The following is a 56,482-nucleotide window of genomic DNA, read 5'->3' as shown; positions in this document are numbered from 1 at the left end:
TACGTGGCCCGGCTGCGGGAGGTCGCCTTCGACTGGCCGGCCGGGTTGGTGGCCCACCACTACCTGCGCTACCTCGGCGACCTGTCGGGCGGGCAGATCATCCGCCGGCTGGTTCGCCGCACCTTCGGCCTGGAGCAGGACGGCGTGCGGTTCTACGTGTTCGACCAGATCCCCAAGCCCAAGCCGTTCAAGGACGCGTACCGGGCCGCGCTCGACGCCGCACCGTGGAGTGCGGCGGAGCAGGACCGGGTGATCGCCGAGGTGTCGCTGGCCTTCCGGCTCAACGCCGACGTCTTCGCCGACCTCGGCGCGCGGCACGGGACGGGCGGGCCGGCCCCGGCCTGAACCGCTCCGGAGAACACTGCGGCCCCGCACTCCGAGGAGTGCGGGGCCGTGGTGCTGTCTCAACCAGACGTGCGCCCGAAGGGACTCGAACCCCTAACCTTCTGATCCGTAGTCAGATGCTCTATCCGTTGAGCTACGGGCGCGTGGTGCGTGTTCAGTTGTCGCGCGGAGGCTCCGGGATTTGAACCCGGGATGGGGATTAACCCAAACCGCATTAGCAGTGCGGCGCCATAGACCGGACTAGGCGAAGCCTCCCGGGGACCGGGTTGCCCCGGAACCACCGAGGGGAAAGGTTACCAGCGCGTGCCGGCGGCTCCCAACCGGGGTCGGGAGCCGCCGTCGATCAGGCCGGGACGGCCGCACGCCGGGGCTCGGCGGGCAGGTCGGGACGGCGCCCGGGCAGGAGCGTGACCGCCACCGCCAGCGCGGCGGCGCCGGTGGCCATCACGAGGGAACCGGCCACACCGGCCGAGGTCTCGATCAGCGCGCCACCGACCGCAGCACCGATCGCCGAGGCACCGAAGGTCACGGTCGACAGCCAGGTGAACGCCTCGGTGACCGCCGACGCGGGGGCGATCGAGCCGACGAGCGAGCTCTGCACGGTGAGGGTGGGGGCGATCGCCGTCCCGCCGAGGAAGAGCAGGGCGCCCAGCACCCACGGGTCGGAGATGGCGGCCAGCGGCGCGAGGCCGATCGTCACGCCAAGCAGGCACCAGCGGTACTGGCGGGGCAGCGAGGCGCTGACCACGCGGGCGCCGAACCAGAGGCCACCCCCGGCAGAGCCCAGTGCCCACACGGCCAGCAGCAGGCCGGAGATGCCGGGCGACCCCGCAGCGTCGGCGAACGCCGGCACCGCCACCTCCAGCCCGCCAACGCCGAACATCAGTGCGGTGCCGCTGAGCAGGACGCGCGGCATGCCCGGCGTGGTCACCGTCGACAGCAGCCGCCGCGACTCCGTGACCACCGGCCGCCAGGCACGCATCGGTGCACTCGTGGCGATCCCGAGGGCACCGAGGACGCCCAGCACGCCGGCGAGCCCGAGGGCGATCGCCGGGCCGGCGACGAACGTCAGGGCCGCGACCAGGGTGGGTCCGGCCACGAAGACCAGCTCGGTGGCGGTCGCGTCCAGGGCGTAGGCGGTGGGGCGGACGCGGACGTCGACCCGCGACCAGAGCGCCCGCACCGTGCCGGAGACCAGCGGGGTGCTGGCCCCGACCGCGGCCGCGGCGGCGAACACCCACGGCAGCGGCGCACGGCCCAGGACGGCGGCGGCCACGAGCGCCAGCAGCAGCGGGTAGCCCACGGACTGGGCGAACAGCACCAGCCGAGGGCTGCGCCGGTCGGCCAGCCGGCCCAGCACCGGGGCCATCACCGCGGTGGCGATGCCGTACGTGGCCGAGACACCGCCGGCGATCGCGTACGACCCGGTCTGCTCCTGCACCATGAGCAGCAGCGCGAGCGGCACCATGGAGGACGGCAGTCGCCCGGCGAACCCGGCGAGCAGGAGCACCGGGGCGGACGGCAACCGCCACACGGCGAGGTACGAACGCATGACTGGCTCACTTCGAGACGTGCGAGAAGGGAATCTGTAGGCGGTCAGATGCTGTTCACCGCCTACAGGTTCCGGAGGTTACGGACCAACGAGTAGGGAGTCAAATGGACTACGACACCTACGGGTCGAACGCTGTCGAACTGGCCATCGACCTGGCCAACGCCGACCGCGACGACCCGGACTGGGTGCGGGTGTTCCTCGACGCCCACGACGAGTGGTTCACCGACGGGACGTCACTGGAGCTGCGACCCGCCGAGGCCGGCGCGGTGGCGCAGACGTCGTCCCTGGTGCGTGACGTCGCCGAGGCCGACAGCGAACCGGAGGTGATGGCGCGCCTGAACGCCCTGCTGGCCCTGGCCTCCCCGAAGCCCTATGCCACCGACCACGACGGCGAGCTGCACCTGCACTACGCCCGCCCCGACGCCGGTGTGGTCGAGCAGCTGACGACGACGGTGGCGATGGGCCTGTCCCAGGTCGTGGTGCAGCACGGCTGGCAGCGCCTGGGCGCCTGCTCGGCCGAGGGGTGCGGGCACGTGTACGTCGACACCTCGCGCAACGCCAGCCGGCGGTACTGCTCGAACACCTGCGCGAGCCGCTCCACGGTGGCCGCGTACCGCGCCCGCCAGCGCACCTGAGGACGACGCCGGGTGCTCCATCCCCGTCACTGGGACGCGCTGTTGCTCGAGCGCGTGGGCCGACTGCCCGCGACGCCGGTCGACCGGTGGCTGCGCCGACTGTCGACCACCGCGGACCACGGCAAGCTCTGGGCGTTGATCGGCGTCGTCCTCGCGCTGCAGCCCGGACAGCCGCGCCGCGCCGCCGTGCGCGGGCTGGGTTCGATGGCCGTGTCGAGCGCGCTGGTGAACGCCGTCGTCAAGCGGGTGTTCAGCCGGGTCCGGCCAGACCTGGCGGCCACACAGGGCGAGCGGGCGCTGCGCCGGGCTCCGCGCAGCTCGTCCTTCCCGAGCGGGCACTCGGCGTCCGCGGCGGCCTTCGCGACGGGTGTCGCGCTGGAGAGCCCGGTGACCGGGGCGTTGATCGCGCCGCTGGCGCTCGGCGTGGGCTACTCACGGGTGCACGTGGGCGTGCACTACCCGGGGGACGTGCTCGCCGGGATGGCGTTGGGCTGCGGCGTCGCGCTGGCCAGCCGGCACTGGCGGACGGTGCCGACCCAGCCGATCCCCCGGTGACCGACGCCACGCGTCGCCGGCCCCGCCGTCCACGCGACGTGTCGCCGGCCCGGCCGTCCACGCCGGCAGGACGGGACCGAGCCACGCTGGGCGCGGTCGCCAGCGGCTGACCCGCGGTCACCACCGGCTGACCGTGCACTGCATCCAGCGGTACTTGTGCTCTGGCTGCACTGCTGAACCAGAGCACAAGCATCCACAGTTCGACCTTCTGGGCGACGCGGCGAGCCGCTGACCTGCGTACTCTCCTCACGACTTCAGTCAGGTGGCGCAGGGAGGACGACGCATGCGGCCGGTTCGGGCAGCTGTGGCAGCGGCCGTGGCGATCGCCGTGCTCAGCGGCTGCTCACGCGGGGAGACGGCGAACGAGACCCTGCCCGAGGCCCCGCCGTCAGCGACCGAGACCAGCGAGGCACTCCCACCCCTCGGCCCACCCGACCTCCCCATGCCCCCCGAAGCCCGCGAGCAGACCCCCGCCGGGGCCGAGGCCGCGTTGCGGTACTACCTACAGCTGGTTTCACACCAAGCCGGAGTCAGTGGTCAAACACTCCGAGACTTGAGTCGGGATTGCGAGTTCTGCGACTTCATCGCCGACCGCTACGACGAAGACGCGTCGGCCGGAAACCGCTATACAGGCGGTGAGTTAACCGTCAGGGGGATGAGCCCGCCTGCCCTCGATGGCGATAGCGCCGAGTTCTCTTTCACAGTCGACCAGGCGGAGGTTGGCATAATCGCGCCCGACGGCAGCCCCGTTGCCGGTCGCGGACAAGCCGCCGTGGCGGGCATGAACGCCGGTGCGCGCATGACATGGAGCGACCAAGCCGGTGCATGGTTCCTCAACCAATTGATTATCAATTCTTAACATGACCGTTCGCCGCACGGTCATCTTGATCGCACTCCTCACGCTCACCGTCCTGCACGCGTCCCCCGCCAATGCATGCGAGTCACTCTCGTGCGCCGCCCCAGATCCCGAAGTGGGCATCGGAGGCGGCGCCGTGATGGCCGGGTATATAGACGGATCGCCAGGCGAAGGCCTGAGGCGGGCCAGCTTGAGTGGCCCCCTCTCGGAGTACGAGTATCTGCTAGTTCGCCCCTGCGACTTCACTGACTCCCCACTCGGCGGCTGCCAATCGGGCATAGAGCAATGCCCGGAGATGCCCGAGCGAATTGTCACGGAGTATGTCATCTTGGCGCAGCGACTGGTACAGGAGGATTACCGTCCGCTGCGGGGACTTGCACCGGACCCTTCCATCCCAGTCGGCCAGCCGTACGGAGGGCAAATTAACGAGGGAATTTCCTGTGTCGATGTCACGGACCTGAATCCGCCGCCGTCGCCGGCGGAGGTCTTCCGGTACTTCGAGACGCTGCCGCTCCCCCAGCTGACCACCCGCCAGCAGCCACCGGGCGAGGCGCTGGTCGGCCTGCCGGTCATCTTCTTCACCGACAGCCCGACGACCCAGACCTTCACGGTCGACATCCGCGGGTTCGACGTCCTGATCACCGCGAACGCGGTGAGCTACACCTGGCGCACCGGCGACGGGACGACCCTGACCACCACCGACCCGGGCGCCCCCTACCCCGACCACACGATCAGCCACGAGTACTCCTCGGGCACCTACACGGCCTCCCTCACCACCACCTGGGGCGCGACCTACTCGGTCGACGGCGGGGTGAGCGCCGACGTCCCCGGCACCACGACCACCGACGGTGCGCCGGCCACCTTCACCGTCCGCCAGGCCCGCTCGGTGCTCACCAGTCCCTACGACTGACAGCCTCGGCGGGACGTCGACCACCCGTCAGGTCCGCCGGGGCCGCCAGGCCGACGTCGCGGCCAGCAGCAGCAGGGCGGCCCCCGCCTCCCCGCCCTCCTCCACGTAGGTCGCCACCGCCAGTGCCACCGGCGAGGACGACACCGACCTCACCGCCTCGGTCGCCTGGTCCAGCCCCAGCACCGCGACCGCGCAGCCGGCCAACGCCAGGGTGACCGGAGTCGCGCCGCGCACCGCCCAGCGTCGTCCGGCCCGCCACAGCAGCGGCAGGCCGATCACCGACAGCAGCACGCCCCCGACCAGCGTCGTGTACCTGCCGCCGCCCTGCTCCACCGTCGACGAGGCGCTGACCGCCTTCGCGGTCCCGAGCACGACACCGACACCCACGACCGCCGCCCACCACCACCGCGCCCGCCCCGTCGACCGGACGGCGGCGAGCGCGGCCAGGAACCCGACGGCCAGGAACACCGCGGCCGTGAACAGCCGCGGCAGCGCCCCCGCCCCGTCCAACGCGACGAACCGGGACCACCCGGCGGCCGGGCACCGGCCCACCGCACAGCGCACCTCGACCAACAGGGCGATGGTGAACAGCAGCCCGCCGATCGACGCCGGGGCCAGCACCCACCGGGCCGGACGCGGGCGCTCGGCCGGCGGTGACGGCCGCGCTCCCCACACCTCGCCCGTCACAGGACCATCCTCCCGACCCACCTGTGTCATCCGCACGACCGCCGGGCGTCCTCCGTGCGCGATCCCCCAACGGCGATCACCGAGGTTGGTCAGGTTCTGCCGTGCGGAGAACGGCTGGACCACCGCCGCTGACCAGTACGAAGTACATGTGATCGTCGCTGTCGTCGCCCTGTCGTGGGCCGCCGTGTCCGGAGTCGTCGCACTCGTCATCGGCGGGTGCGTCCGCATGGCCGATGAGCGTGCCCCGTTCACCGACCACCTGGTCGGCCTGCCCGCCGACCTGACGGTCGACGACATCCTGGGCGCACGCAGCCCGCAGCCCAGCCACTGACCCTGGTCCCCCTCGCGCGGACCGAGCTCACGAGCGGCCGCAGCCGCTCGCCCGGCGGTGATCGCCACTTCTCACTACGGTTCCGATGCAGCGGTTGTCCTGGCGCTGACCAGGGCACTGCACCGCTGACGTCACCGATGGGAAGAGGTTCCAGATGTTGGTCCGCCGGATCGCCCGGCCGATGCTCGCCGCCACGTTCATCTACGGAGGGATCAACACCCTCCGGAACCCGCAGTCGCGCGTGCCCGGTGCAGCACCGATCGTCGAACAGATCACCGAGATCGCTGACAAGCAGCTCCCCGTCGAGGTCCCTCGCGACGTCGAGCAGTGGGTCAAGATCAACGCCGGGGTGCACGTGGGCGCCGGCTCGCTGCTGGCCCTCGGCCGGTTCCCCCGCTTCTCCGCCCTCGCGCTGGCCACCTCCCTGGTGCCCACCACGCTGGCCGGCCACCGCTTCTGGGAGCACGAAGACCCCAAGGAGCGCTTCGGGCAGACCAGCAACTTCGTCAAGAACGTCGGCATCATGGGCGGCCTGCTGCTCGCCGCCGTCGACACCGAGGGCAAGCCGTCGGTGGGCTGGCGCGCCAAGCGCACCGCCGGCATGGCAGCCGCTGCAGCCGAGGCCAGCTACACCAAGGCCTCGAAGCGGGCCGCCAAGGCCCAGAAGCGGGCCACCAAGCAGGCGAAGAAGCTCACGCACTGAGCTGACCGCATGAGCACGGCACTCACGCCCGCGGGCGCGCTCCGGAGGATCGCCTTCCTCCTGGAACGCGCCCGCGAGCCGTCCTACCGCGTCCAGGCCTTCCGGACGGCGGCCACCGTCGTCGCCGCCCTGGACGACGCCGAGCTCGACCGCCGGGTCGCGACCCGGACCCTCACCGACCTCAAGGGCATCGGCGACAAGACCGCCACGGTCGTCCTCGAGGCTCACCGGGGCGAGCTGCCGGCCTACCTGGCCAAGCTCGAGGAGGCGCACGCCGAGCTGACCCCGCTGGCCGACGACGCCGCCGCGCTGCGGGCCGCGCTCAAGGGCGACCTGCACGCCCACTCCGACTGGTCCGACGGCGGCAGCCCCATCCGGGAGATGGCCGAGGCCGCGATCGGCATCGGCCACGAGTACCTCGCCCTGACCGACCACTCCCCCCGGCTCACCGTCGCCAACGGCCTCACCCCCGAACGGCTGGAGCAGCAGCTGGACGTGGTCGCCGCACTCAACGAGGAGCTGGCGCCCTTCCGCATCCTCACCGGCATCGAGTGCGACATCCTCGTCGACGGCTCCCTCGACCAGACCGACGAACTGCTGGGCCGGCTGGACGTCGTCGTCGCGAGCGTGCACTCCGAGCTCCGGGCACCCCGCGCCCAGATGACCGAACGGATGCTGGCCGCGGTCGCCAACCCGCACACCGACGTCCTCGGGCACTGCACGGGCCGGCTGGTCATCGGCCGCAAGCAGCGCAACGGCACCCAGCGCCCCCGGCCGGAGAGCGAGTTCGACGCCGACGCCGTCTTCCGGGCCTGCGTCGAGCACGGGACCGCGGTGGAGATCAACTCCCGTCCTGAGCGCCTCGACCCGCCCCGCCGGCTGCTCAGCCAGGCCGTGGAGCTGGGCTGCGACTTCGCCATCGACACCGACGCCCACGCCCCCGGTCAGCTCGACTGGCAGGACGCCGGCTGCGCCCGGGCGGTGGAGTGCGGCGTCCCGGCCGACCGGGTGATCAACACCCGCTCAGCGGGGGAGCTGCTGGCCCGCACGCACGGCTGAGCGCGACGGCAACTGCCACATCGAGCCCAGCAGCACGTCCAGCGCCGGGTCGAAGCGGTCCAGCCCTCCACCGGGGTAGGGCGTGAGCTCACCGAACCAGACCCGGCCGGCGACGTCGTACAGGTCGACCCGGATGAAGTCGAACTGCGCCCCCAGCGCCTCGGCGACCTCGGTCAGCTGCGGCAGCGAGGCGGGCGGCGCGGTCACCGGCCCCGGGGCGACCGCCTCGTCGACGTCGACCGGTGTCCAGTCCGGGGTGTACAGCCGCCGCCGGTGCGCACCGAACCGCCCGGTGTCCACCTGGACCAGCCGCAGCCGGCCGTCGAAGACGAACAGCTTGTGGTCGGCCGGCACCTCGTCGGCCGGGCCGAGGAACTCCTCGACCAGCAGCATCCGCCGCGCCTGGCGGTAGACCCACTCGCCACGGTCCCGGTACAGCGGCTCATCGAGCCACCCCGCGGTGACCCGGCGCAGCTGGTCGACGTCCGGGCGTCCGACGCCGACGTGCACCCGCATTGTCCCGTGGTTGGGCTTGAGCACCCAGCGGTCGGGCAGGTCGACCCGGGCGAGGTCGGCGACGTCCACGCCCGCCCACAGCACCCGGGGCACGTCCAGGGTGGGGAGCACCGCGGCGGCGTAGCGCTTCATCGCGAGCTTGTCGCCCAGCTGCCCGATCAGCGGCCGCCGGTCGTGCACCACCCGCCAGTTGACCTTCTCGGTGAAGGTCCGCGGCGGGCGGGCCGGCGGGCGTCCGTGGGCCTGCCGGTAGAGCACCGCGCGCTTCGCCGGCAGTGGCAGCCGGCGGACGACGGCCGGGGACACCCGCTCTGCTCCCCAGTTGCCTGCCACGACCGGAGAGTCTGGTGCAGCGGCCGCCGAGGGCGACTCCTAGGGTCGAGCAGTGACCACGCCAGGAGACCTGCACTGAGCTCGACGCCCTTCCCCGAGTTGCCCGCCGGCGTCGGTTTCGTCGCCAAGGACCCCTGGCACCCCGCCATCCGGCGCGAGCACATGATCGCCACCGAGCTGGCCCACCGCGGTGTGCCGATCCGGTTCGTCCAGGCACCCGCCGACTGGCGACGGGTGCGCAGCGACCCCGGCAACTGGTGGGCGCACCTGCCGGCCGGCCGGTTCACCGAGGTGGCGCCGGGGATCACCGTCTCCGAGCGCTCGACGTTGCTGCCCGGGCTGCGGGGACCGGTGGCCGAGCGGGTCGACGCCGCCCTGCTCGGTCGCTTCCTGCGCCGCTCCTCCTGGCAGGAGTCGCTGACGGTGTTCATGCTGCCCTGGGAGTGGCGGGCGGCCCGCTCGGTCGGCGGCCGGGCGGTGTTCGACTGCACCGACGACTGGGCCCGGCTGCTCCCGCAGGCCCGGGGGCTCCACGAGCAGCTCCGCCGGATCGCCGACGAGGCGGACGAGGTGATCGTGGTGAACCAGGTCCTCGCCGACCTGTTCCCGGGTCGCACCCCGGTCGTCGTCCCCAACGGCACCGACGCGGCGCTGCTGGACGCGCCCCGGTCGGTGCAGCGGCGGGCGCGGCACGCGGTCTACGTCGGGAGCATCGCCGAGCGGTTCGACGTCGACCTGGTGCGTGCGGTGCTCACCCTGCTGCCGGAGTGGACGCTGACCGTCCACGGGCAGCTGGTCTTCCCGCTGCGGGCGGGCGCCGCGGCCGAGCGCTTCCTGGCGCTGGAGCAGGAGACCGGGGGCCGGTTCCGGTACGCCGGGCCGGTCTCCCGCGCGGAGCTGCCCGCGGTGCTCGACTCCGCGGCCGTGGCCCTGGTGCCGGACGTGGCCAGCCGGGCGCTGGGCCAGTCGTCGATGAAGACCTACGACTACTGCGCGCGGGGCGTCCCGGTGGTGGCCAGCGCCGGCCACCTGGAGCACTCCAGCGACGCACCGCCGCACAGCTACGTCGCCGACGGCGCGGCGGAGATGGCCGCGGCGATGGAGGCCGCTGCCGACGAGCCGGTGGGCTGGGCCCTCGACCGGGTCCGCTGGGCCGCCGAACGCACCTGGGACCGGCGGACCGACGCCTGGCTGGACGCCGCGCTGGGTGATCGTCTGCCCGATGTGACGGGTGTGCACCCGTCATGAACTCGCAACGAACGCCGACCGTGTGTCGCTGTTCACTGCGCCACAGCCGGGCCCTAGCTTCTCCGCCATGACGCGTACTGCACACGCTCCGGTCGCTGGCCCCGCCCACTCCGCCCGCTCGCTCGCCGACGCCCTGCAGTCCGGTTTCGCCGCCCAGCGGGCCGCGGCCGAGCGCGCCCTGCGCGACCCGGTCGGCGCTGCGACCCGCTGACCCCACCTCGCCGCGTCCGGCCGACCGGGCGTCGCGGAGGTGCTGGTCGGCCGCACCACGGTCGGTGACCACGCGGCCGACCGGCACCCGTCCGGGGCGCCCCGGGCGAGTGACGGAGTTCATCGACTGTTGACGCTCCGTGCCCTTCCGCCGCGGGCCGGTGGGCTCCACACTCTGCGCGTGCGCTTCCTCGCATCGCCACCCCCCGGCTCGGCCGTCGGCCTGCGGCCGGTCAGCAGCCGACCCTCGCCGGTGCACCTGCACCGGTACCGGCGCACCGGTGACGACCCGTTCAGCGGTGCGTCGCTCTACGCCTGCCGCTGCGGGGTCGTCCGCCCCGGCATGTGACGGCGCACCCGGCCGGGTGACGTCCCGACCGGTTCGGTCCGGCCGCACGGCGCTTGCCAGACTCCCTGCATGGCACAGACGCGGGCCCGACTCACCGACACCGAGCTCGCCGCGCTCGCGCGGTACGGCTTCGACCTCGTGGCCGGCGCGCCCGCCGTCTCCCCGGCCGCCGAGCTGGAGGACGCCGAGGGCGTGCTGGTCGCCACCCGGGACGACGGCGGGTTGACCGTCCGGGAGATACCCCGCTGGCGCGCGCCGTCCACCGTCCGTGCCGAGCTGGCGCAGCGGGGCTGGTCGGCGCCCCGGGCCTGGGTGGGCAGCCCCCCGGCCGAGGGGACCGACCTGCCCGGGCAGCTGCTCGTGCTGCTCCCCGCAGCCGGCACCTCCCCCGACTCCGCGGCACTGTCGCTGGGGGCGGCGGCCTGGGCGCCGTGGGCCGGGGGCCGTGACCTGGTCGTCGTCCCCGTGCCGGTGACCGCGAGCGCACCGGAGGCCGGCTGGGCCGAGGTCGCCGCCGCCTACGGCGCCGAGCTGCTGGGCAGCCGGACGGACGAGGCGCCGCTGCGCACCGGCGGCCGGGTGGTGATGTTCACCGGGCTCTCCGGCGCCGGGAAGTCGACGATCGCCGGGCGCCTGGTGGAGCTGCTGCTGGAGGCCGGCCGGACGGTCACGCTGCTGGACGGCGACGAGGTGCGCACCCACCTGTCGGCCGGGCTCGGCTTCTCCCAGGCCGACCGGGACACCAACGTGCGCCGGATCGGGTGGGTGGCCGCGCAGATCGCCAAGCACGGCGGGCTGGCCGTGTGCGCCCCGATCGCCCCCTACGCCGCGACCCGCGCCGATGCCCGCCGGCTGGTGGAGGAGCAGGCCGGGCCGGGGTCGTTCCTGCTGGTGCACGTGGCCACCCCGCTCGCCGAGTGCGAGGCCCGGGACCGCAAGGGGCTGTACGCCAAGGCAAGGCGCGGGGAGATCCCCGCCTTCACCGGGATCAGCGACCCCTACGAGGAGCCCACGGACGCCGAGCTCACCATCGACACCCGGGAGTCCAGCCCGGAGGAGAGCGCCCGGCAGGTGCTGGCGCACCTCATCGGGAGCTGACGGTCAGGAGCCGGGCCAGCCCGGCAGCCGGTCGGGCCCGGTGCGCCAGGCCGGCAGCACGCCGGGGGCGTCCACGGTCTCGGCGTCGGCGCGGCGGCGGAGCGCCCAGTCGGCCGGGAGCACCAGCCGGGGGGCGACCCCCACGAGGACGGCGGTGAGCACGGCCACCGCACCGACGACCTCACCGCTCTCCTCGACGAACGTGGCGACGGCGGCCCACGGGAACGCGCCGGACGCCGACCCGACGAGGGAGGAGATGCCGGAGAGGACGACGGCGGCTGCCGCGTAGAGCGCGAAGGCGGCCATCACCCGCCGGCGGTCACGCCGCTCGGTGCGGCTGAGCCACCAGAGCACGGCGAGGGTCAGTGCGGCCAGGACGGTGCTGAGGACGGCGGCCAGCACCGGCCGGCCGGCCAGACCGGTGGTCTCCAGCGCCTGGACGTGCACGGTCCCGCCGCCCTTCACCTGCGCGACCAGCGCGGCGACCACGCCGACACCCAGCCACCACGGCCGGCGCTCGGTGGCGCGGGCGGCGCCGACGAAGGCGGCCACGGCCGCTGCGGCGAGCAGGGCGGTGACCCACATCCGGGGCACCGACAGCGGGGCGTCCATGGACAGGTAGCGGGCGAGGCCCCGGTCGTTGCCGACGATCCGCAGGCCGAGGCCGACGGACTCCAGGGTGACGCCGATGCCGATCAGCGCGGCGGCCAGCGGCGGCACGGGGAGCCGGCGTCGGCGGGGGCGGGCCCGGACGGGGCGGGGCGCGGTCGGCAGCAGGCCGTCCTGCGCTCGCGAGCGCTCGTCGGCGATCCGCAGCGCCATGCCCAGCGGCACGGCGACGACGACCGCGAGCGTCGTCCACCCGACGAGCACCCATCCCCACCACGGCATGTCCTCGTGATCGGCAGGTCCGCACCGGTACTTGACCGGGTCGGGACTGCCGATTCCGGAGGGATCAGCTCCGGTCGCCTCCCGCCGCGTCGGCCAGGGCCGCGAGCAGCTGGTCGGCGAACTCGGGGCGGCAGATGAGCAGGTCGGGCAGGTAGGGGTCGGGCCGGTTGTAGCGGAGCGGGGAGCCGTCGAGCCGACTGGTGTGCAGCCCGGCGGCCCGGGCCACCGCGACGGGCGCGGCGGAGTCCCACTCGTACTGGCCGCCGCCGTGCACGTAGGCGTCGGTCGCCCCGCGGACGACGGACATCGCCTTGACCCCGGCCGAGCCCATGGCCACCGGCTCGGCCGCGAGCTGCGCGACGAGGTCGGCGACCAGGGCCGGCGGCCGGCTGCGGCTCACCGCCAGGCGCAGCGGACCGTCCGGGCGGGCCGGCGGCGGCTCGACGGCGGAGGTGCCCAGGGTCGTGCCCTCGGCCGGCAGCGCGACGGCACCGGCGACGAGCTCGCCCTGCTCCCAGAGCGCGACGTGCACCGCCCAGTCGGTGCGCTCCAGCTCGGAGAACTCCCGGGTGCCGTCGAGCGGGTCGATGATCCAGACCCGGTCGGCGGTGAGCCGGGCGGGGTCGTCGGCGGCCTCCTCGGAGAGCACGGCGTCCCCCGGTCGCAGCGCGCCCAGCTGCTCGGCCAGCCAGCGGTGGGACTCACCGTCGCCGGCGGCCTTGCGCGCCGCGGCGTCGGCGAAGTCCCGGCTGCGCACGGTGAGCAGCAGCTCGCCGGCCCGGGTGGCCAGCGTGCGGGCGAGGTCGTGATCGGTGCCGGTCAACGTCGGTCTCCGTCCGGAGGAGGGTGGGGGCCATCCTCCGGCCCCGCACTCCGGCGTCGCCGTGAGGGTCGGCGTCAGTAGGCCCCGGAGCCGCGGAACACCGCACCCAGGGTCTTGCCCAGGATCATCAGGTCCAGGGCGAGCGACCAGTTCTCCACGTAGCGGACGTCGATCCGCACCGAGTCGTCCCAGGACAGGTCGGACCGGCCGCTGACCTGCCACAGCCCGGTGATCCCGGGCTTGACGAGCAGCCGGCGCCGCATGTCGAAGCCGTACTGCTCGACCTCGCGGGTCACGTGCGGCCGCGGGCCGACCAGCGACATGGTGCCGCCGACGACGTTGAGCAGCTGCGGGAGCTCGTCGAGCGACCAGCGCCGCATGACGGCGCCCACCCGGGTGACCCGCGGGTCGCGCTTCATCTTGAACTGGACGACGTTGCCCTCGTTCTGCGCCATCAGCGCCTCGATGTGCCGGTCGGCGTCGTCCACCATGCTGCGGAACTTCAGGACGCGGAACGGCTCGCCGGCGCGGCCGATCCGCTCGTGCCGGAAGAACACCGGGCCCCGGCTCGTGGTCTTGACCGCCAGGCCCAGCAGCAGCAGCACCGGGAGCAGCACCACGACGGCGGCCAGCGCGACCGACCGGTCGAAGACGTCCTTGGTGACCCGCCGCAGCCCGCGGAACTCCGGCCGCTCCAGGTGCAGCAGCGGCAGGCCGTTGACCGGCCGGATGCCCACCCGCGGGCCGGCGAACTCGGTCACCGCCGGGGCGAGCAGCAGCTCGGCCTCCGTCGTCTCCAGGTCCCACCCGAGGCGGCGCAGCGCGGCGCCGTCCAGCTCGGGCGAGGGCAGCACGGCGACGGTGTCGACCTCGTACTTGCGGACGACGTCGGCGATGTCGGCGAAGCCGCCCAGCACCGGCAGCCCGTCGAAGACGGTCCCGGCGGGCGGGGCCGTCGGCAGGCAGACGCCGATCACCCGGAGGCCGTGCTGGGCCTGGCGGACCAGCTGGGCGTGCAGCTCCGCGGCGCCGTTGCGGTGGCCGACCAGGATCGCGGTCTGCTGGTACCGGCCGTGCGCGCGCTGCCGGTGCAGCCAGGCGCGCTGGGCGTAGCGCTGCAGCAGGGTCAGCACGGTGGCCAGCGGCAGCGCGACCACGACGAAGCTGCGGGCGACCTCGAGCTTGAACGCCCAGGAGACGGTGCCGACGGAGGCCAGCAGCAGGGCCGCGGCGAAGAAGACCCGGCGGAACTCCTCGGGGCCGACCCAGAGGAAGCGCTCCTCGTAGCTGCGGCCGACCACCATCGCGGCCACCCAGACCAGCGGCAGGACGATGACCGGCCAGGGGGCGTGGTGCGCGGCGAGCGGGCCCTGCTCGGGCAGCAGCCGGCCGACCAGGGCGGCGAGCACGGCGACGAGGGCGTCGCCCAGCAGGATCCGGCGCACGTAGGTCTTCCGCCAGGCCCGGCGAGCCGCGGTGCCCTCGCCGCGGAGGCGCGCCGCTGACCAGAAGCGCCGGCGGGCGACGACGTCCGTCCGCGGCAGGACCTTCTCTTCGGGGGCTTCCAGCAGCGACAAGGTCCGGCTCCCGTACGTCGGTCGATGGTGGTCACGTGCGACGCCTGGTCGCCGCCGGCCCGCCGGGGAACAGCTCCCCCCGACCGACCCGGGCGAACCTATGGTCGGCCCGCTCCGGTCGCCTAGCCCCGCTCCGGGACCGCGAGCGGACCACGATCGGCCGCCGTGGAGTCGGCCACACCGATGAGGACCGGACGTCGCTCCCCCGGTGCGGAGGGTGACGGCGCGCAGGAGGGTCCATACAGCCGTCAGCTGCCGTCCACCTGGTGTCATCCTCGTGAGATCGGTCACCATCTGGACGCTCGTGGTGTCCCTCGTCGAGGCCGCTGCCGGTGCCGCATGCTCGACCCGTGGGCGGACCCGAGAACCCGACGCTGCGCGTCCTGCACGTCAGCCAGCCGGTCGAGGCGGGAGTGGCCCGGGTCGTGGCCGGGCTGGTCGCCGACCAGCACCGCCGCGGTTGGGAGGTCCTGGTGGCCTGCCCGGGCGAGGGCTGGCTGGCCGACACGGTCCGCGCGGTCGGGGCCCGGCTGCTGCCGTGGCGGGCGAGCCGCTCGCCCGGCCCGTCGGTGCCCGGCGAGGCGGCGGCGCTGCGCCGGGTCGTGGCGGCCACGGACCCCCAGGTGGTGCACCTGCACAGCGCGAAGGCAGGACTGGCCGGGCGGCTGGCGGTCCGGGGCCGGCGACCGACGGTCTTCCAGCCACACGCCTGGTCGTTCGAGGCGGTCACCGGGCCGGTGCAGACGGCCTCCCGCGGGTGGGAGCGGTTCGCCCAGCGCTGGACCGACCTGACCCTCTGCGTCAGCGAGGCCGAGCTGGCGACCGGGCGGGCCGCGGGGCTGACCGGGCCGGCGGTGGTGGCGCCCAACGGCGTCGAGCCCGAGGTGTGGGCGCCGCAGGACCGGGCGACCGCCCGCGACGCCCTCGGGCTCACGTCGGCGCCCACCGTGGTCTGCGTCGGGCGGCTGGCCCGGCAGAAGGGCCAGGACATGCTGCTCACCGCCTGGCCCGGCGTGCGACGGGCCGTGCCGGACGCCCGGCTGGTGCTCGTCGGCACCGGCCCGGACGAGGCCGCGCTGCGCGGCCGGGCCGACGACTCGGTCCGCTTCGCCCCCGGGGAGCGGCTGGCCGAGTGGTACGCCGCCGCCGACGTCGTCGCCGTCCCCTCCCGCTGGGAGGCCGGGCTGCCGTTGGTGGCGATGGAGGCGATGGCCGGTCAGCGCAGCGTGGTCGCCTTCGACGTCGCCGGCATCGGCGAGTACCTCGGCGACGCGGGTACGGCGGTCCCGGCGTTCGACGTCGAGGCGTTCGCCGCCGCGCTCACCGCCCGGCTGCTCGACCCGGCCGCGGCCGCCCGGGAGGCCGAGGTGGGCCGGGCGGTCGCGACCACCCGGTTCGCGGCGGCCACCTCGCAGGCCGCCGTCGCCGAGCACCTGCTCCGCCTGGCCGTGGCCCGATGAGCACGCGCGTGGGCGCGGCCCCCAGCGGGCGCGCACGGCGCCTGGTGTCCCGGGCGGTGCTGGCGAGCGCGCTGCTGGCGCTGTGCGCCGTCGGGCCCACGGGGTCGACGGTGCCGCCCGGCGCCACGCCGACGGCAGCCGCCACCGGTCCCGGCGCCGCGGGGGCCGTCGTGCCGGCCGGCGCGGCGCGCCAGGTGGTCCCGGTCGAGCGGTTCGGCGCCGTGGGCGACGGCGTCCGCGACGACACCGCCGCGCTGCAGAGGGCGCTGGACAGCGTGCCCACCGGGAGCACCCTGCGGCTCCGCGCGGGCGCGACCTACCTGCACTCCGACGTCCTCCGGGTGCGCACCCCCGGCCTCACGGTCACCGGCAAGGGCGCGACCGTCACCGCCACCCAGGAGACCCGGTCGGCCTTCCACGTCGACGCCGACCGGGTGGTGGTCGAGGGGGTCACGTTCGCCCTCCGCACCTCCACCCAGCGCTTCCACGCCTACGAGCAGATGAAGGTCCGGGTCTCCGCCGACGGGGTGGTGCTGCGCGACGTGCACGTCCGGGGCGCGGCGGCCGCCGGCTTCTACGTCGGCAACGGCTCCGGCGGGTTCCTGCTGGACCGGGTGACGGTCGTCGGCAGCCGCGCCGACGGCGTGCACGTCACCGGCGGCGCGCACGACGGCCGGGTCGTCTCCCCCGTCACCACCGGCACCGGGGACGACGGGGTCGCCGTCGTCTCCTACCGGGCCGACGGGGTGCCGTGCGCGCGGGTGCAGATCACCTCGCCGACGGTGAACGGGACGACGTGGGGCCGGGGCATCTCCGTCGTCGGCGGGGACGACATCACGTACACCGACGTGGCGATCCGGGACACCGACGCCGCCGCGGTCTACGTCGGCAGCGAGGGCGACCCGTACTACACGTTCCCCTCCCGCCGGGTGCGGGTCACTCGCGGCACGGTGACCGGCGCCAACACCAACCCGGCCAAGGACCACGGCGCGGTGCTGGTCTACGCCGGCAACAGCGGCACCACGACCGCCGACGTCACGATCCGCGACCTGGCGGTCAGCGGCACCCGGGCCGGCGCCAGCTGGGACCTCGGGGTGCTGGCCGACCCGGGTGCGGGCGTCCAGCGGGTCACCCTCTCCGGGATCTCGCTCACCGGTGGCCCGCCGCGGCCGTTCTACACGAACGTGCCCTCGGCGGTGCGGCTGATCGGCGTCCGGGACGACGGCTCCCCCGTCCCCGAGAAGCGCGGCTGGTGAGCGACCGGCTCAGCCGGCCGGCCGCGCGCCGAACGCGTGGGCCCGCGCCGTCCAGGCCGACAGCACGGTGACGGCGTCCGGCTCCGGCAGCCCCTCGGGGCGGTGTGCCAGCGGCACCGGCGGACCCCACCGGGTGTAGCGCTCGGCCAGGCCGCCGGGCACCAGCAGCAGGTTGGTGCGCGGCGTCCGGCGCAGCTCCCGGGCCCAGCGCAGCGGTGAGCTCAGCACGGCGCGCACGTCCCGGGCCCCGAGGACGACGACGGTCGCCCGGCGGCCGGCGACGACGTCCCGACCGGCGGCGGCGCGCCGGCCCCAGAGCACCACCACGTCGACGTCGTCCAGCGCCGCCTCGGGCAGCGCGGCGGGCTCGAGCACGCCGGTGCGCCAGCCGGCGGCGGTCTGCGCGGCGGCGGTCGCCCGGGCCGTGGCCAGCTCGGCGGGGTCGGCGACGTGCAGCACGCCCAGCACCTCGCCGAACACCGGGGTGGAGAGGACGGCGCGGACGTCAGCGGGCACGGCGGACCGCCTCCAGGGTCTCCTCGACGACGTCGTCCCACCCGCGGCGGGCCGGCCGGAGCAGCACCGGCGGCCGGATCCGGCCCAGGTGCTCCACCATCGCCGCGGCCCACACCTCGGGACGGCGGCCGGGCAGCCGCTGCGCCCCGACCGGGGAGGCCTCGGCCAGCGCCGGGTCCTCCGAGGTCAGCACCGGTGCGCCCAGCGCCAGCCCCTCCGCGGCAGGGAGGCCGAAGCCCTCGGCCAGGCTGGGGCACAGCACCACGCGGGCGTGCTCGTAGAGCCAGCGCAGCCGGCCGTCGGGGACGTGGCCCATCGCGACGACCGCGCCGTCGGCGGCCAGCTCGGCGAACGCCCGGCCGCGGTCGCTGGGCCCCCAGCTGTCCGGGCCGACCACCACGAGCACCGCGTCGGGGACGGCGGCGCGCACCTCCGCCCAGGCGTCGACGACCAGGCCGACGTTCTTCCGCGGTGAGGGGTCGCCCACGACCAGCGCGAACGGCCGGCCGACCAGCTCGGGCACGAGCTCCGGGACGACGTCGGTGAGCGAGGAACCGTCGGGGTGGTGCACCACGGTCGTCCGCGGGGCGGTGGAGGGCAGGTAGCTGACCAGCCGCTCCCGGGTGGCGGCGCTGACGCACACCAGCGCGTCGGCGGCCCGCAGGGAGGCGAGGTACGGCGGGCGCACCAGCCAGCGCTTGGCCAGGCCGAAGTCGTGCGGCCGGTCCAGCGCGAGCATGTCGTGCACGGTCAGCACGCCGACGCCGGCCACCCCGCGGGGCAGCAGGTGCTTGGTGCCGTGCACGACGTCCATCGGGCCGCCGACCCGCGCGCCGGCCAGCCGCTCGACGGCGGAGACCAGCGGGCCACGGCCGAGCAGGGTGTGCACCCGGTCGGCGTCCACCAGGTGGGTGAAGGCACCCTGCGCACCGGCGCCGGCCAGCACGTGCAGCTCGACGTCGTCGCGGGCGGCCAGCCCCCGGGCCAGCTGCACCACGTAGCGGACCATGCCGCCGCCCTGCCCCGAGGGCGGGACGTGCGTGCCGATGAGCAGGTATCGCAGCGGTCGGGGCGTCACAGCACGGCTCCGGTACGGCGTCGTCGGGCGCGGTTGACCAGCAGCGCCACCACGACCAGGGCGACCAGCCCGGGGGTGGCCCGGCCCTGGCCGAGGTAGAAGTACCGCGGCAGCTCGAGCATGGTCAGCACGAACAGCGGATAGAGCAGCAGGCCCCAGATCCGGCCCTCGCGCAGGGCGCGGTGCAGGGCGCCGGCCAGCAGCCCGGCGCCGAGGAAGAACAGCAGCCCGCCGGCGATCCCGAGGTCGACGAAGGGGCTGGCCACGCCGCCGTAGTTGTTGAACTCGGGGTTGCCGAACTGGGCGAGCGCCAGCGTGTAGGCCGGCTCGGGGTCGACGCCGGTGAGCGACCGGAACAGGTTGAGGCTGCCGACGCCCGGCGCCGTCCAGAACGCCGACCACAGGTCGTAGGGCAGCCCGGCCGGCTCCTGGTGCAGCAGCCGGATGGCGCCGTTGTTGTAGGCGGTGACGTAGTAGCCGGCGAAGCGCTCCACCACGAAGACGGGGAAGGACTGGCCGCCCTGCGCCGCGTAGAACACCCAGCTGCGCGAGTACTCGAAGGCGGCGAAGACGACCACCACCACCGGCAGCAGCACCGCGGGCAGGAACGCCGCGCGGCGGGTGCCCCGGGAGGTCCGGGACATCCCGGCGACCACCAGCACCAGCAGCGGCACGAGCAGCTCGAGCAGGGCGAGGCGCTCGGTGACGAAGAAGGCCCGCAGCAGGGCGAGGAAGGCGACCACGGCCAGCCGGCGCAGGTACCGCGGCCGGCGCCCCTGCGCCAGCAGCAGCACACCGGTCAGGACGACGAAGGCGACGCCGAACTGGGTCATCGTGGTCAGCCCGGGCACGGTGCCCAGTTGCTCGCGGATGCCCAGGCCGTAGAGCTCCTGGTCGATCAGCGCGGTCACCAGCACCACCGGGTCCAGGCCCACCCGGACGGCGTTGATGCCGTAGGCGAGGTAGCCGACCATGGTCAGCCAGAACAGCACCGTCGCAGCGCGCTCCAGGAGGCGCAGGTCGCCGGCCGACAGCCCCGGCCAGCCCGGCACCCGGCGGACGCCGCGCAGCCCCGGCAGCAGCGCACCTCCCAGGAACAGCAGCAGGCCGGCGGTGAACCACAGCGTCCACTCCAGGTCGATCGCCTTCGGGGTGCCCCACAGCGCCCGGTAGCGCTCGTCGGCGATGGCCAGGCTCAGCCACGTCGTGGGCAGTGCGACCAGCCCGATCAGGGCGAGCGGCGAGAGCCACCACACGCCCCCCGGCCGGCCGCCGAGGTCCGCCGTCCGCGGCCGGACGGCGGTGATCCGGGTGCTCATCGGGCTCCTCCGCCGTCCGGTTCGCGGCCGGCCAGCACCCGTAGGCTGCGGCGCAGCTGCAGCCCGGGCAGCGGCGCCGTCCCGAAGGCCCGGCGGCAGGCGACCGCGTAGGAGCCGAAGAGCACCACGGTCGCCGTGGCGCTGGTGAGGGCCAGCGCGAGCGGGCCGCCCAGCTGGGCGGCGAGGACGGCGGCGGGCACGACCACCAGGAGCGCCAGCCCGACGGCGCGGGCGGCGGCGCGGCCGTGGCCGGTGACGACGAGCAGCACCGCGCAGGAGCCGCAGACCGCCATGCCCAGGCCGCCGGTGGCCAGCACGGCGAGGTAGGGGGCGGCGTCGTCCAGGCCCTCTCCGTAGATGCGCAGCACCTGCGGTGCGAGCAGCCAGGTGGCGGCGACCAGCAGCACGGTGACCGCGGTCGAGACGGTGGCCGCGGCCGACAGCAGGCCCAGCACCCGGTCGCGGCGCCCCTCTGCCTCCAGCCGCGCGGCCACCGGGGTGATCGCGATGTTGGCCAGCCCCTCGAGCACCGTCACCTGCATGGCCAGCACGCTGGCGGTCGAGTAGAGCAGCGCCTGGTCGCCGGGGAAGGCCCAGCCGGCCAGCCAGACGTCGCCGCGGCCGACCAGGAAGGCGCCGAGCTCGACGGTGAACAGCCAGGCCCCGCCCGCGACGGCGGCGGCCATCGGCGACCACCAGCGCGCGCCCCGCACCCGGGCCCGCAGCGGCAGGCGGAGCAGCACGGCCACCAGCAGCGCGAGGGAGGTCGCGGCGTAGACGGTCAGCAGCGTGACCAGCGTCGTCCGGCCGCCCTGAACCCAGACGACGACGCCCATGGTGAGCAGGGCGAGCACCGACCGGCTGTGGTGGGTGGCCGCGACCGACCAGCGGATCCGGCCGACCGCGGCGTAGACGTCGCTGATGGTGAGCCGGACGGTCTCCAGCACGATCAGCCCGGCGACCAGCGCGACCACCAGCGCGCGGTCGTCGCGGACGACGGCAGTGGCGACCCAGGCGACCGCCGGTGCGGTGACCACGCTGAGCAGCGCGACCGCCCGCAGGTGGGCGAGCACCTGAGCAGCCACCTCGGCCGGGGAGGAGGCCGCGGCGATCGCCCGGATGGCGTGCTGGCCCAGGCCCAGCCGGCCGACCATCGGCCCGAGCATCAGCGCGCCGAGCACGGCCAGGAAGCCGGTGGCCGCGCGGTCGTCGAGGGTGCGGACCGCCAGCACCGACGTCAGGAACGTGGCGACCAGCCCGAGCACGGCCACGACCATGCGCAGGCCGAAGCTCCGGCGGACCTCCTGGGTCTGCTCCCCCGCCTGGACCGCCACGGTCAGGCCTCGCTGGCGACGGGCTCCTGCCGAGGGGACGTCGTCTCCTCCGCAGCCCGCGGGGGCGACGGCTGGGGCCGGTCGCGCCCCAGGTGCCGCCCGGTGGTGGTGACGACGACGCCCCGCAGCGCCGGGCCGGACGACGTCACGTCGCGGACGGCGGCCAGCGCGTCCTCCAGCGAGGTGACCCCCTCCCCCACGACGACGACCGCCTGCTCGGCGTGCCGGGCGGTCTCGTCGAACCGGGCGCCGGAGGTGAGCGCCGGGGCGTGCAGCAGCACGTGCCGGCCGGCGGCGGTGTGCCGGGCGACGGTCGCGGCGAGTGCCGCGTCGCCGTCGTGCGGCGAGACGGCGAGGACGGTCAGCAGCGGCGTGTGCGCCTGCTCGCCGGGGAACTCCGCCGACGCGGGCGGGTGGGCGCTGTGCGCGTGCGCCACGGTGGTCACCAGGAGCACGGGGGCGCCGGTGGAGGAGATCGCCCAGGCCAGCTCCCAGGCGACCTCCGCGGCGCCGGCGCGCTCGTCGGCACCGACCACCACGAGGCGGCGGGCACCGGCGCTGACGTCGAGCACCTGCGGCACGAGCAGCCGGGCCGCCGAGAGGGCATCGCCCCGGGGCAGCTGGGCGGGCACCTGTGGGCTGCGGCCGCGCACCCGCCCGGCCGGCAGCCGCGGCAGCAGCACGGGCACGCCGGCCGCCACGAGCAGCCGGGCGTCGAACAGCCGGTTCGACGTCGCCCGCCACACCGCACCGGCGGCCAGCAGCAGCACGGCACCGAGCACGGCGCCCAGCACGGTGGACAGCAGCGCGGCGGGTGCGCCGGTCTGCTCGTCGACGGTCGGGGCGCGGAGCACCGGCACCAGGTCGGGCACCCGGGTGGCGGCGCCGGTCAGCTGGCTCTGCTCGGCGAGCAGCCGCTCGACCTCCTGGGCCACCGGGCTGTTCACCGCGCCCGGCTCGCCGAGGGCGTCCAGCCGCTGCTGCACCGCGTCCAGCGCAGCGGTCACCGCCGTTGCGGCGGCCTCCTGGCGGGCGGTGACGTAGCCGTCGAGCAGCGTCGTCACGGCCTGGACGGCCTGCTCGGCGGTGGGGGCGGTGACGCTGATCCGCAGGACGTCGGAGGTGCCGACCTGCGCGACGGAGACGGTGACCGCGTCGTCCGTCTGCTCCTCCTGGCCCAGCCGGAGCGCGTCCAGCGCCTCGAGCTGGCCGGCGACCAGGGAGTCGTCGGTGCCGGTCTGGGTGGTGGTCGGCAGCGGGCCGCTGAGCACCTGGGCGTCGGGGACGACCTCGAAGGTGGTCGAGGCGGTGACCTCCTCCTCGGCGGCGAGCCCGACCAGCAGGCCGAGCAGCCCGCCGAGCAGGGCGCCGACGAGCGCCAGCCGCGCCAGCCAGGCCAGCGGTGCGGCCGGCCCCGGCCAGGTGTCGGCCCGGGTGGCGTCCTCAAGCGCCCCGCCTCCCGGGTTGGTGCCGGCCGGCCGGCCTGTCGAGCTGCTCATGCGCGTGCGTCCTCCCTCGTGCCATCGGCGGAGTCCGCCCGCAACAGCGTCCAGATGATAGGGCGCTGCCAACTGCGCTGGTGCCACTCATCCCTCCGGGTGAACGCCGGGTGGACAGCAGGGAACGGGCCGCTGACCTGCGCAGACGCCTTCACACCCCAGGTGGACACGGGAAGATCGACACCTAGGCTCTGCCGCGTGACCGAGGTCCCCACGCGCCCGCAGCGGGTGGCGGCGATCGACGTCGCGCGGGCCGTGGCGATCATCGGCGTCGCGGCCAACCACTCCATCGACGGCATGCTGAACGCGGGCCTGATCCCGGCCGACCACCCCCTCGGGGCGGTCAACTCGGCGCTGTACCTGTTCCGGATGCCGGCGCTGGCGTTCCTGCTCGGGCTGTTCGTCCCCCGCGCGGTGACCAGGCGCGGGGCGGCCGGCTACGTCCGTGAGCGGGCCACGCTGATGCTCTACCTGTACCTGCTCTGGTTCCTGGTGCAGAGCCTCGCCGAGCTGGCGACCAACGAGGTCAAGAACGTGCCGCGGGACGCCGGGGCGATCTGGCGGGTGTGGGAGCCGTTCGCCCACCTGTGGTTCCTGCCGTTCCTGATCGTGACGGCGGTGGTGCTGGCGGTGCTGCGACCGTGGCAGGGCCCGGCCCGCCGACTGCTGGGCGGCGGCGGGCTGGTGCTGGCGAGCCTGCTCACCTGGGGCTGGAACCCGACCCTGTTCGGGCTCACCGGGCTCTCGCTGCTGGCGTTCGCCGCGGCCGGGTCCATGGTCGGGCTGGCCCGGCTGGGCACGTGGATGCAGGGCCCCGTCTGGGTCTGGACGGCGGTCGGGCTGCTCGGCGCCGCCTCGCTGGGGCTGCTGCTGCAGGCCGACGTCGTGCCGTCGACGCTGCCGGCCGAGGTCGGACTGGTCGAGCGGGCACTGAGCCTCGGCGCCGCGGTCGCCGGCACGGTCGCGCTGCTCGCCGTCTCGGTGCTGCTGGCCCGGGTGCCGCCACTGCGCGACCTGTTGGCCGCGATCGGCCGCCGCACCCTGCCGATCTACCTGGCGCACGTGCTGGTGGTGGCCGGGGTCCGGATCGTGCTCGTGCAGCTCGGGGTGGACCAGCCGTACGTCATCGCCCTGGTGGCCGTCGCGGCCGGCGTCGGCATCCCGTTCGCCGTCGCGACGTTCACGGCCGACCGGCCGTGGGCGAACTGGGTCTTCGACCTGCCACGGCCGCTGAGCACCTGGTCACGGGGTACACCGCGGCCTGTCACTGGGGCGATGCTCAACCAATTCACGCCATTACCGGTTCACGACCGGGCACACGCTCGCCCGCTCCCCCCGACGGACACCCTCCGGCACTAGGACCTCCCCCGAGGATTAGAGGCGGCCTACCGACCACAGCGCGACATCGGCGAGGCGCGCGTGGCGAAGCTGGACACGGGTGCGGGCAACGACTGCCTAACCCTGCCGGGTGACTTCACAAGTAGCGCGGTTGACGAGCAGGTCCGGCTCGCGATCAGTGAACTCGCCACCGCCCGACCTCGGCCCAAGGTCGACTACCGGCCGCGGAACGACGCCGCGCAGGCGTACGCCGGGGACCACTCCGCCCGCCTACGTCGACGCCGTCGAGGACTCCGCCGGCCAGGTGCGCGCCCTACACCACAACGCGGGATCGTAGGGTCCTCGCAGAAATTGTTGAAGCCCCCGGCTGCTAGCCGGACTACACACGCCAACCGGCTCGTCGCCCTCCGCTCGGCCGCCCGATCGAGCCATGGGGCTACGTCCCCGCGTTCTAACGGTTCGCGGCCCGCGACGACCGCGGGATCAGCCCAGCCCCGGCCGATGCCCCCCCCTTCCGTCCGCTCTGGCCCCGTATCGGATGGTCCGATGCGACGTCTGCCTGGCTCGACGCGCTTAGCTTGACCGCGCAAGCGCCCGACTCAATCGAGGGACTCCTATGCTCTCTGCGTGCCCGGAGCGTCAGGAACAGGCGAAATACTCGGCGCTGCCAGAACACTTTGGTACGCAGGCGTTCTGACGACACCCCTCGTCGCCATCCGGATCGCTGGATTTACGGTCGCCGACCTCCTATTCGTCGCCTGCGCAGGTCTAGTTCTCCTGTCTCCGGCGAGGCCCCGCCATCTTGTCCATCTCGCCTGGCCGACAGCTGCGTACCTAGCACTCATCGCCGCAGGTTGGGCTGCGGGGAACAGCGAGGACCCGGCTGGCAACTGGCTGACGGCGGCGCGGCTGGTCTATCTGTGGCTCATATGGAGGTGGCAAGCACGCGCGCTCCTCGACACCCCCGCCACTGCTCGACGGACCATGCTGGCCTTCCTCACTGGATCGGCCCTCAGTAGCCTCGCCGCCGTTGGGCAGGTCGCACTCGGGATCTTTCCCGCCGGCGGTGAGCTCGTCGGCGGTGACGGGCAACGCGCACCTGGACTCGCCGATCACGTCAACGATCAGGGTGCGCAACTCGCCATCGCCATCGCCATCGGCATCGCTCTCCTGCTCAACCGAGGCTCCGCGCGTCAACCCATCGTCGCCGCGCTAGCCGCGCTATGTGGAATCGGCCTGGTCCTCTCAGGGAGCGTGACGGGCATGGCCAGCGCGGTCGTTGCGGCACTCGTTGTGCTCTTCCGCGCCCGTATCCGCCTCAGGACCATCCTCGTCGGTGCAGCCGGAGCTGGTCTCGCCCTGTACATCGCTGTGCGAATCCAGGGCGCCCTGACTGGCGGCGATCCGCTCGCCCGGCTCGCGAGCGCGACCGGCCGCAATGGCGATATCTCCACCCTTGAGATCCGTCTCCGCACCTGGCAATCAGCATGGCAACGCATCCTTGAATCGCCGTTCGTGGGCAGCGGCCTCGACATTATTTCTGGCGGGACCTACGACGGCGTCACGCAGGCGCATAACATCTTTCTGCTGTACTGGTATCAGGGCGGTCTGCTGCTACTCGTCGCGCTACTTGTCGCACTGACTCCCGCAGTACGGACGATGCTGTACCGCCGCCTCCCGGAAGCTCCCATGCATGAGGCCGCAGTCGGCGGCGCCGTCGCCGCGCTGGCCTACGCACAGACCGCGCCCATCATGTTCCAGCGCTACTTCTGGTTGCCCCTCGTATTGCTGCTGGTCCTCGCCGACCAGCGACGACAGCTGGCGAGGGACCTTGAGCACCGTAGGGAGCCAGGATCCGCTCAGCTGCGGAAGCTCACGGCGGAGAATCAGCACCTCCAGCGCGCCGCATTGCTGGCTGCCGATGCACGCAGCCGGCAGGGAAGGCTGACCGAAACGGGGCTACATGCCCGCCAATCAACCCGACCATCCCCACGCGCCTATAGGTACCAAGCGAACGATCCGACTCCCTAGCGTTCGCAGCGTGGCTTGAGTCGCCTGGCGTACCGGACAACCTCGCAATGCCGGGGCGCCGCCAATTCGCGATTCGTCCGAATCAGGTCAGCCGGCGCGGCGGCCCAGGGCGCGGTAGGTCCAGCCGGCGGCCACCCAGCGGTCGCGGTCCAGGGCGTTGCGCCCGTCGAGCATCCGCTTCTGCCCGACGACCTTGCCGAAGGCCACGGGGTCCAGGTCCCGGTACTGCTGCCACTCGGTGAGCACGAGCACGGCGTCGGCCCGATCCGCGGCCTCCTCCGGCGTGTCCACGGCATCGAGCTGCGGCCAGCTGCGGCGGATGTTGTCCCCGGCCGCGGGGTCGGTGACCCGCACCGCGGCGCCCTGCAGCTGCAGCTGGGCGGCGACGTTGAGCGCCGGGGAGTCCCGGATGTCGTCGCTGTTGGGCTTGAACGCCGCTCCCAGCACCGCCACCCGCTTACCGACCAATGAGCCGTCGCAGACCTCGCGGGCCAGCTCGACCATGCGGATCCGGCGGCGCATGTTGATGTTGTCGACCTCACGCAGGAACGTCAGTGCCTGATCGGCACCCAGCTCCCCGGCGCGGGCCATGAACGCCCGGATGTCCTTGGGCAGGCAGCCGCCGCCGAAACCGAGGCCGGCGTTGAGGAACTTGCGACCGATCCGGTCGTCGTGGCCGATGGCGTCCGCCAGCTGCTTGACGTCGGCACCGGTGGCCTCACACAGCTCGGCCATCGCGTTGATGAAGGAGATCTTCGTGGCCAGGAAGGAGTTGGCCGCGGTCTTCACCATCTCCGCGGTCGCGTAGTCGGTGACCACCTGTGGGGTGCCCACCGCGACGATCGAGGCGTAGACCTCGTCCAGCATCGCCCGCGCCGTCTCGCCGTCGGGGCCGCCGGGGAGGCCGTAGACCAGCCGGTCGGGGTGCAGCGTGTCCTGGACCGCGAAGCCCTCGCGGAGGAACTCCGGGTTCCAGGCCAGCATCGCCCCGGGCACCTTGTCGGCCACCAGCTCAGCCAGCCGGGCCGCCGTGCCCACCGGGACCGTCGACTTGCCGGCGACCAGGTCACCGGGCTTGAGCGCCGCCAGCAGGCTCTCAACGGCCGACTCGACGAACCGCAGGTCCGCGGCGTACTCCCCGCGCTTCTGCGGGGTGCCCACGCAAACGAAGTGGACGACGGCGTCGCTAGCGTCGGCCATGTCAGTGCTGAACCGGAGGCGTCCCGAGGCCAGCGAGGTGCCCAGCAGCTCCTCGAAGCCGGGCTCGTAGAACGGGGCCTTGGCCCGCTGCAGCGCGTCGATCTTCGGCTGGTCGACGTCGATGCCGACGACGTCGTGCCCGAGCTCGGCCATCGACGCGGCGTGTACCGCACCCAGATAGCCGCAACCGATGACCGAGATCTTCATGCGCGTGCCACTCCCCTACCTGCGGACACCCGACGCGCCCAACTCCCCGCGACGGTAGACAACGGACCCGAACGGGCGCCAGCCGCCGTCACTCAGGAGTGTCCGACTGTTCACCGGTGGGACCGACATCACCGTCACCACCCACTGGGAGGACGTCCCTCCCTCGGATGACCTGGCCGTCCACGACCACTGCTCGGCGGTTCGCTGCGATTAGGGTCCGATGAAGTGGCAGAGAGGCGGTGGGCATGAGCGTCCAGGCACGTGGCGACGGACCCGCCGCGGAACCGGGGGGTACCGATGCCGAGGTGGTCGAGACCACCCCCCGACGGCGATGGATGCGGCGCACGCTGATCAGCCTGGGCGCGCTAGCACTGGTGCTCGCCCTTGCCATCGGTACCGGACTGTGGTTCGTCAGCAACCGGTACGGCGGCAACATCGAGCGGGTCGGCGACGTCTTCGCCGAGCTCGAGGAGGGCGCCCGCCCGGCCCCCGCGTCGCCGGTCGACCAGCCTGAGGCGACCGCCGACCCGGTCACCTTCTTGCTGGTGGGCTCGGACACCCGCGCCGAACTCGAGCCGGGCGAGCTGCCCGACGCCCGCGCCGACGCGATCATGCTGGCCCGCTTCGCCGGCGACCGGGAGCACGCTCAGGTCATCTCCATCCCCCGCGACTCCTGGGTCGACATCCCCGGCTACGGCAAGAACAAGATCAACGCTGCTTACGCCCTGGGCGGCCCGACGCTGCTCATCCAGACGATCGAGCAGCTGACCGGTGTGCGTGTCGACCACTACGCGGCGATCGACTTCGACGGGCTGATACAGGTGACCGACGACCTCGGCGGCGTCGACGTCGTGGTCTCGGAGACGACGAGCAACGGGCCGTACACCTTCACCGCCGGGCTCAACCACCTCGACGGCGATCAGGCCCGCTGGTACGTGGGCCAGCGCTACGACCTGCCCGGTGGCGACTTCGACCGGGTGAAGCGGCAACAGAACTACCTGCGGGCGATGTTCACCAAGCTGTTCAGCCAGGAGGTCTTCACCTCACCGGGCAAGCTGGACTCGACGCTGCTCGCGGTCACGAACGCGGTCGCCGTCGACGACGCCCTCGACAACGGCGATCTGCTGTCGCTGGCCTACTCGCTGCGCGGCCTCACCCCGGCCGACGTCGAGTTCTTCACCGCCCCGGTGCTCGGCACCGGCACCGAGGGCGCGGCCAGCGTCGTCTACCTGGACCAGACAGCCGGCGAGCGCATGTGGGGCTATCTGCAGACCGACTCGCTGGGCCAGAACGCCGACGAGTTCAGCAACGAGGCCCTCCCCGAGGTCCCTCGCTAGGAGCGGTGACGGCTGGGGTCGCCGCACCCCGTCTGGGTGAGGCCGTCGAGCGACGAGGGCGTGAGGTCGCTGCGCCGACCTAGCGTCCGGTGGGTGCGCATCGTCTTCGTCTGTACCGGGAACGTCTGCCGCTCACCGCTGGCCGAGCGGCTGGCCGCGACCTGGGCCGGTGAGTTCCTCAGCGAGAGCCCAGAGCTCGGTGCAGTGCACCTGGTCAGCGCTGGAGTCGAAGCCAGGGCCGGAGAGCCGATGGACCCGCACAGCGCGGAGGCGCTGCTGCAGCTCGGCGGCGACCCGGCCGGCTTCAGGTCGCAGATCCTGGACCGGGAGCTGCTCGCCGACGCCGACCTGGTGCTCACCATGACCCGCAAGCAGCGCGATGAGGCACTGCGTCTGGCGCCCCGCGGCCTGCGCCGTACCTTCACCCTCACCGAGGCGGCGGACCTCCTGCAGCAGGTCGACGTCACGGGCCTTCGGCTCCTTCCGCTGACCCAGCGAGCGCGGGAGCTCGGACGCCGGCTGGACGCCGCCCGGGCACGTCGGTTCACGACCGATGCCGATGACGTCGCCGATCCGATCAGCCAGCGGAAGGCCGAGCACGACGCCGTCGCCTCGACCATCGCCACCGCGCTTCGCCCGCTGGCCGAGGTGCTCTTCCTCAGCGTCCGATCCCATCCCGCCGTGCGGGTGGAGGACGACCGCATCGCCAGCTGACCAGTCGGCGGCTCAGCGAACCGGCGAGCCGGACGTCGCCCCGCCGGACTCCTCGGCGCCCTGTTGCGCCGGGGTCCGGAGTCGCAGGATCCGGTCCAGCAGGGGCACCAGGGCAGCGGCGATCTCCTCGCCCACTTGCTGGTGCACCTCGACCGGTTCACCGATCGGGTCCGCAACATCCTCGGCAGCAGTGCTGGACCGCCTGGAGCGCGCGGCAGCCAGTGCCCCGACGAGCGCACGGCAGCGAGCGGTGAAGGTCTCGCCCGGCAGCTCCTCGTCCTCCTCCAGCAGGCCGGCGAGGTCGGCGGCCTCGCGGAGGGTGAACGTGCGGGACAGCGCCCGGGGTGCGGCCTTGAGCACGGCCCGTCGGTGGTTCCGGGTCAGGGCCAGCGTGAAGTCGGCGTCGATGGCCATGCCGTCGAGCAGCTGGCGGGCGGTGAACTCGGCGGCGTCGCCACCGAAGCCCGCAAGGACGAGCGAGCTGTCGGGGTGCATCGCCGAGCCCACGACCGCCTGGGTGCCGGCACTGCGCAGCACGATCGCCGAGGCATCGTCACCGAGGGCTTCGTCGAGATAGGCGCGGGCCAGCCGCTCTGCCATGGCGGAGCGGCAGATGTTCCCCGTGCAGACGAACAGCACCGTGAACGGCGCGTCCGAAGGCCGGTGGCGAGACACCCGCCCAGTCTCCCCCGTCGAGATCAGGGCCCCCTGGGAGGGCGGCTCAGGAGGCACTAGAGCCGCGGCACTGCCCGCGCATGATCCACAGGATCACGTCAGCGGGCGGCGTGTGCGCCACCTCGATCGGCGTCGTAGCCGTAGTTGTAGCCGTACCCGTACGCCGAGCTGACCTCAGCCTTCGGCGGAACGATGTTGAGGATGATCCCGAGCGTGCGGGCACCCACCCGGTCCAGCGTGGCGCGCGCCTGCTGCAGCTGCTCCTTGCGGGTGCTGCCGTATCGGGTGGAGAGGACCACCCCGTCGACGATGACCGCCAAGCCGCTCGCGTCGGCCACCGGGAGGAGCGGAGGTGCATCGATGAGCACGAAGTCGTTCTTCGCGCGCAGGTCGTCGATGAGCGTGAACATGTGGCTGGAAGCCAGCAGCTCGCTGGGGTTGGGCGGGGTGGGCCCGGCTGCGATCACCTTCAGGTCGCCGTCGCCGTAGGGCTGGAGCACGTCCTCGAGCTCGGCGCTCCCGGACAGGATGTTGGTGAGCCCGGCTCCTCCGACCATGCCCAGGTAGCGGGTCACCCGTGGCCGACGCAGGTCACCTTCCACCAAGGTCACCGAGCGGCCGGCCTCCGCGAGGGCGAGCGCCAGGTTCACCGCGACGGTGGTCTTGCCCTCCGACGGCACGGCGCTGGAGATCATGATGGCCTTGGGTGGCTCGTCGACGTTGAGGAACTGCAGGTTGGTGCGCAGCTGCCGGTAGGCCTCGGCCGTCCGACTGGAGCTGCCCTGGTCGATGGTGTGCTCCTTGACCAGGGCCTCGTCACGCAGGATCACCCCGATGACCGGGGCGCCGGCGAGCTCCGCAGCCTCCTCGGCGTCTCGGACAGAACGGTCAAGCCGCACTCGGGCGATGGCCAGCGCGGCGCCGATGAGCAGCCCGACGAGTAGCCCCAGCGCCACGTTGCGTGCCGTCTGCGGGGAGCTCGGGACGGTGGGGACCTCAGGGCTGTCTGTGACCGCCACCCGGACGGGCGAAGGCCCGGCCTCCGGAGTCTCGAGCTCCCCGACAAAGGCAATGAACTCAGCCCCCAAGGTGGCTGCGATCTGTTGCGTCCGCTCAGGCGACGGATGGGTCACCGAGACATTGATCAGGACCGTGTCGGTCACAGCCGTCGCGGTGATCCCCGCGGTCAGCTCTGCTGCGGTGACGTCCAGGTCGAGCCGGTCGATGACCCGTGCGGCCAACTCTTCACCGGTGAGCAGTTGCGCATACGACGTGACCCGCTGTTGGGAGAACTGGCTGCCGGTGAAGACGTCGGAAGTGGACGTCGAATCCGTGGTGGAGACGAACAGCTGGGTGTCCGACGTGTACAGCGGGGTCTGCAGGAGGCTGATGGCCAACGCCACCACCCCGCCGGTCACCAGACCGACCGTTGGCAACCACCACCCGACGCGCAGCGCGGACAGCACCTCTCGCATTTCCACTTACGTCCCCGTTCGTCGGGGGCACTGCGTGGCTGTCGCCCATCGCACCGCCCGGCACCGGGACGATAGGTCACTGATCACCGAATGGACGAGCCCTTGCCTTGTGGGCGTCATCCCCCTGGGCGGGACGACGTGAGTTCACTTCATCCCTCGACAGCGCCGACGGCTGGAAAACGGGGTCGGAGCACCGCCCCACCGGGTTGACCGAACACCATGCCGTCCGGCACGTCTCCGGCGACCACCGTGCCGGGTGTCACCACGGCGGAGACGCCGATCCGACTGCCGCCGAGGACGATGCAGCGGGCAGTGACCCAGGCGCCGTCCTCCACGATGACGGGCTTGGTGATCAGGGCCATGTCGCGGCGCAGCGCATGGGACCCCGTGGTGATGAAAGAGCCCTGAGAGATCACCACGTCGGAGCCGATGGTCATCTGGTCCTGGTTGTGCAGCCAGACATCCTCACCGATCCAACTGCGGCTACCGATCACGAGCTTCCAGGGGAACCGGACCCGCAGCCGCGGGCGCAGGATGACGCCCGTGCCGATGCGTGCACCGAAGGCCACGAGCGCCGCCTTGCGCGCCCGGGAACTGATCTGCCATGGATTGGTCACAATCAGTAGTTCGGTGACGGCCCAGGCGTAGACCTTCCAGGCGGGCACATTCCAGCTTTCTCCGGCACCCGGAGCGACTGAGAGATCGATCACACGCATTCTCGACACCGAGCGAGGATACGGTTCACCGCACGGGGGCGCCGATTCGGCGCGCAATACAGCACCAGGAGAGTCGCATGGCACTAGTGGACCGTTCAAACGACCAGCGACTCAAGGTGGTGGTGGTCGGTCTGAACTACGCGCCGGAGACCACGGGCATTGCTCCCTACACGACCGGCCTCGCTCGCCACCTGTCTCGTGCGGAGCACGACGTGACCGTCGTGGCGGGCCACCCGCACTACCCGGAGTGGCAACTACATCCCGGTTACGAGGTCCCGCGCTCTCCGGAGGACGACCGTGGGGTCCACCTCATCCGAGTGGCTCATCCCGTGCCGGCCAACCCCCACGGCCTGGCGCGGGTGTGGATGGAGGTGGTCTTCGCCCTTCGGGCCGGCCTTCATCTGATCCGGGCGCGGCCGGCTGTCGTGGTCGTGGTGAGCCCGGCCATGCTGGCGTTGCTGCCTGCGGTCCTGCTCGGGCGCGTGCTCGGCTTTCGGGTGGGCGTGATCGTCCAGGACCTCTATGGAGCCGCCGTGTCGGAAGCTGGACTCGGCGGAGGCGCCCTCGCCCGGGCGACGGCATGGCTGGAGTTGTTCCTCTTCCGGCGCGTGCAGGGCATCGCCGTCATCCACGACGTCTTCCGGCGGAAGTTGATCAAAGCCGGCATACCCCGGGAGCGGATTGAGGTCATCCCGAACTGGGCCCACGTCACCATGCCAGTCGACGATGATCGCGCCGCCACGCGCCTCGCTCTCGGTTGGGGCGACGACGACTTCATCGCGCTCCATGCAGGGAACATGGGCGCGAAGCAGGGGCTGGAGGGGCTGATCGACGTAGCCCGGCTCGCCGAGCACCGCAGGAGCCGGGTGCGAGTCGTCCTGCTGGGCAACGGCGCGCGCAAGGAAGCACTACACGCCTACGCCGGGGGCCTGTCTCACGCCTCCTTCCTGGAGTCCTTGCCGGAAGGCCGGTTCGAGGCGGCCTTGGCGGCGGCGGACTGTCTGGTGCTGCACGAGAAGCCCGGCGTTGTCGAGATGTCGGTTCCCAGCAAGCTGACCACCTATTTCACCGCCGGTCGGCCGGTCGTCGCGGCCACTGACCCAAAGAGCGGTGCAGCCGCTCTGATGGCGCTCTCCGACGGAGGCCTCACCGTGCGCGCCGGAGATTCCGAAGCCATCCTCGCCGCGATCGAGACCCTGGCCGACGATCCAGACACGGCCAAGACGCTCGGGCAGAGCGGTCGCTACTACGCCGCCGAGCACCTAACTGGTGCCCGTTCACTTGCCATGTACGAGGCCTGGACCACAAGCCTCGCCACCCAACCGGTCAGCCCCGTTCCAGCGGGCCAGCAGCCAGCTGCTGCCGGTACCAGCGATACGTCTCACTGAGGCCGTCGCGAAGGCTGATCTGCGCCTTCCAACCGAGGCTGTGGATCTTGCCCACGTCCAGTAGCTTCCGCGGCGTCCCGTCCGGCTTCGAGGTGTCGAATGCGAGCTCACCGCGGTAGCCGACGATCTCCGCTACCAGCTGGGCGAGCTCCCGGATCGGCAGATCCTCCCCCACACCGACGTTGATCGGCTCCGGCTCGTCGTAGTTCTCCAGCAGGTGCACACAGGCCCGGGCCAGATCATCGACGTGCAGGAACTCGCGCCGCGGGGTGCCCGTGCCCCAGACCGTCACCGACTCAGCACCCACCCGCGCCGCCTCGTCGAACCGGCGAATGAGGCCTGGGAGCACGTGAGACCCGACCGGGTCGAAATTGTCACCGGGGCCGTACAGGTTGGTCGGCATCGCCGAGATGTAGTGAAACCCGTACTGCCGGCGGAGCGCCTGCACGTGGAGCACCCCGGCGATCTTGGCGATCGCGTAGGCGTCGTTTGTGGGCTCGAGCAGGCCGGTGAGGAGCGAATCCTCCCGAATCGGCTGCTCGGCGTACTTGGGGTAGATGCAACTCGACCCGAGGAAGAGCAGCTTGGTGACTCCGTGTCGCGCGGCCGCATCCAGCACGTTCAATTGGATGCGCAGGTTGTCCGACAAGAAGTCCGCCGGGTAGGTGCTGTTGGCCATGATGCCTCCAACCTTGGCGGCCGCGAGCACCACCGTGGCCGGCTGCTGCTCGGCGAAGAAGGTCTCAACCGCCACCGGATCGCGGAGGTCCAACTCCGCCGACGTGCGGGTCACCAGGTCATCGAAACCGATGCGCGCGAAGTGCCGTAGCACCGCGCCCCCAACCAGGCCGCGGTGGCCCGCGATGTAGGTGCGGGCACTTCGATCGAGTGTGCTCAGCGCCACAGTGGCTACTCCCATCCTTGAGTCACCCCCTACGCTACTGCCCGACGGATTCGGGACGGCCCGAATCATGCAGCAGCGGGGGCTGACAGATGGCGAAGACAGCGTTGATCACGGGCATCACCGGCCAGGATGGTTCCTACCTCGCGGAACTCCTGCTGAGCAAGGGCTACGAGGTGCACGGGCTGATCCGTCGATCGTCATCGTTCAACACCGAACGGCTCGACGACGTCTATCAGGACCCGCACACCGCCAACCAGCGACTATTCCTACACTTCGGCGACCTCAATGACGGTGTCACGCTAATCAACGTGCTGCGTGAGGTCAATCCAGACGAGGTCTACAACTTGGGCGCCCAATCGCACGTCCGCGTGTCCTTCGACCAACCGGTATTCACCGGGGACGTCACCGGAGTTGCCGCGATGCGGTTGCTGGAGGCGGTTCGTGCTGCCCGTGTCCGCACGAAGATCTATCAGGCATCATCGTCGGAGATGTTCGGCGCAACCCCCCCGCCACAGGACGAGCGAACTCCCTTCTATCCTCGAAGCCCTTACGGCGTAGCCAAGCTCTACGCATACTGGGCGACTCGCAACTATCGGGAGGCGTATGACCTGTTCGCAGTCAACGGCATTCTGTTCAATCACGAGTCCCCTCGCCGCGGCGCCACCTTCGTCACCCGAAAGGTCACCCGCGCGGTCGCACGGATCCAGGCTGGCCTGCAGGACAAACTCTTTATGGGGAATCTCGACGCGGTCCGCGACTGGGGTTACGCCCCCGAGTATGTGGAGGGCATGTGGCGAATGCTTCAGCACCCGGTACCCCAGGACTACGTACTGGCCACCAACACCGCCTACTCGGTTCGGGATTTTGTCCGGATGGCTTTCGAGCACGCTGGACTGGAATGGGAAAAGTATGTCGACTACGATCCGCGCTATGAGCGCCCAACGGAGGTTGACGCTCTCATCGGGGACTACAGTAAGGCCAAGACCGAGCTTGGCTGGGAGCCCAAGGTCTTAACACCCGACCTGGTGCGCATCATGGTAGACGCGGATGTCCAACTCCTCGACGACGAACGGTCTGGCAGGCGCGTTCGGCTGGACAGCTGACGTTGCCGAGAGCAATGAGGCCAACACCGTTCCCGTGGCGGTGAAGAATCATGCGCGTCGCCGGTTCAGCAGGCTGAAGACGCCCGCCACACCAGGTGATGGCGACAGTAACGCGTGCCGGATATCGCGCCGGCTAAGTATGCTCGTGTCGGCTCAGGCCGTCCCCTTAAGCCAGGTCGCCTACAGCTCAGCCTCTGCCGCACTTCCATTCTGCGTTTTCCTGTCCGACCTAGACCACCCATTGGCTACTCAGCTTCTGGCACTTCAGTTGGCTGCCACGCTTGGAGTAGCACTGGTTCGCGCCTTTATGTTGGAACCTGCCCTCAGCATTGGCCGAACGACTACCAGGCCAATCTCCAAAGCAGGCGCGGTAACACTTCCAGCGATTATATCCATTGGCATAGCCACCGTGTGCGCGGCGTCAGGAGAGTACGAACTCCTACCCTTTACCATCTTGGTGTTCGGTGCGATGGTCGGCGACTCGCTTCGTTACGTAAGCTGGTCGAATCGGAGATACGTGAACGTTCTCACGGGCGACCTAACCCTGGCACTGGGATCTCTCGTGAGCATTCTACTTTTTTCGTTCGATCAGGCATCCGATATATTGGCGACTTGCGTACTGGGGACCACATACGCCGCCTGGATCGCCATCCTCGTAGGGACAGGCACAGGCCGCTCGGACCGACAAAAGCCAGTTCCCCTCCGGGAAGCCGCTTCCCTGGGAAAATTCCAGGTGCTTGAACAGGGCCTCGGGCTAGCGGCGCTTCAGTTGCCAGCTATCCTTTTCGCAGCCGACCCTCTCCGTTTCGGCTTTGTACGCCTAAGCCAGTCCCTCTTGGGCCCGCTCAATACACTGCAACAAGCTTTGGGCACAAAGATTCTGACGTCTACACGGAGAGCAGAATCAAGAGTGGCCTTCTTGGCGCTCTTGCTGGGAGCAGTGTCGCTGCTGTTTGCGCTCGGATTGGGTGGCGGCATCCTGACACTTGGCTCACGAACCATGGCAGGGATATTCGCTCCCATAGCCATAGTCATGGTCTTTACAGCCTTTTCCGGCCCGTTTATATACGAGCTACGGGCCAACTCGCATCAACGGCGCGGGCTCATGGTCCGACTTGTGGTGACGACAGCAGCTGCGGCTTCCACCCTATTAGCATGGGTGATTTCGGAATCCGCCCTAATCGCACTGTGGTATTGGGCCGTGACCATGGCTCTACTATCCGTCACCCTTTGGCCGTTCGCCGCCACGCGTAGACGGAGGGCGATTGACGCATGACCGCCTTTTTTCCAATTGCGAGCTCCATATTTGCGCTAGCAGCATTTCGCGGACCGACACGGGGTTGGGTGCGCTTCGTTCTCCCGCACTCTCAGATGGTCATCGCATTGATTCTGCTGATGACCGTTCGCCCTATTGCGATGGCTACGGCCGTACGTACCTAGTATTGGGCATGTTTGGCTCATTAAGGCGACCCAGCAAGGGAGATCGGGATGTCCAAAGAATCGACAGGTGAAGCTTCGATGGTGGTGCTTCAACCAGCTATGGGCTCATACAGACAGTCCCTTTTGGATGCACTTGAGGGATCCGCGAGTCTTCGCTTTCTTGTCGGTGATCGACACTTTGTGCAGTCCGTCGCGACGGACGTTCAGTCACCCTTGGTGCAAAGCACAGGAGCAAACCGATACATCCTTGGCAGAAGGCTTGGCTGGCAGCGCGGCGTATGGGGAGCTGGGATCCGATGCTCCAGCTTGATGGTTGAGCTGAATCCGAGGAATCTGAACACCATAGTCCTGCTGTTAACGAGGCGGGTGCTTAAGCGACGAACCACAGTCTGGGGACATGTGTGGCCACGTTCCGGCAAAGACTCCGCCACGGCCAGACTTCGACTGCTGCTGTGTCAAATTGCAGACGGCGCATTGCTTTACACGGATCGGGAGGCAGGCGAGCTGAGATCTGCGCTTCCGAATGTAAAGACCTACGTGGCGCACAATTCACTGTACCCGCGCTGGCGTATGGGAGCGTCCGAAACGGCACCGGAGCCCGAGCGATTCGTATGGATTGGGCGACTGTCCGCCGATAAGAATCCCCTGCTCGCCATTAATGCGTTTGGCCACTACCGAGCGAATGGCCACGCTGCGGCGAAACTCGTCGTCTTTGGCTCAGGCAACCAAGAAGGGGCCCTTCGTGAGCAAGTTGGGCGCCTGAAACTGGATGATCATGTTGACTTTCGTGGCTGGGTTAACGACCCCGTAGTTCTGCAGAGCGAGTTCCAGCGCGCCGTCGCTTGCATCTCGTCTGGATATGTCGGGCTCAATGTCACTCAGGCGTTGGGCTTTGGCTGCCCGGTGATTTGGCCGTTTGGCGTAAACCATGCCCCCGAGTTTGTTCTTCTAAATGAGAGGAACAGTGTTTCTTTCGCTGCAGGCGACCACGAGAGCCTTTCGGGCGCGATGTCGCAAATAGCGAGTATGGAGGTCGATCGCCACGAGATCGCAAAGGTCGTTGCTGATACGTACTCGACAGAGAAGATGGCTGAGGGGCTACTGGCATGTCTGATCAACTAGGTCCAGAACGACGAATTCCCGGGATTCTGTCTGTGCTTAGAGCTCCGCTAACCGCGACCAGACTGCTGCGCATCAGGTTGAAGTACCGAGGCGTCCTCAAGCATGGCTCGCGGTTTCGCATCGGCGGCGGGGCGGTCTTCGCCAGTGAGGGTCCAATAGTCTTCGGCGACCGAGTCAGCATCGCTCGCGGCCTGCACGTCGAGACCACGTTATCCGTTGGCGACGACGTACTAATATCAAGCAATGTCGCGTTCATTGGCAATGATCACCCGTTCGACGATTCCGACCAAGTTATCACCAGCTTCGCCAGAGCGGGCCAGAGCAGCACAACGGTCGGGTCTGACTGTTTGATCGGGTACGGGGCGACCGTGCTGGGGAACATTAGAATAGGCCGAGGGTCAGTCGTCGGAGCAAGGGCTGTCGTCACGCGCGATATTCCGGAGAACTCTGTGGTCGTGGGATCGCCTGCGAGGATTATACGCAAGCGGCGCTAGGCTCTTCATCTAGCTTCGAGTCGGTGAAGAGGAAATACTGATTGCAAGCGGTAGCCGGGCAAGGTGTGGTCTTGGCCGACCGAGCCTGCCGAAACGAAGTCGCCGGGCGGCCCTCGTTGGCACCACCGGTTATCGAGCTGGCCATCGGCCAGGTCGCGACGCCGCGGGCGACTTGGCCGGGCGCTCCTTGTGAGTCACGGACGACCAGACGCTCTCGGCGGAGGGCTGGCCGGGGCCAGGTGGCGACGCGAAGGCCATCCAGCAGCTTTGTCACCCGGTCCGGAGTGCCGACCCACCGCGGAGTCCGGCACCTCATCTGCCAGCACGGTCGCTGTAGCCGCCGCATCGCCAGGTGTGCATCCCTGTTGGCGACCGGATCAGCTCGTTCAAGGTAGGAGCAGGTCCGCGACCAGTTGGTGCAGACCAACGACCTGCTCGCTTCTACGAGGGACCTGCGCCGGGTAGCCCGGCCTACGGGTCGATCGACTCCGGCGCTGACGAGGTGGCTGGAAGGTCCGACTCGAGCGAGCCTTACGCCGACGAGTTCAGCAACCAGGGTCGGTCTGGGGTCTGCGGGTGAAACGCAGTTGCGCCGGAGCCGGGTGAACCACCCGACTCCGGCGCGACTGCTGGCGCCTGTTGCTACTTCGACTCAGCGGTAGCCGGGCGAGGTGTAGCGCTGGCCGACCGAGCCGGCCGGGACGAAGTCGCCCGACGACGGGCGCCCCTGCCGCACGCTGCCGGAGATCGAGCTGTCCCTCGGCCAGGTCGCAACCCCGTTGGCGACCTTTGCCGCGCACTGCTTGTGGGTGACCGAGGGCCACACGCTCTGGCCGAAGGGCCGGCCCGGCCGGGGGTTGACGTAGACGCCGTCCAGGGCCAGCGGGTAGTCGTCGTTGCAGTCGGTCCAGATGTAGTAGCCACCCTTGTCCACCGTGCCGTCGTTGGTCCCGACGATGTTGGTGTTCCGGATCGTGCCGCGGCCGATCGGGCCGGTGTTCTCGAACACGTGCAGACCCTGGAAGTTCGACGAGCCGGTCAGCCGGTCGATGCGGTACTCCCGCAGCCCGCCCCAGGGCTGGAAGACGTCGGAGTGGTTTCCCCTGCTGCCGCCCCGCAGGCCGTCGACCCGCACGTTCTGGATCTGCAGCACGGCCTTCGGGGCGTTGGCGGCGATGCCGTCGGTCTGGGCACCGGTCACAGCCCCGTTGATGTGCACGCCCTCGATGTGCACCGTGCCGGTGCAGTTGCGCACGTAGATGGCGCGCTGGTCATGGCCGCCGACCTTGGCCGAGGGCAGTGCCTTGATGCTGCCGCCGATGATGACGGCGTTGCGGCAGTCCGCGATCGTGATCGGGCCGACCGCACGATCCGTGGGCAGCTTGATCAGCACGTCACCGCCGCGACCGCTCACCGTCGTCAGCGACGTCGTCGCCGTCACCTTGGTGACGGGGTAGTTGGCGTAGCCGGCGGGCGGCCTCCAGCTGAGCGCGGGGCGGCTGGCCGCCGCGGCGACCACCTCGATCTGTGTGGACGCGAGCGCCAGACCAGGCGCGGGCGCCTCCGGTTCGGCGGCATCGGTGACGGTGGTCGTCACCGGCACGAGGCAGCCGAAGGCGAGCGCGAGCGCGAGCCAACGGCTGCGGCCGCCCGCGATCGCGCGGCGCGTGGCCGAGGCGGACTTTCGTGAGGAGACGAAACGGGAGCGAGGCACGCGGGGGAAGGTAGCAGTGGGGTTACGTCACACCGCACATCTTGTGGAACTGCTCGGTCCGGTGATAAGGGAGCCACCACCAGTGACCCTGCGCCTACCGAGCGAACCGGCCCACCGCACGCCGTGGGTCAACGGTCTCGACAAAGTCACCGACAGTTCACCCCGCGAACGAGACCCCCGGCCGCAGATGCACCAGCTCGCAGCGGTTCCACGCTGAGGGGCGCCCCAGACAAGGCTGACGCGCTGACGATCGACCTATTGCGCGCCCGAATGTCCAACATTGCAATCGGTGCCACTTCCAGCGCTCAGCGTGATGACCCAACCACAGGTAGAACATCACTTGCTCAACGGCGCGTGACGGTCTTATTGCCCACAGTTCGAATGGTCAACTACCGGACACGTTGAGCCCCCGGAGTGCCAATAGCTCAGCTACGGTCCCCCGAACTACCGACCACGGGGGTCGAGAACAGTGACACGTTTGCTGAGAGCAGTTCGGGCGAACCGAAACTGGCTCACCTGGGCGACTTTCTGGTGCGCCTCTGCAGTGGTCATGGCCTTCGCACTGGCAACAGGTGACCTGTCCTACCGCGACGAACGGGGCTACGTCACCATTGCCGATTCGGTGCTGCGCGGTGATGGCTACCAACTGGACGGGGAGACCACCGCCTACCGGCCGCCGGCCTGGCCCCTGCTGCTCGCCGTGTTCCGGCTCCTCGGCACACCGATCGAGCTGCTCGTAGCCGTGTCGGCGGCACTTCTCGTCGTGTCTGCGCTGTTGGCCCGCCGGATAGCAACACATGTCGCAGGGCCGTCGGCGGGTTGGATCGCGGCCTTCCTGCTCCTGCTCTACCCGCTGAACGTCTACACCGCGGCCACCCTGTACCCGCAGACGCTGGCGATGGCCGCATTGCTCGGCGCGGTCGCAGTGAGCCTCAACGACCCCCGGGCGGCGCGGCCGTGGCGCGGAGCCGCCGTCGGACTGCTGTCCGTCGTCGTCCTGTACTCAGCGCCGACCCTGGCCTTTGCAGCCCTCATCGTCGTCCTCTGGGCGTTGTGGCGGTTCCGTCACCAGACCCTTCGCTTCGTGGTCCCGGCGGTGCTGGCCGGATTGCTTCCCGTGGCGCTCTGGACGGCACGCAACGCTGTCGCCTTCGATGCGTTCGTCCCGGTCAGCACCGCCACCGGCGTGAACCTGCTGCTGGGGAACTCAGCGGAGGCGACGCCGACCTCTGGGGTCACGGCCGACATGGACAGCTACCGAGAAGCCGCCGAGCGCGAGGCCATGACGGAGAGCGAGAAGAGCGCCTTCTACACCGACGCCGCATTCACGTGGGTGAGCGAGCACCCTGGTGAGGCAGCGCAGCTGTACCTGGGCAAGGTGGTGAACTACTTCGCGCCGTACAACGAGCCCGCATCCGCGACCGGCGGCGGCACACTGGAGCGGCTGGTGTCGTACCTGACGTTCGTGCCGCTGGTCGCATTGGTGCTCGTACGGCTGGCACTGTGGCGCAAGTTCCCGCCGAAGCCGCCGGAGCTGCTGCTGCTCACCGTCTTCATGACCAGCGCCGCCTTCATGGCGCTGACCTTCACCAGGACGCGATTCCGGCAGCCACTGGATTCCATGCTCATCATCGAGGCCGCGGTGTGCTCCGCTCTTCTCGCCGGGATGGTGCTGCGTGAAAGGCGTGCGGACCACCAAAGCCGAGTGCCTCGCCCCCGGAAGTCCGGGGACGAGGCACTCAGCGCCGCCTCTCGGCGGCATCAGATCGGTCGCTGAGCGCGACTGGGGAGTCTGACCAGGGGTCAGCGGTAGCCGGGCGAGGTGTAGCTCCGGCCGACCGAGCCGGCAGGGACGAAGTCACCCGACGACGGGCGACCCTCCCGCACGCTGCCGGTGATCATGCTGTCCTTCGGCCAGGTAGCCACGCCGTTGGCGACGTTCGCCGCACAGGTCTTGTGGGTCACCGAGGGCCAGACGCTCTGCCCGAAGGGGCGCCCGGGCCGCGGGGCCACGTAGACGCCGTCCAGCATGATCGGGTAGTCGTCGTTGCAGTCGGTCCAGATGTAGTAGCCACCCTTGTCCACCGGGGCGTCGTTGTGCCCGGAGATGTTGGTGTTCCGGATGACGCCGCTACCGATCGGCCCGGTGTTCTCGAAGATGTGCAGACCCTGGAAGTTCGACGACCCGGTCAGCCGGTCGATGCGGTACTCCCGCAGCCCACCCCAGGGCTGGAAGACGTCGGCGTGGTTCCCGGTGCTCATGCCGCGCAGGCCGTCGACCCGCACGTTCTGGATCTGCAGGATCGCCTTCGGCGCGTTGGCGGCGATGCCGTCGGTCTGCGCGCCGCTCACGGCGCCGTCGATGTGCACGCCCTCGATGTGCACGGTGCCGGTGCAGTTGCGCACGTAGATCGCCCGCTGGTCGTGGCCGGCGACCTTGGCGGAGGGCAGCGCCCGGATGCTGCCGCCGATGATGACGGCGTTGCGGCAGTCCGCGATCGTGATCGGGCCGACCGCGCGATCCGTGGGCAGCTTGATCAGCACGTCACCGCCGCGGCCGCTCACCGTCGTCAGCGTGTCGGTGGCCGTCACGTTGGTGACGGGGTAGTTGGCGTAACCGGCGGGCGGTGCCCAGCTGAGCGCTGCACCGGACGTGGTGGTCGCCGGCGCGGGGGCCGGTGCGGCGACCTGCTCGACCTTCACCGGCGCGGGGGCCGCAGGAGCAGGTGCCGCCACCTGCTCGGTACGGGGCGCCACGGGAGCAGGGGCAGGGGCGGGTGCCGGGGCTGACGAGGAGGCCGCGAGGCTGTCGGCCCGCGCATCCGCCGACGCACTGGCCCGGGCGCCACCGGTCGCCTCCTTGACCGCGTCCTCGGTCGGCGCCTGCGTCTCGGCCGCGATCGGCGCAGGGGCGGCCTGACCCGGCGCGGGGGCAGCGACGTCGGCGGCGGGCACCGGCTCGGCCGCACCGGTGGCGGCTTCGGTCACGGGCACGAGGCACCCGAAGGCGATCGCGAGGGCGAGCCAGCGGCTGCGCCCACCGCCCATGATCGCGCGGCACGTGGCCGAGGCGGACTTTCGCGGGGAGACGAAACGAGAGCGAGGCACGCAGCGGAACGTAGCAGTTTGATTACGTCACGCCACTGCCTTGTGAGACTGCTGGGTCCGGTGATACGGGAATCACATTGTGTGACGGCACGTCCGTGGAAGGGCCGGCCTGCCGACGCGGCGGTGCGACGGCCTCGACAGGTTCATCGGCAGTTCATGCGACGACCGGTACCGGCTGACAGCACATCCTCGATCCTGTCCGCGGTCACTGCGCGGCGTGCACCCCAGCAGCACTCCGAGGACCAGGCGCGCGACGACGCGGGCACCCACCGCAGCACCCGATCCAGTGAATGAGCTACCCCTCCACGCGCGCACGCGGATTAAACTGGCCGCTCGCCACGCTGTGGGAACTCGACGAGTAAGGACGCGCGGCAGTCACTGTGAGCGATCACTTCCCGTCGTATGTGAGTCACGTCACTCATGCTCCGCCAGCAGCCCGGCGAGCTCGGCCTCCCCGCTCCCGCCGTGACAGCGCTCACGGCCAGCACGGAGCCCTCGACGCTAGGTTCGTCACGTTGCGACCCACCCCCTACCCCGCGACGGCAAGATGATGCAGCGCAGCCGCGCAGCACTGATGAGCCGACGGCCTCGACGAGACCCGGCCCCGCTGTCCTCGAACACCAGGGCCCTCGTCCGTCGCCGCCCGACGGATTCGAGAACCCCGATGCACGTGAAGAGCCCCGCCATGTCGCGACCCGGCCTCCCCGCTGCGGCCCTGGGCGTGACCGCCCTGGTCCTGACGCTGAGCGCCTGCTCCTCGTCGTCCGAGCCGACGGCTCGGCTCGACCCCGGTCCGGACAACGTGCGGGTGGAGGAAGGCCTCACCTACTGGTCCGACGACCAGAGCGAGCTGAAGCTCGACGCCTGCCTCCCCACCGACGCCGACGAGCCGGTCGCCGCCGTGCTGCTCGTGCACGGCGGTGGCTTCACCGAAGGCACCCGCGACAGCAGCGGACTGCGCACGCTGTGCGAATTGACAGCCGAACAGGGCGCGGCCGCCTTCTCGGTCGACTACCGGCTCGCACCGGAGTTCACCTACCCCGCCCAGGTCGACGACCTCGCCAACGCGGTGCAGTGGCTACGCGAGCCCGCCCAGGTGGAGGCGTTCGGCATCGACCCGGCCCGGATCGGCGCCATCGGCAGCTCGGCCGGGGCGATCATCGCGCAGAGCCTGGCCACCCGCGGCGAGGGCCCGCTCGACACCGGTGCCCGGCTGGGCGCGGTGGCGTCCCTGAGCGGCGTCTCGGTGCTGTCCCCCGAGGGCCTGGAGCTCGGCCGGCCCAGTGAGCAGGCCGCCGACCTGGTGCTGAACTACCTCGGCTGCACCTCGGTGACCGACTGCCCGCAGTCGGTACCGGCCTCCCCCATCACCGGGGTCGACCCCTCCGACCCACCGATGCTGCTGGTCAACGGCACCGACGAACTCGTACCCGAAGAACAGCCCGAGGCGCTGGCGACAGCGCTGGAGGACGCCGGCGTCCCAGCAGAGCTGCTGATCGTCGATGCACCCAGCCACGGGATCACGCTGCTCGACAGCGACGTGCGACGTGCGGTCCTCGGCTTCCTGGAGGAGCAGCTGTGACCAGCACGCCGGACTCCCGCACCCCAGCACCCGAGAGGACCCCCTACATGACCATCGACACCGCTGCGCCCCCGCTCCCCCGGTACCGCCACGAGGACCCGGGCTCCATGCAGCTGCGTGACGTGCTGCGCGTGATCCGCCGCAGCTGGCTGATCATCGTGGCCGCCGTCGTCGCCGGGCTCCTCGCCGGATGGCTCGTCACCGTCTTCATGCCGGAGCGCTACGAGACCGAGACCAAGGTGCTCGTCGACCCGGTCATCTCCGTCGCCGTCGACGGCACCACCCCCGCCAACAGCGTGTCCCAGGCATCGGCGCTCGTCGCCGACCGCGTGGAGACCTACGCGGCGCTGGCCCAGACCCCCGCGGTGCTCGACCCCGCCATCGACGCCATCGGGGCGGACGTCGCCTCCACCGATCTCGTGGACAACGTCACCGCGGAGGTGCTCCCCCGCACCTCCATCATCAACATCACGGTCGAGGCCAGCACCCCGACGAACGCCGCGGAGCTCGCCAACGCGATCGCCGCCAGCCTCATCACCCAGATCGAGGGCGAGGACGCCGCCGCCAGCCCGGTCAACGTGACCGGCACCGTGGTGGAGGCGCCGGAGATCCCCGACGAGCTCGCCTCGCCGCTGCTCCTGCTCAACCTGCTGGTGGGGCTCGCGGTCGGCCTGCTCGTGGCCTTCCTGGTGATCGTGTTCCGCCAGGCGCTCTCCGCGGGCACCCGGGGACGCTGATGTCGGCACCGCCGACGACCGCAGCGGCCCCCGCGCGGTCCGGCCCGGGAACGCCTCCCGGGCCCGCCTGGGTGGCTGCTGCCGCCGTCCTGGCTTTCGTCCTGGCCGCCCTGGCCTGGTTCGAGCCGGTCGTGCCGCTCGCCCTGCTCCTCGCCCTCACCGGGGTGCTGATCGCCGCGTTCCAGCCGAAGCTCTTCGCGCTGCTGGCCCTGATCGTGGTCATCCTCTCGGCACCCATCCAGAACCTGGCCGGGCAGCTGGGCACCTACGCGGACGAAGGGGTGATCGCCCTCGCCGTCGTCGCCCTCAGCACCCGCCGCCTGGTCACCGAGGGACGACTGGTCTGGCTGCCGGGGACCGGCTGGTTCGTGGGCTTCCTCGTCGCCGGGCTGCTCAGCTCCCTGCTGGCGGAGGTCCCCGCCGGGCTCGCTGTCCCCGCTGCCTTCATCGCCGTCAAGGGCGTGGTGTTCGCCTTCGCGCTCGCCCAGCTGCACTGGACCCGCGACGACCTGGCCCTGCTGGTCCGCCTCGGCATCACGGCGATCGTGGTGATGGCCTTCACCGCACTGCTGAACCTCGCGCTCCCGGCGGCGTGGGCGAACTTCACCACCGGGCGTCCGCCGATCAGCTACATCGGCCCGTTCCCGGCGATCAACGGTGCGTTCCAGCACCCGGCCGCCTTCAGCCGGTTCAGCGGGGTGCTCGCCGTCGGCGCGCTCGTCTACGGCCTGGTGGTCCGCCGTTCCCTCGCCAACACGATCCTCGTGCTGCTCTCCGGTGGCCTGGCCTTCCTGACCTTCCAGGTCAAGTCCATCGTCGGGCTGCTGGCCACGCTGGCGGCGGTCGGCACCCGCTTCCTCAGGCCGGTCGGGGTCGCGGCGCTCCTCGCCGTCGGTCCGCTCGTGGCGCTCCTCACCGTGCCGCCGCTCGCGGCGCTCATCGGTGGCGACATCGACATCTACCTCAACCAGGACTCCGCCCGCTCCATGCTCACCGCAGGTGGGGTCACCGTCGCGGCACAGTTCTTCCCGTTCGGCGCGGGGTTCGGCCGGTACGCCAGCTCGACGGCCGCCGACGACTACAGCCCGCTGTACTACGCACTGGGCTTCCCCGGCCGCTACGGCCTGGGCCCGGGGCCGGACTCCGGTCAGTTCCTCAACGACTCCCAGTGGCCGGCGATCTACGGCGAGACCGGCTGGTTCGGCGCGTTCTGCTTCGCGGCCGGGCTCGCCTGCATGCTCGTCGCCCTGCTCCGGCGCGTCTCCGCCCGCGAGGACGTCCTGGTCCGCTGGATCCGGATCACCGGGGTCGGGTGGCTGGTCCTGCTGCTCGTGGAGTCCGCGGTGGCCCCGGTGTTCGTCTCGTCGCCGTCCTTCCCGTTCGTGTTCGCGGCCGCCGGCGTCATCGCCTCCCTCCGCGTCGACGCCCGGCAGGCCGCCGCCCTGGGCCGCCCTCCGGTCACGGGGCACCGGGAACCGACCGTTTCTTGATCGTCTTCGGGCACAATGCCGTGGCCGGCCGCCACCCCGGCGACCTCGAGAGCCCAGCGGTAGGAGGAGGAACGTGGCCCTGAGCAGGCTGCAGCGCACCAAGTTGGTCTGGCTGTGGGGTTATCGGCCCGCGGACATCGCCGCCTACGGCTTCGCCGACGGGCGCCCGGCCACCGACGCCGGCCGGTACCTGGGCAGCGACTGGAACCGCAGGTTCGTCCAGGACGTCGTCAACGACCCGCGCAACCACGTCCTCACCGAGCACAAGTGGGTCTTCTACCGCTTCGCCGACGGGTTCGGGTTGCCCGTGCCCCCGACCATCGGCTTCTTCGACAGCGTCCAGGGCACCACCTGGGACGGCGAACGCCCGCTGCGGACCGTGCCCGAGGTCCTCGCCGAGCTGGACCGCCAGCGTCCGTCCGGGCTGGTGGTGAAGCCGGCCGGCGGCGGGCAGGGCGCGCAGATCGTCATCCTCGACCGGATCGACCACGCGACCGGCACGGCCACCACCCGCACCGGCGAGGAGACCACCCTCGAGCGTGTCTTCGCCGCACTCGACCCGGGCGGTGAGCGCGGGGTCAGCGGCTACGTCCTGCAGCACGCCGTCCGCAACCACCCGGAGCTGGCACCGCTGGCCCCCACGACGACCAACACCTGCCGCGTCCTGACCACCGTCGCCGCCGACGGGACGGCGCACGTGCACGCCGCGAGCATCCGGCTCGGCCGACGCGGCGGCATGATCGACAACTGGGGGTCCGGCGGGGTCAGCATCCCGATCGACGTGGCCACCGGCGTGATGGGCCCCGGCATCCTCAAGGGGGTGCCGGGTGACCTGACCGAGCACCCCGACACCGGTGAGCGGTTCGCCGGCCGGGAGCTGCCCCTGTGGCAGGAGACCGTCGAGCTGTGCCGCCGCGCCGCCGTCCTCTTCCCCGGGCTGCGCTTCCTCGGCTGGGACGTGGTGATCGGCCCGGACGGGCCGGTGCTGCTGGAGGGCAACGTGCACTGGAGCCTGCGCGGCTCCCAGATGCTGGCCGCCGACGGCTGGCTCGCCGACCCGGACACCCGGGAGCGGGTCGAGTGCCTCGGGGTGCCGCTGCCCACCGGCCGGGTGTCCCGGCAGGTCGCCGCCGGCATGCTCCTCCGCGGTCGGGACCGCGCCCGTCGGGTGGTCCGGCGGGCCGGGCGCACCCTCACCTCCCGATGAACCCCGGTACCGGACGGGGCCACCCGTCCGGTACCGCACCCGGCCCGTGACCCCTGGAACGAACGAGAGGACGGCGATGAGTGCCGCCGAGGACCACGCCCCCATCCGACTGCTGTGGACCGGAGGCTGGGACTCCTCCTTCCGGCTGATGCAGGCGCTGCTCGTCGAGCACCGGCCGGTGCAGCCGATCTACGTGGTCAACCCCGAGCGGCGCAGCACCCTGCTGGAGCTCAGCACGATGGCCCGGATGCGCGAGCAGCTGCTCCAGCGGCTCGACGACCCGGCGATGCTGGCCCCGGTCGAGATGCACCTGCGCTGGGACTTCCCGCCGTCGGAGGAGCTCCAGGCCCTCAACGCGTCGATCCTGCGCAACGGCACCTGGATCGGCAGCCAGTACGTCTACCTGGCCGGGGTCGCCGAGCGACTCGGCTGGTCGGGCGTGGAGGTCTGCATGCAGGCCCACGACGACGGCCCCACCGCGCTGCACCGCCTCGTCTTCACCGACGACCGCGGGACGCTCAGCTCCGCGCCCGAGGCGCAGATGTTCCGGTTCTGGTCCTTCCCCGTCCTCCGGACGACGAAGGGCGAGATGGCCCAGATCGCCCGGGAGCACGGCTTCCTGGACCTGCTGTCCCAGCGCTGGTTCTGCCACGACCCGCTGGGCGACCTGCCCTGCGGTCAGTGCCGGCCCTGCCAGCTGACCAACCGGGACGGCGTGACCTTCGCTCCCCCGGCGCTCGTCCTCGGCCGCAAGCTCGTGCGGACCCAGCGCCGGGTGACCCGGGCTGCCAGGCGCCGGGTGCGGCGCACCGCATGACCAGCCGCGCCACGCTGCTGCGCACCATGGCGCGGTTGGAGCGGCGCCAGTACGCCGGCCGCCTGCACCCGTCGATGTGGCGGCGCGGCTTCCTCTCCAACCGCTGGTACGCCTACCCCGGCATCCACGACCCCGCCGTCCCGTTCATCAGCGACGCCGCGGTCGAGGCCCGGCTGCGCCGGCTGAACCACCCGGCCGGCGCACGGCTGCTGGAGGACAAGAACGTCTTCGCCGACGTCGTGGTCGCCCGCGGCCTCGCGGCGGCCGCCCCCGAGGTCTACGGCGTCGGGCTCCGCGGCACGCTGCACGGCCGGTCGGCCGCGGCGCTGGACCGGATGCGGGCCGCGCCGGACGTCGTCCTCAAGCCCCTCGACGGCGCCGGCGGACGCGGGGTCCGCATCGTGGCGGGCGAGCAGGTCGAGGGCCTGGTCACCGGCGAGCCGGGAGCCGCCGTGCTCGTGCAGGAGCGACTGGAGCAGCACCCGCAGCTCCGGGCCGTCCACCCGGGCTCCCTCAACACGCTCCGCGCGCTGGCCATCCGGCTGCCGGACGGCGACCCGGTGGTCGCCGCCGCGGTGCACCGGTGGGGCACCGCGGCCAGCGGCGCCGTCGACAACGTCAGCTCGGGGGGGCTGTGCAGCGCCGTCGACCTCGCGACCGGGCGCCTCGGCCCGGCGGTGGGACGGCCGCGGGAGCGGGGGCGGCCGACGTTCGACCGGCACCCCGACACCGGGGTGCCGATCGCCGGGGAGACCGTGCCGCACTGGGGCGAGGTGCTCGACCTGGTCGGGCGGCTGATGGCGGCCTTCCCGGAGGTGACGCACGTCGGCTGGGACGTCTGCGTCACCGACCGCGGCCCACTGGTCCTCGAGGGGAACGCCGGCGTCCCGAACCTCAACGTGTTCCAGTTCCACGGGTCCTTCCTGGCCGACCCGCGCGTGCGGCGCTTCTACATCGACCACGGCCTGCTCGACCGCCGGCACGCCTGAGGCCGCGCACGGGGGTGGCGGCCTCGCCGTCCCCTCGCGTACAGGCCGGCCCCGCTCCTTGCCCGGCCCCCCTGCGCCGAGGAGCGCTCGCGCGGCCGCCGTGCGGAGCTCAGCGGAGGCGGAGCAGCCGCCTCGTCCCGGAGACGGGGAGCTGCCACCAGCTGCCCAGCAGCCGGTCCAGCTCCGGCTCGTACCGGGCCAGGCCCGCCGCGGGGTAGGGGGTCAGCTCGCCGAACCACAGCACCCCGTCGTGCTCGTAGAAGTCCACGCGCATCATGTCGAAGTCCGCCGCCAGCTGGGACGCCGCCTTCAGCATGTCCTCCAGCCGCTCCGGCCGGGCGGTGTCCGGCCCGGGGGCGTACCCGCCGTTCCAGGGCAGCGGCTCCCAGTCGGGGGTGTAGTACCGCGCCCGGTGCACGTTCCCGTCCCGGCTGTGGACGGCGATCGCACGGGGCCGGCCGTCGAAGACGAACAGCTTGAGATCGGCGGGCACCTCACCCGGCGTGCCGATGAACTCCTCGACCAACAGACCGGGGCGCGCCGTGCGGTAGGCCCACTCGCCACTGCGCCGCCAGTACGGCTCGCTCACCCACCCCTCGACCTCCGCGGCGAGCGCCTCCACGTCGGCCGGGCCCCCGCTGATGACGACGCGCTGGCTCGCGTGGTTCGGCTTCAGCACCCAGTTCGCGGGGAGGTCGACGTCCCGCAGCTCGGCGACGTCCGTGCCGAACCAGTAGGTCTCCGGCGTACGGGTCAGGCCCGGCGCGAGCCGGGCGGCGTGCTCCTTCATCGCCAGCTTGTCGCAGGTGAGCCGGAGCAGCTCGCGGCGGTCACGGGTCACCCGCCACTGGACCTTGTCGTTGAAGGTCTCGAAGTCCACCAGCGGAGGTAGCCGACCGTGCCGGAGGTAGAACTTCCTCGCCCGGCGCAGCTGGACAGGGACCAGCCGCTGCGGGTCGAGACGGGGGAACGGCGCACGGGCCACGGCGCACACTCCAACAGACGAGCGCCGACGCCGCAACGTCGACCCCCCTCGCCGCCGTTCCCCAGTGTGGGCGACAACGCTCCTGACGGCCAGCGGGCGACGGTAGGGTCCTCCGTGACCTGACCCCGGCCGGGGTCGTGCACTCGAGTCCGGGAGAGCAGTTGTCACTGCCGAAGCAGTGGCCGACACCCACCAGGGTCGTCCGGCGCTACAGGACCGCGTGGCAACAGTTCGGCCCCTTCCTCGGCTCGTCGAAGTCGCGCATCGCACTGATGGCCGGCGGCTCCGTGATCGCCGGCCTCGTCGAGGCCGCACTGCTGGCCCTGGTCGCCTCCCTCGCCACGGCGCTGTCCCAGGGGCAGACGCAGGTGGACGCCATCCCGGGCCCGATCGACGTCACCGCCCCGCTGGTCGTCCTCTGCGCGGTCGGGATGGGGCTGGCCGTCTTCCGCGGCGCACTCCAGGTGTGGCTCGCCTACGTTCCCGCCTCGATGAGCGCGTCGGTGATGGCCGCCCTCCGGCGTGACCTGTTCGAGCGGTTCACCTCGGCGTCCTGGAAGATCCAGTCGGCGGAGCGCGACGGGCACTTCCAGTCCCTGATGACCACCCAGGCGATCCAGGCCTCGGCGGCGGTCACCACCCTCTCCGAGGGCATCAGCGCGGTCCTCATGTTCTTCACGCTGCTCGCCTCCGCCTTCCTGCTCAGCGCCCCGACGGCGCTCATCCTCATCGGGGCCTCGGCGGTCCTCTTCCTGATGCTCGCCCCGCTGGCCCGCCGCCAGCGCGGCCACGCCCGGGCGTTGAGCGCGGAGAACGTCGAGTACGCCAAGGGCGTGCAGGAGATGGTCCAGCTGGCCGAGGAGACCCAGGTCTTCGGGGCCAACCGGGCCTACCGCCAGGCGGTCGAGGAGATGATCCAGGAGGTGCGTCGTCCGCTCCTGCAGACCCGCTTCCTCAACCGCGCGGTGCCGGCGCTCTACCAGAGCGTCGCCTTCTTCCTGCTGCTCCTCGCCCTCACGATCGTCCACCTGTCCGGGGCGACGGCGATCGGCGAGCTCGGCGCGGTCGTCCTCATCCTCATCCGGTCGCTCACCTTCGGGCAGCGGATCCAGGCCTCCTCCACCCGGATGAACGAGCTGATCCCCTACATGGGCCGGCTGCGCCGCGCGCTCGACCACTACGCCGACCACACCCGGCAGGACGGCGAGCACCCGCTGGACCGCATCGAGCGGCTCGGCATGTCCCACGTGGACTTCGCCTACGACTCCGGGGCGCCCGTCCTCCACGACCTCTCCTTCGAGGCCCGCCGCGGCGAGGTCATCGGCATCGTCGGCCCGTCCGGGGCCGGGAAGTCCTCCATCGTGCAGCTGCTGCTGCGCCTCCGGCTGCCCACCACCGGCACCGTCACGGTCAACGGACGGGACGGCCGCGACTTCCGACTCGGCGACTGGCGGCAGCGCGTCTCCTACGTGCCGCAGAGCCCCCAGTTGCTCTGGGGCACCGTCGCCGACAACATCCGCTTCTACCGCGACGACATCTCCGACGCGGAGGTCGAGGAGGCCGCCCGCAAGGCCTCGCTGCACGAGGAGATCCTCAGCTGGCCGAAGGGCTACCAGACGGTCATCGGGCAGCGGGCCGCGGCGATCTCAGGGGGCCAGCGGCAGCGACTGTGCCTGGCGCGCGCCCTGGCCGGGCGCCCCGACGTGCTGATCCTCGACGAGCCCACCAGTGCGCTGGACGTCAAGAGCGAGCAGGCGGTCCAGGAGTCCCTGGCGCGGATGAAGGGCGAGGTCCTGCTCTTCCTCGTCGCGCACCGGGTGTCCACGCTGTCGATCTGCGACCGGGTCATGGTGATGGGCGCCGGCCGGCTCCAGGGCATCGACGAGCCCGAGGTCCTGCTGCGCGACAACGACTTCTTCCGGGAGATCACGGCCATCTCGCAGGCCGGGCACAGCGTCACCTGACCCCGCCCGCGACCGGCGCCGTCGACGGTCGCACCGGCTGGGTCAGCAGGCCGGACGAGCGCCCCGTGCGCCGTCCGGCCCCCTGACCGCCGCGCGCAGCGCGGCAGCGGTCAGGGTCGGGAGAGCGACGTGCCGGACTCGCCGGTCGTGCCGGCGTCGGTCTCGACCCGGACGCGCGCCGCAGCCGCGACGACCTCCGGGCAGAGCTCGTCGACCTCGACGGCGAAGCCGATCCCGCTGCTCTTCATCAGGTCCGCCAGCTGCTGCTGGTGGTTGTCGACGTGCTCGCCACGGGAGCGGCGGCGGACGACGGCGATCGGCGCGATGCCCATCTCCAGCAGCCCGAGGACGCTGCCCACGCCGGCGTGGGTGATCACCACGTCCGCCTCGCGCGCGTGCCGCTCGAAGTCCCGGGCGGGCAGCTCGTGGTGGACCTGACCCGGCAGCTCGACGGCCGGCTCGGTCTCCCCCAGCTGCCAGACCGTGTGCTCGTCGGCCAGGCCCAGCTCCAGGACGCGGTCGACGATCGAGTGGAACGGGTAGCCGCGGAGCGTGCCGAGCGTGATGAACAGCCGGGCCTGCCCCTGGCGCTGCACCGGCCGAGGCGCCATCCGGAACGCCGAGAACACGCTCGGGTGGGTGCCCCAGCGACCCCCCGCCCAGCCCGGGTGCTGTGTCCGCAGCTGGGCGAAGCGCATCGCGGCCAGGACCCGGCCGCTGACGGAGGGGCCGTTCACCCGCGAGACGCTCTCGATGTAGAGCGTCGGGATCCCGGCCAGGTGCGCGGCGGGCAGCGCGGCCAGCGCCAGCGCCGACCCCGTGCTCACCGCGGCGTCGAACTCCTCGGCCCGCAGCCGGGGCAGGATCGACCGGAACGCACGCGCGATCTTCACCCCCTCCCGCGGACGGATGTAGGGCACGTGCAGGACGTTCCGGCCCGCCAGCAGCGACTCGCTCTGCGCGGTGGGGAAGGTGATCCAGAGCGAGTCGGCGGAGGCCCCGAGCCCCGGCGCCAGCCGGACCAGTTGGGCGAGGTGACCACCGGTGGACGCGGCCAGCACGAGCCGCCGCTCGGCGCCCGGCCGGAGCTCGGGCAGTTCCCGGGGCATCGTCATTCCCTCTTCTCGGTGGGCCGGGGCGTCAGGTCGCGCTGTGGGCTGACCGCCGCCTCCGGGTCGTTGGGGGTGGGGTCCTGCCGCACCCCGCGGGGACGGGGACCGCGGAGGAAGGCCGGTGGCGCGTACAGCCAGCGGACCCGGCTGGTGAGCCGGGCGAGACCGAACGACGCCAGGACGGTGAGGACCACCAGCGCGATCTGCACGCCGACGTCGACCCACCGAGGCCATGCGGGGTCCAGCAGCCCGATCAGCGCGGTCGCCACCACGATGACGTAGAGGTGCAGCAGGTACAGCTTCAGGCTGGCGGTGCCCATCGAGGTGAAGATGCCGAAGCCCGGCAGCCGGACCAGGTACCGGGTGATCAGGATGCCGACGGCCACGGCGGCGAGCTGCCCGACGAGCACCACGAGCGGCACCCAGCGGAAGCCCAGGACGATCAGCGCGGTGGACACGACCAGCGCGGCGAAGGCGATCCCGAGGTGCACCGGCCGCGCCCGCTCGACGAGGTCTCGGATCTCCCGGGAGAACACCGCGCCCAGCACGAAGAAGAAGAACAGTGCGCCGACCCGGTTCCAGCCGATGTTGTGCGCGTCGACCAGGCCGCTGGTGAAGAGGGTGGACACCAGGCCGGAACCGGCCAGCTGCACCCAGATCGGCGCCCGGGCGATCAGCCAGCGGCCGAGCGTGAACAGGAAGAGGGCGTAGAGGAACCAGTAGCTGCTGCTCGGCCAGAACAGGATGAGCGGCAGGGCCAGCGGGTCGGTCGCCGGGATCTCACCGAGCTCGCCGTTGAGCCCGGGGACGACGAAGTAGAAGACGGTCCGGATGACCGACCACAGCACGTAGAGGTACAGCAGCGGCAGCAGCCGCCGCTTCCACAGCGCGCGGAACTTGGTGGCCCCGTGCCGGCCGGCGAAGATCCCGGCGATCAGGAAGAACGCCGGCATCGGGAAGAGCTCGAAGACGGCCTTGGCCCGGCCGAGCACCGCGTCGACGTCGGCGGTCTTCAGGTACAGGGTCACGTGGTAGGCGATGACCATGAAGATGGCCAGGCCCTTGACGGGCTCGAGCCACGCGAACCGCCCCGTCGTCGGGGCAGTGCTCTGGGCGCTCATCGAGGATCCGTTCTTCCTACGGCCTGGTCCGTCGCCCGACCGTGTCCGGTCACCTGGACCCGCGGGAACCCGAGAGTCCGCGCGGACCCTAACAGCCGGTACACCGACGGTACGGGGATCGGGACGACCGGACGGCTCATCGGGGGCAGGTTCACTCCACCGTGGAGGTGGTCGGCTCCGCCGGGGCGGGGGCGGGCCCGGGTCCCGAAGGGTCCAGCCGGCGGATCAGCCGCGCCGGCACGCCGCCGTAGACGCCGTCCGGCTGGGTGTCACCGCTGACCAGGGCGCCGGCGGCGATGACCGAGCCCGCACCGATGGTCACCCCGCCCAGGACGGTGACCCCGGCGCCGAGCCAGGCACCGGCCCCGATCG

The 56,482-nt window shown here is 71.6% G+C and carries 52 protein-coding genes and 2 tRNA genes (2 of these 54 running past the window's edge); 30 read left to right on the top strand and 24 right to left on the bottom strand.

Annotated elements, in window-relative coordinates:
- Positions 1 to 345, top strand: the 3' portion of a protein-coding gene (locus O2W53_RS01315) for a biliverdin-producing heme oxygenase (RefSeq protein WP_269161240.1). 327 nt of this gene lie to the left of the window's left edge; only the last 345 of its 672 coding nucleotides appear in the window; its start codon lies beyond the left edge, outside the window; the stop codon is at positions 343 to 345.
- Positions 346 to 415: 70 nt separating this feature from the next.
- On the opposite strand, the gene O2W53_RS01310 is transcribed toward O2W53_RS01315, so the two are convergent.
- The 3 genes from O2W53_RS01310 to O2W53_RS01300 form a co-directional block, all read right to left on the bottom strand.
- Positions 416 to 488: transfer RNA gene (locus O2W53_RS01310), tRNA-Arg, on the bottom strand.
- A gap of 23 nt (positions 489 to 511) precedes the next feature.
- Positions 512 to 600: transfer RNA gene (locus tag O2W53_RS01305), tRNA-Ser, on the bottom strand.
- An 88-nt stretch (positions 601 to 688) separates the two neighbouring features.
- Positions 689 to 1,897: an MFS transporter gene (locus O2W53_RS01300; RefSeq protein ID WP_269161239.1), complete on the bottom strand. Its 1,209-nt coding sequence runs from the start codon at positions 1,895 to 1,897 to the stop codon at positions 689 to 691.
- A gap of 104 nt (positions 1,898 to 2,001) precedes the next feature.
- Here O2W53_RS01300 and O2W53_RS01295 point away from each other — a divergent pair, with 104 nt between their 5' ends.
- From O2W53_RS01295 to O2W53_RS01280, 4 genes are all read left to right on the top strand, one after another.
- Entirely contained in the window at positions 2,002 to 2,532 is a 531-nt protein-coding gene (locus tag O2W53_RS01295) for a CGNR zinc finger domain-containing protein (RefSeq protein WP_269161238.1), read from the top strand.
- 12 nt (positions 2,533 to 2,544) lie between these two features.
- Complete coding sequence (locus O2W53_RS01290; protein WP_269161237.1) at positions 2,545 to 3,087, top strand: phosphatase PAP2 family protein; 543 nt, start codon at positions 2,545 to 2,547, stop codon at positions 3,085 to 3,087.
- 316 nt (positions 3,088 to 3,403) lie between these two features.
- Entirely contained in the window at positions 3,404 to 3,946 is a 543-nt protein-coding gene (locus O2W53_RS01285; RefSeq protein WP_269161236.1) for a hypothetical protein, read from the top strand.
- A 1-nt stretch (position 3,947) separates the two neighbouring features.
- Entirely contained in the window at positions 3,948 to 4,853 is a 906-nt protein-coding gene (locus tag O2W53_RS01280; protein WP_269161235.1) for a hypothetical protein, read from the top strand.
- A gap of 27 nt (positions 4,854 to 4,880) precedes the next feature.
- Here the strand turns inward: O2W53_RS01280 and O2W53_RS01275 are convergent, their stop codons facing one another.
- Positions 4,881 to 5,540 (bottom strand): hypothetical protein, encoded by a 660-nt coding sequence (locus O2W53_RS01275; protein ID WP_269161234.1) that lies wholly within the window; start codon positions 5,538 to 5,540, stop codon positions 4,881 to 4,883.
- 148 nt (positions 5,541 to 5,688) lie between these two features.
- Between O2W53_RS01275 and O2W53_RS01270 the strand changes: the two genes are divergently transcribed.
- The 3 genes from O2W53_RS01270 to O2W53_RS01260 all read left to right on the top strand — a co-directional run bounded on the left by O2W53_RS01270 (position 5,689) and on the right by O2W53_RS01260 (position 7,633).
- Positions 5,689 to 5,871, top strand: coding sequence for a hypothetical protein (locus tag O2W53_RS01270; RefSeq protein ID WP_269161233.1), 183 nt, complete (start codon positions 5,689 to 5,691; stop codon positions 5,869 to 5,871).
- A 154-nt stretch (positions 5,872 to 6,025) separates the two neighbouring features.
- Positions 6,026 to 6,574: a DoxX family protein gene (locus O2W53_RS01265; protein ID WP_036341328.1), complete on the top strand. Its 549-nt coding sequence runs from the start codon at positions 6,026 to 6,028 to the stop codon at positions 6,572 to 6,574.
- Between the two features lie 9 nt (positions 6,575 to 6,583).
- Positions 6,584 to 7,633, top strand: coding sequence for a PHP domain-containing protein (locus O2W53_RS01260; RefSeq protein ID WP_269161232.1), 1,050 nt, complete (start codon positions 6,584 to 6,586; stop codon positions 7,631 to 7,633).
- Here the strand turns inward: O2W53_RS01260 and O2W53_RS01255 are convergent.
- Entirely contained in the window at positions 7,598 to 8,482 is an 885-nt protein-coding gene (locus O2W53_RS01255) for an ATP-grasp fold amidoligase family protein (RefSeq protein ID WP_269161231.1), read from the bottom strand. The genes O2W53_RS01260 and O2W53_RS01255 overlap by 36 nt on opposite strands.
- A 99-nt stretch (positions 8,483 to 8,581) precedes the next feature.
- On the opposite strand from O2W53_RS01255, the gene O2W53_RS01250 reads away from it, so the two are divergent.
- From O2W53_RS01250 to cysC, 4 genes are all read left to right on the top strand, one after another.
- A complete protein-coding gene (locus O2W53_RS01250) occupies positions 8,582 to 9,730 on the top strand; it encodes a glycosyltransferase (protein WP_269161230.1) in 1,149 nt (382 codons plus the stop codon).
- A gap of 67 nt (positions 9,731 to 9,797) precedes the next feature.
- Entirely contained in the window at positions 9,798 to 9,941 is a 144-nt protein-coding gene (locus O2W53_RS01245) for a hypothetical protein (RefSeq protein ID WP_269161229.1), read from the top strand.
- A 180-nt stretch (positions 9,942 to 10,121) separates the two neighbouring features.
- Positions 10,122 to 10,289: a hypothetical protein gene (locus tag O2W53_RS01240; RefSeq protein ID WP_269161228.1), complete on the top strand. Its 168-nt coding sequence runs from the start codon at positions 10,122 to 10,124 to the stop codon at positions 10,287 to 10,289.
- A 69-nt stretch (positions 10,290 to 10,358) separates the two neighbouring features.
- Positions 10,359 to 11,387 (top strand): adenylyl-sulfate kinase, encoded by a 1,029-nt coding sequence (gene cysC / locus O2W53_RS01235; RefSeq protein ID WP_269161227.1) that lies wholly within the window; start codon positions 10,359 to 10,361, stop codon positions 11,385 to 11,387.
- 3 nt (positions 11,388 to 11,390) lie between these two features.
- Here cysC and O2W53_RS01230 read toward each other — a convergent pair whose 3' ends face one another.
- From O2W53_RS01230 to O2W53_RS01220, 3 genes are all read right to left on the bottom strand, one after another.
- Entirely contained in the window at positions 11,391 to 12,278 is an 888-nt protein-coding gene (locus O2W53_RS01230) for a hypothetical protein (RefSeq protein WP_269161226.1), read from the bottom strand.
- A 64-nt stretch (positions 12,279 to 12,342) separates the two neighbouring features.
- Positions 12,343 to 13,101 (bottom strand): 3'(2'),5'-bisphosphate nucleotidase CysQ, encoded by a 759-nt coding sequence (locus O2W53_RS01225; protein ID WP_269161225.1) that lies wholly within the window; start codon positions 13,099 to 13,101, stop codon positions 12,343 to 12,345.
- A gap of 74 nt (positions 13,102 to 13,175) precedes the next feature.
- The gene (locus O2W53_RS01220; protein WP_269161224.1) at positions 13,176 to 14,678 is read right to left on the bottom strand and encodes a sugar transferase; all 1,503 of its coding nucleotides are present in this window, start codon (positions 14,676 to 14,678) and stop codon (positions 13,176 to 13,178) included.
- A 350-nt stretch (positions 14,679 to 15,028) separates the two neighbouring features.
- Here O2W53_RS01220 and O2W53_RS01215 point away from each other — a divergent pair, with 350 nt between their 5' ends.
- A complete protein-coding gene (locus O2W53_RS01215; protein WP_269161223.1) occupies positions 15,029 to 16,138 on the top strand; it encodes a glycosyltransferase family 4 protein in 1,110 nt (369 codons plus the stop codon).
- On the top strand, positions 16,135 to 17,394 hold the full coding sequence (locus tag O2W53_RS01210) for a glycosyl hydrolase family 28-related protein (RefSeq protein ID WP_269161222.1): 1,260 nt from the start codon (positions 16,135 to 16,137) through the stop codon (positions 17,392 to 17,394). Before O2W53_RS01215 ends, O2W53_RS01210 begins: the two co-directional genes overlap by 4 nt.
- Positions 17,395 to 17,403: 9 nt before the next feature.
- On the opposite strand, the gene O2W53_RS01205 is transcribed toward O2W53_RS01210, so the two are convergent.
- The 5 genes from O2W53_RS01205 to O2W53_RS01185 are packed head-to-tail and all read right to left on the bottom strand — an operon-like array spanning position 17,404 to position 23,140.
- Entirely contained in the window at positions 17,404 to 17,910 is a 507-nt protein-coding gene (locus O2W53_RS01205) for a hypothetical protein (RefSeq protein ID WP_269161221.1), read from the bottom strand.
- Positions 17,900 to 18,988 carry a glycosyltransferase family 4 protein gene (locus O2W53_RS01200; RefSeq protein ID WP_269161220.1) on the bottom strand — a complete coding sequence of 363 codons (1,089 nt, stop codon included), beginning with the start codon at positions 18,986 to 18,988 and terminating at the stop codon, positions 17,900 to 17,902. The genes O2W53_RS01205 and O2W53_RS01200 overlap by 11 nt, the downstream gene beginning before the upstream one ends.
- Entirely contained in the window at positions 18,985 to 20,307 is a 1,323-nt protein-coding gene (locus O2W53_RS01195) for an oligosaccharide repeat unit polymerase (protein WP_269161219.1), read from the bottom strand. The genes O2W53_RS01200 and O2W53_RS01195 overlap by 4 nt, the downstream gene beginning before the upstream one ends.
- Entirely contained in the window at positions 20,304 to 21,641 is a 1,338-nt protein-coding gene (locus tag O2W53_RS01190) for a lipopolysaccharide biosynthesis protein (RefSeq protein WP_269161218.1), read from the bottom strand. Before O2W53_RS01190 ends, O2W53_RS01195 begins: the two co-directional genes overlap by 4 nt.
- Positions 21,642 to 21,643: 2 nt before the next feature.
- A complete protein-coding gene (locus O2W53_RS01185) occupies positions 21,644 to 23,140 on the bottom strand; it encodes a hypothetical protein (RefSeq protein WP_269161217.1) in 1,497 nt (498 codons plus the stop codon).
- 198 nt (positions 23,141 to 23,338) lie between these two features.
- Between O2W53_RS01185 and O2W53_RS01180 the strand changes: the two genes are divergently transcribed.
- Positions 23,339 to 24,499 carry an acyltransferase family protein gene (locus O2W53_RS01180; RefSeq protein WP_269161216.1) on the top strand — a complete coding sequence of 387 codons (1,161 nt, stop codon included), beginning with the start codon at positions 23,339 to 23,341 and terminating at the stop codon, positions 24,497 to 24,499.
- A gap of 963 nt (positions 24,500 to 25,462) precedes the next feature.
- Positions 25,463 to 26,509 carry an O-antigen ligase family protein gene (locus O2W53_RS01175; RefSeq protein WP_269161215.1) on the top strand — a complete coding sequence of 349 codons (1,047 nt, stop codon included), beginning with the start codon at positions 25,463 to 25,465 and terminating at the stop codon, positions 26,507 to 26,509.
- A gap of 87 nt (positions 26,510 to 26,596) precedes the next feature.
- Here the strand turns inward: O2W53_RS01175 and O2W53_RS01170 are convergent, their stop codons facing one another.
- Positions 26,597 to 27,916, bottom strand: a complete 1,320-nt coding sequence (locus O2W53_RS01170) for a UDP-glucose dehydrogenase family protein (RefSeq protein ID WP_269161214.1) — start codon at positions 27,914 to 27,916, stop codon at positions 26,597 to 26,599.
- 305 nt (positions 27,917 to 28,221) lie between these two features.
- On the opposite strand from O2W53_RS01170, the gene O2W53_RS01165 reads away from it, so the two are divergent.
- Together O2W53_RS01165 and O2W53_RS01160 are read left to right on the top strand one after the other, a co-directional pair.
- Positions 28,222 to 29,253 (top strand): LCP family protein, encoded by a 1,032-nt coding sequence (locus O2W53_RS01165; protein ID WP_269161213.1) that lies wholly within the window; start codon positions 28,222 to 28,224, stop codon positions 29,251 to 29,253.
- Positions 29,254 to 29,346: 93 nt separating this feature from the next.
- The gene (locus O2W53_RS01160) at positions 29,347 to 29,967 is read left to right on the top strand and encodes an arsenate reductase/protein-tyrosine-phosphatase family protein (RefSeq protein ID WP_269161212.1); all 621 of its coding nucleotides are present in this window, start codon (positions 29,347 to 29,349) and stop codon (positions 29,965 to 29,967) included.
- 12 nt (positions 29,968 to 29,979) lie between these two features.
- Here O2W53_RS01160 and O2W53_RS01155 read toward each other — a convergent pair whose 3' ends face one another.
- The 3 genes from O2W53_RS01155 to O2W53_RS01145 all read right to left on the bottom strand — a co-directional run bounded on the left by O2W53_RS01155 (position 29,980) and on the right by O2W53_RS01145 (position 32,833).
- Positions 29,980 to 30,642: an arsenate reductase/protein-tyrosine-phosphatase family protein gene (locus O2W53_RS01155; protein WP_269161211.1), complete on the bottom strand. Its 663-nt coding sequence runs from the start codon at positions 30,640 to 30,642 to the stop codon at positions 29,980 to 29,982.
- 98 nt (positions 30,643 to 30,740) lie between these two features.
- Positions 30,741 to 32,117: a polysaccharide biosynthesis tyrosine autokinase gene (locus O2W53_RS01150; RefSeq protein ID WP_269161210.1), complete on the bottom strand. Its 1,377-nt coding sequence runs from the start codon at positions 32,115 to 32,117 to the stop codon at positions 30,741 to 30,743.
- Positions 32,118 to 32,266: 149 nt separating this feature from the next.
- Positions 32,267 to 32,833 (bottom strand): hypothetical protein, encoded by a 567-nt coding sequence (locus O2W53_RS01145; RefSeq protein ID WP_269161209.1) that lies wholly within the window; start codon positions 32,831 to 32,833, stop codon positions 32,267 to 32,269.
- A 77-nt stretch (positions 32,834 to 32,910) separates the two neighbouring features.
- On the opposite strand from O2W53_RS01145, the gene O2W53_RS01140 reads away from it, so the two are divergent.
- Positions 32,911 to 34,221, top strand: coding sequence for a glycosyltransferase family 4 protein (locus tag O2W53_RS01140; RefSeq protein WP_269161208.1), 1,311 nt, complete (start codon positions 32,911 to 32,913; stop codon positions 34,219 to 34,221).
- Here the strand turns inward: O2W53_RS01140 and O2W53_RS01135 are convergent.
- On the bottom strand, positions 34,160 to 35,125 hold the full coding sequence (locus O2W53_RS01135; protein WP_269161207.1) for a GDP-L-fucose synthase family protein: 966 nt from the start codon (positions 35,123 to 35,125) through the stop codon (positions 34,160 to 34,162). The genes O2W53_RS01140 and O2W53_RS01135 overlap by 62 nt on opposite strands.
- 89 nt (positions 35,126 to 35,214) lie before the next feature.
- Here O2W53_RS01135 and gmd point away from each other — a divergent pair, with 89 nt between their 5' ends.
- The 3 genes from gmd to O2W53_RS01120 all read left to right on the top strand — a co-directional run bounded on the left by gmd (position 35,215) and on the right by O2W53_RS01120 (position 39,284).
- Complete coding sequence (gene gmd, locus O2W53_RS01130; protein ID WP_269161206.1) at positions 35,215 to 36,228, top strand: GDP-mannose 4,6-dehydratase; 1,014 nt, start codon at positions 35,215 to 35,217, stop codon at positions 36,226 to 36,228.
- A 1,749-nt stretch (positions 36,229 to 37,977) separates the two neighbouring features.
- Positions 37,978 to 38,790 (top strand): glycosyltransferase, encoded by an 813-nt coding sequence (locus O2W53_RS01125; RefSeq protein ID WP_269161205.1) that lies wholly within the window; start codon positions 37,978 to 37,980, stop codon positions 38,788 to 38,790.
- On the top strand, positions 38,775 to 39,284 hold the full coding sequence (locus tag O2W53_RS01120; RefSeq protein WP_269161204.1) for an acyltransferase: 510 nt from the start codon (positions 38,775 to 38,777) through the stop codon (positions 39,282 to 39,284). Before O2W53_RS01125 ends, O2W53_RS01120 begins: the two co-directional genes overlap by 16 nt.
- A gap of 652 nt (positions 39,285 to 39,936) precedes the next feature.
- Here O2W53_RS01120 and O2W53_RS01115 read toward each other — a convergent pair.
- Positions 39,937 to 40,998 (bottom strand): hypothetical protein, encoded by a 1,062-nt coding sequence (locus O2W53_RS01115; protein ID WP_269161203.1) that lies wholly within the window; start codon positions 40,996 to 40,998, stop codon positions 39,937 to 39,939.
- 550 nt (positions 40,999 to 41,548) lie between these two features.
- Here O2W53_RS01115 and O2W53_RS01110 point away from each other — a divergent pair.
- Positions 41,549 to 42,775, top strand: coding sequence for an ArnT family glycosyltransferase (locus O2W53_RS01110; protein WP_269161202.1), 1,227 nt, complete (start codon positions 41,549 to 41,551; stop codon positions 42,773 to 42,775).
- A gap of 26 nt (positions 42,776 to 42,801) precedes the next feature.
- Here the strand turns inward: O2W53_RS01110 and O2W53_RS01105 are convergent, their stop codons facing one another.
- Positions 42,802 to 44,106: a hypothetical protein gene (locus O2W53_RS01105; protein WP_269161201.1), complete on the bottom strand. Its 1,305-nt coding sequence runs from the start codon at positions 44,104 to 44,106 to the stop codon at positions 42,802 to 42,804.
- A gap of 685 nt (positions 44,107 to 44,791) precedes the next feature.
- Between O2W53_RS01105 and O2W53_RS01100 the strand changes: the two genes are divergently transcribed.
- The 6 genes from O2W53_RS01100 to O2W53_RS01075 all read left to right on the top strand — a co-directional run bounded on the left by O2W53_RS01100 (position 44,792) and on the right by O2W53_RS01075 (position 50,928).
- A complete protein-coding gene (locus O2W53_RS01100; RefSeq protein WP_269161200.1) occupies positions 44,792 to 45,688 on the top strand; it encodes an alpha/beta hydrolase in 897 nt (298 codons plus the stop codon).
- A 47-nt stretch (positions 45,689 to 45,735) separates the two neighbouring features.
- Positions 45,736 to 46,425: a YveK family protein gene (locus O2W53_RS01095; protein WP_269161199.1), complete on the top strand. Its 690-nt coding sequence runs from the start codon at positions 45,736 to 45,738 to the stop codon at positions 46,423 to 46,425.
- 71 nt (positions 46,426 to 46,496) lie between these two features.
- A complete protein-coding gene (locus tag O2W53_RS01090) occupies positions 46,497 to 47,915 on the top strand; it encodes a hypothetical protein (protein ID WP_269161198.1) in 1,419 nt (472 codons plus the stop codon).
- Between the two features lie 73 nt (positions 47,916 to 47,988).
- The gene (locus O2W53_RS01085; protein WP_269161197.1) at positions 47,989 to 49,122 is read left to right on the top strand and encodes a sugar-transfer associated ATP-grasp domain-containing protein; all 1,134 of its coding nucleotides are present in this window, start codon (positions 47,989 to 47,991) and stop codon (positions 49,120 to 49,122) included.
- Positions 49,123 to 49,198: 76 nt separating this feature from the next.
- Positions 49,199 to 49,939, top strand: coding sequence for a hypothetical protein (locus O2W53_RS01080; RefSeq protein WP_269161196.1), 741 nt, complete (start codon positions 49,199 to 49,201; stop codon positions 49,937 to 49,939).
- Positions 49,936 to 50,928, top strand: a complete 993-nt coding sequence (locus O2W53_RS01075; protein WP_269161195.1) for a sugar-transfer associated ATP-grasp domain-containing protein — start codon at positions 49,936 to 49,938, stop codon at positions 50,926 to 50,928. Before O2W53_RS01080 ends, O2W53_RS01075 begins: the two co-directional genes overlap by 4 nt.
- 109 nt (positions 50,929 to 51,037) lie before the next feature.
- Here O2W53_RS01075 and O2W53_RS01070 read toward each other — a convergent pair whose 3' ends face one another.
- Entirely contained in the window at positions 51,038 to 51,913 is an 876-nt protein-coding gene (locus O2W53_RS01070; RefSeq protein ID WP_269161194.1) for an ATP-grasp fold amidoligase family protein, read from the bottom strand.
- 272 nt (positions 51,914 to 52,185) lie between these two features.
- On the opposite strand from O2W53_RS01070, the gene O2W53_RS01065 reads away from it, so the two are divergent.
- The gene (locus O2W53_RS01065) at positions 52,186 to 53,877 is read left to right on the top strand and encodes an ABC transporter ATP-binding protein (RefSeq protein WP_269161193.1); all 1,692 of its coding nucleotides are present in this window, start codon (positions 52,186 to 52,188) and stop codon (positions 53,875 to 53,877) included.
- Positions 53,878 to 53,987: 110 nt separating this feature from the next.
- On the opposite strand, the gene O2W53_RS01060 is transcribed toward O2W53_RS01065, so the two are convergent.
- The 3 genes from O2W53_RS01060 to O2W53_RS01050 form a co-directional block, all read right to left on the bottom strand.
- Positions 53,988 to 54,992 (bottom strand): glycosyltransferase, encoded by a 1,005-nt coding sequence (locus O2W53_RS01060; protein ID WP_269161192.1) that lies wholly within the window; start codon positions 54,990 to 54,992, stop codon positions 53,988 to 53,990.
- Entirely contained in the window at positions 54,989 to 56,110 is a 1,122-nt protein-coding gene (locus O2W53_RS01055; RefSeq protein WP_269161191.1) for an acyltransferase family protein, read from the bottom strand. The genes O2W53_RS01060 and O2W53_RS01055 overlap by 4 nt, the downstream gene beginning before the upstream one ends.
- Positions 56,111 to 56,261: 151 nt before the next feature.
- Positions 56,262 to 56,482 carry the 3' end of an acyltransferase gene (locus O2W53_RS01050; RefSeq protein WP_269161190.1) on the bottom strand. 331 nt of this gene lie beyond the right edge of the window, so only the last 221 of its 552 coding nucleotides appear in the window; the start codon falls outside the window, past its right edge; the stop codon is at positions 56,262 to 56,264.

The organism is Modestobacter sp. VKM Ac-2978 (assembly GCF_026968025.1).
Classification (GTDB): Bacteria; Actinomycetota; Actinomycetes; order Mycobacteriales; family Geodermatophilaceae; genus Modestobacter.
The sequence above is the reverse complement of the archived record's forward strand: the minus strand, read 5'-3'. Positions and strand labels throughout refer to the sequence as shown.

Excerpts from the sequence above, each read along its gene's own strand:
- O2W53_RS01300 (WP_269161239.1), bottom strand. The coding sequence starts at position 1,897 with ATGCGTTCGTACCTCGCCGTGTGGCGGTTGCCGTCCGCCCCGGTGCTC.
- O2W53_RS01295 (WP_269161238.1), top strand. The coding sequence starts at position 2,002 with ATGGACTACGACACCTACGGGTCGAACGCTGTCGAACTGGCCATCGAC.
- O2W53_RS01280 (WP_269161235.1), top strand. The coding sequence starts at position 3,948 with ATGACCGTTCGCCGCACGGTCATCTTGATCGCACTCCTCACGCTCACC.
- O2W53_RS01265 (WP_036341328.1), top strand. The coding sequence starts at position 6,026 with ATGTTGGTCCGCCGGATCGCCCGGCCGATGCTCGCCGCCACGTTCATC.
- O2W53_RS01260 (WP_269161232.1), top strand. The coding sequence starts at position 6,584 with ATGAGCACGGCACTCACGCCCGCGGGCGCGCTCCGGAGGATCGCCTTC.
- O2W53_RS01245 (WP_269161229.1), top strand. The coding sequence starts at position 9,798 with ATGACGCGTACTGCACACGCTCCGGTCGCTGGCCCCGCCCACTCCGCC.
- cysC (WP_269161227.1), top strand. The coding sequence starts at position 10,359 with ATGGCACAGACGCGGGCCCGACTCACCGACACCGAGCTCGCCGCGCTC.
- O2W53_RS01230 (WP_269161226.1), bottom strand. The coding sequence starts at position 12,278 with ATGCCGTGGTGGGGATGGGTGCTCGTCGGGTGGACGACGCTCGCGGTC.
- O2W53_RS01210 (WP_269161222.1), top strand. The coding sequence starts at position 16,135 with ATGAGCACGCGCGTGGGCGCGGCCCCCAGCGGGCGCGCACGGCGCCTG.
- O2W53_RS01195 (WP_269161219.1), bottom strand. The coding sequence starts at position 20,307 with ATGAGCACCCGGATCACCGCCGTCCGGCCGCGGACGGCGGACCTCGGC.
- O2W53_RS01185 (WP_269161217.1), bottom strand. The coding sequence starts at position 23,140 with ATGAGCAGCTCGACAGGCCGGCCGGCCGGCACCAACCCGGGAGGCGGG.
- O2W53_RS01175 (WP_269161215.1), top strand. The coding sequence starts at position 25,463 with ATGCTGGCCTTCCTCACTGGATCGGCCCTCAGTAGCCTCGCCGCCGTT.
- O2W53_RS01170 (WP_269161214.1), bottom strand. The coding sequence starts at position 27,916 with ATGAAGATCTCGGTCATCGGTTGCGGCTATCTGGGTGCGGTACACGCC.
- O2W53_RS01150 (WP_269161210.1), bottom strand. The coding sequence starts at position 32,117 with ATGCGAGAGGTGCTGTCCGCGCTGCGCGTCGGGTGGTGGTTGCCAACG.
- O2W53_RS01145 (WP_269161209.1), bottom strand. The coding sequence starts at position 32,833 with ATGCGTGTGATCGATCTCTCAGTCGCTCCGGGTGCCGGAGAAAGCTGG.
- O2W53_RS01140 (WP_269161208.1), top strand. The coding sequence starts at position 32,911 with ATGGCACTAGTGGACCGTTCAAACGACCAGCGACTCAAGGTGGTGGTG.
- gmd (WP_269161206.1), top strand. The coding sequence starts at position 35,215 with ATGGCGAAGACAGCGTTGATCACGGGCATCACCGGCCAGGATGGTTCC.
- O2W53_RS01125 (WP_269161205.1), top strand. The coding sequence starts at position 37,978 with ATGGTTGAGCTGAATCCGAGGAATCTGAACACCATAGTCCTGCTGTTA.
- O2W53_RS01120 (WP_269161204.1), top strand. The coding sequence starts at position 38,775 with ATGTCTGATCAACTAGGTCCAGAACGACGAATTCCCGGGATTCTGTCT.
- O2W53_RS01110 (WP_269161202.1), top strand. The coding sequence starts at position 41,549 with ATGGCCTTCGCACTGGCAACAGGTGACCTGTCCTACCGCGACGAACGG.
- O2W53_RS01100 (WP_269161200.1), top strand. The coding sequence starts at position 44,792 with ATGTCGCGACCCGGCCTCCCCGCTGCGGCCCTGGGCGTGACCGCCCTG.
- O2W53_RS01095 (WP_269161199.1), top strand. The coding sequence starts at position 45,736 with ATGACCATCGACACCGCTGCGCCCCCGCTCCCCCGGTACCGCCACGAG.
- O2W53_RS01080 (WP_269161196.1), top strand. The coding sequence starts at position 49,199 with ATGAGTGCCGCCGAGGACCACGCCCCCATCCGACTGCTGTGGACCGGA.
- O2W53_RS01075 (WP_269161195.1), top strand. The coding sequence starts at position 49,936 with ATGACCAGCCGCGCCACGCTGCTGCGCACCATGGCGCGGTTGGAGCGG.
- O2W53_RS01065 (WP_269161193.1), top strand. The coding sequence starts at position 52,186 with ATGGCCGGCGGCTCCGTGATCGCCGGCCTCGTCGAGGCCGCACTGCTG.
- O2W53_RS01060 (WP_269161192.1), bottom strand. The coding sequence starts at position 54,992 with ATGACGATGCCCCGGGAACTGCCCGAGCTCCGGCCGGGCGCCGAGCGG.
- O2W53_RS01055 (WP_269161191.1), bottom strand. The coding sequence starts at position 56,110 with ATGAGCGCCCAGAGCACTGCCCCGACGACGGGGCGGTTCGCGTGGCTC.